General features: G+C 34.7%; 65 protein-coding genes, 5 tRNA genes and 4 other annotated features (1 of these 74 cut by a window edge). Of the genes, 57 read left to right on the top strand and 13 right to left on the bottom strand.

Annotation, left to right across the window (positions count from 1 at the left end):
- From Q3V94_RS08530 to Q3V94_RS08465, 14 genes are all read left to right on the top strand, one after another.
- Window positions 1-37, top strand: partial view of a PBSX family phage terminase large subunit gene (locus tag Q3V94_RS08530; protein WP_303526866.1) — the end only. The gene continues 1,181 nt to the left of window position 1, outside the view; only the last 37 of its 1,218 coding nucleotides appear in the window; its start codon lies beyond the left edge, outside the window; it ends in the stop codon at window positions 35-37.
- 4 nt (window positions 38-41) lie between these two features.
- Entirely contained in the window at window positions 42-1,478 is a 1,437-nt protein-coding gene (locus tag Q3V94_RS08525) for a phage portal protein (protein ID WP_303526863.1), read from the top strand.
- Window positions 1,478-2,923, top strand: coding sequence for a phage minor capsid protein (locus Q3V94_RS08520; protein ID WP_303526861.1), 1,446 nt, complete (start codon window positions 1,478-1,480; stop codon window positions 2,921-2,923). Before Q3V94_RS08525 ends, Q3V94_RS08520 begins: the two co-directional genes overlap by 1 nt.
- A 15-nt stretch (window positions 2,924-2,938) precedes the next feature.
- On the top strand, window positions 2,939-3,160 hold the full coding sequence (locus tag Q3V94_RS08515) for a hypothetical protein (RefSeq protein ID WP_303526860.1): 222 nt from the start codon (window positions 2,939-2,941) through the stop codon (window positions 3,158-3,160).
- A gap of 180 nt (window positions 3,161-3,340) precedes the next feature.
- Window positions 3,341-3,946 (top strand): phage scaffolding protein, encoded by a 606-nt coding sequence (locus Q3V94_RS08510; protein WP_303526859.1) that lies wholly within the window; start codon window positions 3,341-3,343, stop codon window positions 3,944-3,946.
- 14 nt (window positions 3,947-3,960) lie between these two features.
- Window positions 3,961-4,806 (top strand): P22 phage major capsid protein family protein, encoded by an 846-nt coding sequence (locus Q3V94_RS08505; protein ID WP_303526857.1) that lies wholly within the window; start codon window positions 3,961-3,963, stop codon window positions 4,804-4,806.
- Window positions 4,807-4,930: 124 nt separating this feature from the next.
- A complete protein-coding gene (locus tag Q3V94_RS08500) occupies window positions 4,931-5,404 on the top strand; it encodes a DnaT-like ssDNA-binding protein (RefSeq protein ID WP_303526854.1) in 474 nt (157 codons plus the stop codon).
- On the top strand, window positions 5,401-5,694 hold the full coding sequence (locus tag Q3V94_RS08495; protein WP_303526852.1) for a hypothetical protein: 294 nt from the start codon (window positions 5,401-5,403) through the stop codon (window positions 5,692-5,694). The genes Q3V94_RS08500 and Q3V94_RS08495 overlap by 4 nt, the downstream gene beginning before the upstream one ends.
- The gene (locus Q3V94_RS08490; protein WP_303526850.1) at window positions 5,694-6,068 is read left to right on the top strand and encodes an HK97 gp10 family phage protein; all 375 of its coding nucleotides are present in this window, start codon (window positions 5,694-5,696) and stop codon (window positions 6,066-6,068) included. Before Q3V94_RS08495 ends, Q3V94_RS08490 begins: the two co-directional genes overlap by 1 nt.
- 4 nt (window positions 6,069-6,072) lie before the next feature.
- Window positions 6,073-6,444, top strand: coding sequence for a minor capsid protein (locus tag Q3V94_RS08485; protein WP_303526846.1), 372 nt, complete (start codon window positions 6,073-6,075; stop codon window positions 6,442-6,444).
- 2 nt (window positions 6,445-6,446) lie between these two features.
- Complete coding sequence (locus Q3V94_RS08480) at window positions 6,447-6,833, top strand: phage tail tube protein (RefSeq protein ID WP_303526843.1); 387 nt, start codon at window positions 6,447-6,449, stop codon at window positions 6,831-6,833.
- A 12-nt stretch (window positions 6,834-6,845) separates the two neighbouring features.
- A complete protein-coding gene (locus Q3V94_RS08475; RefSeq protein WP_303526841.1) occupies window positions 6,846-7,460 on the top strand; it encodes a hypothetical protein in 615 nt (204 codons plus the stop codon).
- A gap of 14 nt (window positions 7,461-7,474) precedes the next feature.
- Window positions 7,475-7,813, top strand: coding sequence for a hypothetical protein (locus Q3V94_RS08470; RefSeq protein ID WP_303526840.1), 339 nt, complete (start codon window positions 7,475-7,477; stop codon window positions 7,811-7,813).
- Between the two features lie 2 nt (window positions 7,814-7,815).
- On the top strand, window positions 7,816-8,157 hold the full coding sequence (locus tag Q3V94_RS08465; RefSeq protein WP_303526838.1) for a hypothetical protein: 342 nt from the start codon (window positions 7,816-7,818) through the stop codon (window positions 8,155-8,157).
- Between the two features lie 5 nt (window positions 8,158-8,162).
- On the opposite strand, the gene Q3V94_RS08460 is transcribed toward Q3V94_RS08465, so the two are convergent.
- On the bottom strand, window positions 8,163-8,648 hold the full coding sequence (locus Q3V94_RS08460) for a hypothetical protein (RefSeq protein WP_303526837.1): 486 nt from the start codon (window positions 8,646-8,648) through the stop codon (window positions 8,163-8,165).
- A 97-nt stretch (window positions 8,649-8,745) separates the two neighbouring features.
- Here Q3V94_RS08460 and Q3V94_RS08455 point away from each other — a divergent pair, with 97 nt between their 5' ends.
- The 10 genes from Q3V94_RS08455 (at window position 8,746) to Q3V94_RS08410 (ending at window position 17,999) form a co-directional block, all read left to right on the top strand.
- Window positions 8,746-12,033 (top strand): tape measure protein, encoded by a 3,288-nt coding sequence (locus tag Q3V94_RS08455; RefSeq protein WP_303526835.1) that lies wholly within the window; start codon window positions 8,746-8,748, stop codon window positions 12,031-12,033.
- The gene (locus Q3V94_RS08450) at window positions 12,030-12,374 is read left to right on the top strand and encodes a DUF6711 family protein (protein WP_303526833.1); all 345 of its coding nucleotides are present in this window, start codon (window positions 12,030-12,032) and stop codon (window positions 12,372-12,374) included. Before Q3V94_RS08455 ends, Q3V94_RS08450 begins: the two co-directional genes overlap by 4 nt.
- 11 nt (window positions 12,375-12,385) lie before the next feature.
- Window positions 12,386-14,251, top strand: a complete 1,866-nt coding sequence (locus Q3V94_RS08445) for a hypothetical protein (RefSeq protein ID WP_303526832.1) — start codon at window positions 12,386-12,388, stop codon at window positions 14,249-14,251.
- Window positions 14,252-14,262: 11 nt separating this feature from the next.
- On the top strand, window positions 14,263-15,489 hold the full coding sequence (locus Q3V94_RS08440) for a hypothetical protein (protein WP_303526831.1): 1,227 nt from the start codon (window positions 14,263-14,265) through the stop codon (window positions 15,487-15,489).
- A 14-nt stretch (window positions 15,490-15,503) separates the two neighbouring features.
- The gene (locus Q3V94_RS08435; protein WP_303526829.1) at window positions 15,504-15,743 is read left to right on the top strand and encodes a hypothetical protein; all 240 of its coding nucleotides are present in this window, start codon (window positions 15,504-15,506) and stop codon (window positions 15,741-15,743) included.
- Complete coding sequence (locus Q3V94_RS08430; RefSeq protein ID WP_303526827.1) at window positions 15,743-15,880, top strand: hypothetical protein; 138 nt, start codon at window positions 15,743-15,745, stop codon at window positions 15,878-15,880. The genes Q3V94_RS08435 and Q3V94_RS08430 overlap by 1 nt, the downstream gene beginning before the upstream one ends.
- Window positions 15,881-15,965: 85 nt before the next feature.
- Window positions 15,966-16,163, top strand: coding sequence for a BhlA/UviB family holin-like peptide (locus Q3V94_RS08425; RefSeq protein ID WP_303526824.1), 198 nt, complete (start codon window positions 15,966-15,968; stop codon window positions 16,161-16,163).
- A 4-nt stretch (window positions 16,164-16,167) separates the two neighbouring features.
- On the top strand, window positions 16,168-16,953 hold the full coding sequence (locus tag Q3V94_RS08420; RefSeq protein WP_303526823.1) for an SH3 domain-containing protein: 786 nt from the start codon (window positions 16,168-16,170) through the stop codon (window positions 16,951-16,953).
- A gap of 14 nt (window positions 16,954-16,967) precedes the next feature.
- On the top strand, window positions 16,968-17,177 hold the full coding sequence (locus Q3V94_RS08415; RefSeq protein ID WP_303526821.1) for a phage holin: 210 nt from the start codon (window positions 16,968-16,970) through the stop codon (window positions 17,175-17,177).
- A gap of 81 nt (window positions 17,178-17,258) precedes the next feature.
- Window positions 17,259-17,999, top strand: coding sequence for a DUF3800 domain-containing protein (locus Q3V94_RS08410; protein ID WP_303526819.1), 741 nt, complete (start codon window positions 17,259-17,261; stop codon window positions 17,997-17,999).
- Window positions 18,000-18,189: 190 nt separating this feature from the next.
- On the opposite strand, the gene Q3V94_RS08405 is transcribed toward Q3V94_RS08410, so the two are convergent.
- The gene (locus tag Q3V94_RS08405; RefSeq protein ID WP_303526818.1) at window positions 18,190-18,432 is read right to left on the bottom strand and encodes an ABC transporter substrate-binding protein; all 243 of its coding nucleotides are present in this window, start codon (window positions 18,430-18,432) and stop codon (window positions 18,190-18,192) included.
- A gap of 102 nt (window positions 18,433-18,534) precedes the next feature.
- Window positions 18,535-19,821 (bottom strand): dicarboxylate/amino acid:cation symporter, encoded by a 1,287-nt coding sequence (locus tag Q3V94_RS08400; RefSeq protein ID WP_303526817.1) that lies wholly within the window; start codon window positions 19,819-19,821, stop codon window positions 18,535-18,537.
- 78 nt (window positions 19,822-19,899) lie between these two features.
- Window positions 19,900-20,141 (bottom strand) — a binding site (T-box leader).
- Between the two features lie 218 nt (window positions 20,142-20,359).
- Between Q3V94_RS08400 and Q3V94_RS08395 the strand changes: the two genes are divergently transcribed.
- The 5 genes from Q3V94_RS08395 (at window position 20,360) to Q3V94_RS08375 (ending at window position 27,408) form a co-directional block, all read left to right on the top strand.
- Window positions 20,360-21,532, top strand: coding sequence for an OFA family MFS transporter (locus Q3V94_RS08395; protein WP_303526815.1), 1,173 nt, complete (start codon window positions 20,360-20,362; stop codon window positions 21,530-21,532).
- A gap of 8 nt (window positions 21,533-21,540) precedes the next feature.
- On the top strand, window positions 21,541-22,692 hold the full coding sequence (locus Q3V94_RS08390; RefSeq protein ID WP_303526813.1) for a sugar MFS transporter: 1,152 nt from the start codon (window positions 21,541-21,543) through the stop codon (window positions 22,690-22,692).
- A gap of 53 nt (window positions 22,693-22,745) precedes the next feature.
- Window positions 22,746-24,296: a hypothetical protein gene (locus Q3V94_RS08385; RefSeq protein WP_303526811.1), complete on the top strand. Its 1,551-nt coding sequence runs from the start codon at window positions 22,746-22,748 to the stop codon at window positions 24,294-24,296.
- A 49-nt stretch (window positions 24,297-24,345) separates the two neighbouring features.
- Window positions 24,346-24,551 (top strand) — a binding site (T-box leader).
- Between the two features lie 30 nt (window positions 24,552-24,581).
- Window positions 24,582-24,752, top strand: a complete 171-nt coding sequence (locus Q3V94_RS08380; RefSeq protein WP_274766007.1) for a hypothetical protein — start codon at window positions 24,582-24,584, stop codon at window positions 24,750-24,752.
- A 13-nt stretch (window positions 24,753-24,765) separates the two neighbouring features.
- Window positions 24,766-27,408, top strand: coding sequence for a valine--tRNA ligase (locus Q3V94_RS08375; RefSeq protein WP_303526808.1), 2,643 nt, complete (start codon window positions 24,766-24,768; stop codon window positions 27,406-27,408).
- Between the two features lie 29 nt (window positions 27,409-27,437).
- Here the strand turns inward: Q3V94_RS08375 and Q3V94_RS08370 are convergent, their stop codons facing one another.
- A complete protein-coding gene (locus tag Q3V94_RS08370; RefSeq protein ID WP_274766006.1) occupies window positions 27,438-27,734 on the bottom strand; it encodes a hypothetical protein in 297 nt (98 codons plus the stop codon).
- A 94-nt stretch (window positions 27,735-27,828) separates the two neighbouring features.
- Between Q3V94_RS08370 and Q3V94_RS08365 the strand changes: the two genes are divergently transcribed.
- The gene (locus Q3V94_RS08365; protein WP_303526807.1) at window positions 27,829-29,118 is read left to right on the top strand and encodes a folylpolyglutamate synthase/dihydrofolate synthase family protein; all 1,290 of its coding nucleotides are present in this window, start codon (window positions 27,829-27,831) and stop codon (window positions 29,116-29,118) included.
- Between the two features lie 47 nt (window positions 29,119-29,165).
- Window positions 29,166-29,339 carry a hypothetical protein gene (locus Q3V94_RS08360; protein WP_156792021.1) on the top strand — a complete coding sequence of 58 codons (174 nt, stop codon included), beginning with the start codon at window positions 29,166-29,168 and terminating at the stop codon, window positions 29,337-29,339.
- A gap of 17 nt (window positions 29,340-29,356) precedes the next feature.
- Here Q3V94_RS08360 and Q3V94_RS08355 read toward each other — a convergent pair whose 3' ends face one another.
- The 3 genes from Q3V94_RS08355 to Q3V94_RS08345 form a co-directional block, all read right to left on the bottom strand.
- Window positions 29,357-29,878, bottom strand: a complete 522-nt coding sequence (locus tag Q3V94_RS08355; RefSeq protein ID WP_008907832.1) for a DUF4364 family protein — start codon at window positions 29,876-29,878, stop codon at window positions 29,357-29,359.
- A gap of 100 nt (window positions 29,879-29,978) precedes the next feature.
- Window positions 29,979-30,221: an alpha/beta-type small acid-soluble spore protein gene (locus Q3V94_RS08350; protein WP_008907833.1), complete on the bottom strand. Its 243-nt coding sequence runs from the start codon at window positions 30,219-30,221 to the stop codon at window positions 29,979-29,981.
- A gap of 149 nt (window positions 30,222-30,370) precedes the next feature.
- Window positions 30,371-30,559, bottom strand: coding sequence for a hypothetical protein (locus Q3V94_RS08345; RefSeq protein ID WP_303526802.1), 189 nt, complete (start codon window positions 30,557-30,559; stop codon window positions 30,371-30,373).
- 155 nt (window positions 30,560-30,714) lie between these two features.
- Between Q3V94_RS08345 and pdaB the strand changes: the two genes are divergently transcribed.
- The 3 genes from pdaB to Q3V94_RS08330 all read left to right on the top strand — a co-directional run bounded on the left by pdaB (window position 30,715) and on the right by Q3V94_RS08330 (window position 32,817).
- Window positions 30,715-31,491 (top strand): polysaccharide deacetylase family sporulation protein PdaB, encoded by a 777-nt coding sequence (gene pdaB / locus Q3V94_RS08340; RefSeq protein ID WP_303526801.1) that lies wholly within the window; start codon window positions 30,715-30,717, stop codon window positions 31,489-31,491.
- A gap of 48 nt (window positions 31,492-31,539) precedes the next feature.
- Window positions 31,540-32,127, top strand: coding sequence for a Mur ligase family protein (locus tag Q3V94_RS08335; protein ID WP_008907835.1), 588 nt, complete (start codon window positions 31,540-31,542; stop codon window positions 32,125-32,127).
- 66 nt (window positions 32,128-32,193) lie between these two features.
- Window positions 32,194-32,817 carry a single-stranded DNA-binding protein gene (locus Q3V94_RS08330; protein ID WP_303526800.1) on the top strand — a complete coding sequence of 208 codons (624 nt, stop codon included), beginning with the start codon at window positions 32,194-32,196 and terminating at the stop codon, window positions 32,815-32,817.
- 15 nt (window positions 32,818-32,832) lie between these two features.
- Here the strand turns inward: Q3V94_RS08330 and dapD are convergent, their stop codons facing one another.
- Window positions 32,833-33,552 carry a 2,3,4,5-tetrahydropyridine-2,6-dicarboxylate N-acetyltransferase gene (gene dapD, locus Q3V94_RS08325; RefSeq protein ID WP_008907837.1) on the bottom strand — a complete coding sequence of 240 codons (720 nt, stop codon included), beginning with the start codon at window positions 33,550-33,552 and terminating at the stop codon, window positions 32,833-32,835.
- Between the two features lie 148 nt (window positions 33,553-33,700).
- On the opposite strand from dapD, the gene Q3V94_RS08320 reads away from it, so the two are divergent.
- From Q3V94_RS08320 to Q3V94_RS08310, 3 genes are all read left to right on the top strand, one after another.
- Complete coding sequence (locus Q3V94_RS08320) at window positions 33,701-34,240, top strand: cob(I)yrinic acid a,c-diamide adenosyltransferase (RefSeq protein ID WP_008907838.1); 540 nt, start codon at window positions 33,701-33,703, stop codon at window positions 34,238-34,240.
- Between the two features lie 69 nt (window positions 34,241-34,309).
- Window positions 34,310-35,692 (top strand): hypothetical protein, encoded by a 1,383-nt coding sequence (locus Q3V94_RS08315; RefSeq protein WP_303526798.1) that lies wholly within the window; start codon window positions 34,310-34,312, stop codon window positions 35,690-35,692.
- A 283-nt stretch (window positions 35,693-35,975) separates the two neighbouring features.
- Complete coding sequence (locus Q3V94_RS08310; protein ID WP_303526796.1) at window positions 35,976-36,428, top strand: hypothetical protein; 453 nt, start codon at window positions 35,976-35,978, stop codon at window positions 36,426-36,428.
- A 51-nt stretch (window positions 36,429-36,479) separates the two neighbouring features.
- On the opposite strand, the gene Q3V94_RS08305 is transcribed toward Q3V94_RS08310, so the two are convergent.
- The 4 genes from Q3V94_RS08305 to Q3V94_RS08290 form a co-directional block, all read right to left on the bottom strand.
- Entirely contained in the window at window positions 36,480-37,631 is a 1,152-nt protein-coding gene (locus Q3V94_RS08305; protein ID WP_008907843.1) for an aminotransferase A, read from the bottom strand.
- Between the two features lie 48 nt (window positions 37,632-37,679).
- Window positions 37,680-38,432, bottom strand: coding sequence for a 4-hydroxy-tetrahydrodipicolinate reductase (dapB, locus tag Q3V94_RS08300; RefSeq protein ID WP_008907844.1), 753 nt, complete (start codon window positions 38,430-38,432; stop codon window positions 37,680-37,682).
- Between the two features lie 10 nt (window positions 38,433-38,442).
- Window positions 38,443-39,324, bottom strand: a complete 882-nt coding sequence (gene dapA / locus Q3V94_RS08295) for a 4-hydroxy-tetrahydrodipicolinate synthase (protein ID WP_008907845.1) — start codon at window positions 39,322-39,324, stop codon at window positions 38,443-38,445.
- 64 nt (window positions 39,325-39,388) lie between these two features.
- Window positions 39,389-40,372: an aspartate-semialdehyde dehydrogenase gene (locus tag Q3V94_RS08290; RefSeq protein WP_008907846.1), complete on the bottom strand. Its 984-nt coding sequence runs from the start codon at window positions 40,370-40,372 to the stop codon at window positions 39,389-39,391.
- 393 nt (window positions 40,373-40,765) lie between these two features.
- On the opposite strand from Q3V94_RS08290, the gene Q3V94_RS08285 reads away from it, so the two are divergent.
- The 5 genes from Q3V94_RS08285 to Q3V94_RS08265 are packed head-to-tail and all read left to right on the top strand — an operon-like array spanning window position 40,766 to window position 44,946.
- Window positions 40,766-41,713, top strand: a complete 948-nt coding sequence (locus Q3V94_RS08285; protein WP_008907847.1) for an ABC transporter permease — start codon at window positions 40,766-40,768, stop codon at window positions 41,711-41,713.
- 10 nt (window positions 41,714-41,723) lie between these two features.
- The gene (locus Q3V94_RS08280; RefSeq protein ID WP_008907848.1) at window positions 41,724-42,641 is read left to right on the top strand and encodes an ABC transporter permease; all 918 of its coding nucleotides are present in this window, start codon (window positions 41,724-41,726) and stop codon (window positions 42,639-42,641) included.
- A 13-nt stretch (window positions 42,642-42,654) separates the two neighbouring features.
- On the top strand, window positions 42,655-43,674 hold the full coding sequence (locus Q3V94_RS08275) for an ABC transporter ATP-binding protein (protein ID WP_008907849.1): 1,020 nt from the start codon (window positions 42,655-42,657) through the stop codon (window positions 43,672-43,674).
- Window positions 43,674-44,666, top strand: a complete 993-nt coding sequence (locus tag Q3V94_RS08270; RefSeq protein WP_008907850.1) for an ABC transporter ATP-binding protein — start codon at window positions 43,674-43,676, stop codon at window positions 44,664-44,666. Before Q3V94_RS08275 ends, Q3V94_RS08270 begins: the two co-directional genes overlap by 1 nt.
- Before the next feature lie 49 nt (window positions 44,667-44,715).
- Complete coding sequence (locus tag Q3V94_RS08265) at window positions 44,716-44,946, top strand: small, acid-soluble spore protein, alpha/beta type (RefSeq protein ID WP_008907851.1); 231 nt, start codon at window positions 44,716-44,718, stop codon at window positions 44,944-44,946.
- On the opposite strand, the gene Q3V94_RS08260 is transcribed toward Q3V94_RS08265, so the two are convergent.
- Entirely contained in the window at window positions 44,947-45,891 is a 945-nt protein-coding gene (locus Q3V94_RS08260; protein ID WP_040305693.1) for a type I phosphomannose isomerase catalytic subunit, read from the bottom strand.
- A gap of 105 nt (window positions 45,892-45,996) precedes the next feature.
- On the opposite strand from Q3V94_RS08260, the gene Q3V94_RS08255 reads away from it, so the two are divergent.
- The 15 genes from Q3V94_RS08255 (at window position 45,997) to rplT (ending at window position 56,563) form a co-directional block, all read left to right on the top strand.
- Window positions 45,997-46,725, top strand: coding sequence for a class I SAM-dependent methyltransferase (locus Q3V94_RS08255; protein WP_008908771.1), 729 nt, complete (start codon window positions 45,997-45,999; stop codon window positions 46,723-46,725).
- An 11-nt stretch (window positions 46,726-46,736) separates the two neighbouring features.
- The gene (gene hslO, locus Q3V94_RS08250) at window positions 46,737-47,612 is read left to right on the top strand and encodes an Hsp33 family molecular chaperone HslO (protein WP_008908770.1); all 876 of its coding nucleotides are present in this window, start codon (window positions 46,737-46,739) and stop codon (window positions 47,610-47,612) included.
- A 106-nt stretch (window positions 47,613-47,718) separates the two neighbouring features.
- A tRNA-Val gene (locus Q3V94_RS08245) sits at window positions 47,719-47,794 on the top strand.
- 3 nt (window positions 47,795-47,797) lie between these two features.
- Window positions 47,798-47,874: transfer RNA gene (locus Q3V94_RS08240), tRNA-Asp, on the top strand.
- Between the two features lies 1 nt (window position 47,875).
- Window positions 47,876-47,951: transfer RNA gene (locus Q3V94_RS08235), tRNA-Phe, on the top strand.
- Window position 47,952: 1 nt separating this feature from the next.
- Window positions 47,953-48,028: transfer RNA gene (locus tag Q3V94_RS08230), tRNA-Gly, on the top strand.
- Between the two features lie 9 nt (window positions 48,029-48,037).
- A tRNA-Cys gene (locus tag Q3V94_RS08225) sits at window positions 48,038-48,111 on the top strand.
- A gap of 164 nt (window positions 48,112-48,275) precedes the next feature.
- A complete protein-coding gene (locus Q3V94_RS08220) occupies window positions 48,276-50,060 on the top strand; it encodes a sensor histidine kinase (RefSeq protein WP_303526781.1) in 1,785 nt (594 codons plus the stop codon).
- Window positions 50,061-50,089: 29 nt separating this feature from the next.
- A complete protein-coding gene (locus Q3V94_RS08215; RefSeq protein ID WP_008908016.1) occupies window positions 50,090-51,301 on the top strand; it encodes an MFS transporter in 1,212 nt (403 codons plus the stop codon).
- A complete protein-coding gene (locus tag Q3V94_RS08210; protein WP_303526778.1) occupies window positions 51,301-52,065 on the top strand; it encodes a DUF6873 family GME fold protein in 765 nt (254 codons plus the stop codon). Before Q3V94_RS08215 ends, Q3V94_RS08210 begins: the two co-directional genes overlap by 1 nt.
- 50 nt (window positions 52,066-52,115) lie before the next feature.
- On the top strand, window positions 52,116-53,036 hold the full coding sequence (ytxC, locus tag Q3V94_RS08205; RefSeq protein ID WP_192811173.1) for a putative sporulation protein YtxC: 921 nt from the start codon (window positions 52,116-52,118) through the stop codon (window positions 53,034-53,036).
- Window positions 53,037-53,077: 41 nt separating this feature from the next.
- Window positions 53,078-53,294, top strand: a binding site (T-box leader).
- Between the two features lie 70 nt (window positions 53,295-53,364).
- Window positions 53,365-55,278 (top strand): threonine--tRNA ligase, encoded by a 1,914-nt coding sequence (gene thrS, locus Q3V94_RS08200; RefSeq protein ID WP_008908019.1) that lies wholly within the window; start codon window positions 53,365-53,367, stop codon window positions 55,276-55,278.
- A gap of 45 nt (window positions 55,279-55,323) precedes the next feature.
- Window positions 55,324-55,433: a sequence feature (ribosomal protein L20 leader region), on the top strand.
- Between the two features lie 11 nt (window positions 55,434-55,444).
- Complete coding sequence (gene infC, locus Q3V94_RS08195; RefSeq protein WP_008908020.1) at window positions 55,445-55,966, top strand: translation initiation factor IF-3; 522 nt, start codon at window positions 55,445-55,447, stop codon at window positions 55,964-55,966.
- 18 nt (window positions 55,967-55,984) lie between these two features.
- A complete protein-coding gene (gene rpmI / locus Q3V94_RS08190) occupies window positions 55,985-56,182 on the top strand; it encodes a 50S ribosomal protein L35 (RefSeq protein ID WP_008908021.1) in 198 nt (65 codons plus the stop codon).
- 21 nt (window positions 56,183-56,203) lie between these two features.
- Window positions 56,204-56,563, top strand: a complete 360-nt coding sequence (gene rplT, locus Q3V94_RS08185) for a 50S ribosomal protein L20 (protein ID WP_008908022.1) — start codon at window positions 56,204-56,206, stop codon at window positions 56,561-56,563.
- The last annotated feature ends 285 nt before the right edge of the window (window positions 56,564-56,848 follow it).

The following is a 56,848-nucleotide window of genomic DNA, read 5'->3' as shown; positions in this document are numbered from 1 at the left end:
GAGAAAAGGTGTAATAAGCAAACCACAAGGATGGTGATAATATGCTAACAAGTTTAAATCAAATAGATATAGGACAGCCTTGGCCTGTAGAAAGTGAAATTGATAGATTAAGACGATATGAAGCAAACAAAAACCTATTTGAAGGTTATCATGATTTAGTCTTTGGTGACTGGGTTAGAAGACTATATAGAGATGAGTATAATACAGCAGTGTTTATAGTAACTAACTGGGCAAAGAGATTATCAACGTTGTGGGCAGATTTACTATTAGGAGAAAGACCAAGGATAACCGCAGGAGAACAAAAATCAAAGGAGCAGCAACAATTAGAAAACATAATTAATGATAATGACTTTTTTAATGTGGCCTATGAAGTTGCACTGGATATTTCACGTTATGGCACTGGTATATTTAAAGTTAGATATGATAAAAGACCCATAATAGAAGCGGTTCCACCTTCTCTTTGGTTTCCAGTAGTTAGTCCTGACAATATTAAAGATGTTCAAGCTCACGTTATAGCATGGACATTTGAAATAACAGAAAAAACATTACTTGGTGGGCAAAGAAAAAGGATGTTTTTAAGGGCTGAAATACACGAAAAAAGCAAGATAATAAACAAGTTGTTTGAGCTTGATAATGGACTTATAAAATCACAGCTGCCACTTGAAACATTTTATCCTGATTTACCAGAAGAACAGGAAACAGGTGTAGATGATTTTTTAGTTATTCCTGTTCACAACCTAATGACAAGTGATAGAGCTTATGGGTTAGATGATTATAATGATTTAGATGGAATTATACAAGAGCTTGAAATAAGATTATCACAAATAAGTAGGATTCTTGATAAGCATGCAGACCCTAATATGTATGGTCCAGATACAGCACTTGAACAAGATGAATATGGTAATTGGTATGTAAAAGGTGGCGGAAAATATTTCCCTATAAGTCAAGGAGAAAATCCGCCTGGATATGTAACATGGGATGGACAGCTTGAAGCTGCATTTAAGCATATAGAACAGTTATTAGAGCAATTCTATGCATTAAGTGAAACAAGTGCAGCTACATTTGGACAACTTAAAAGTGGACTCGCAGAGAGTGGAACTGCACTAAGACGTTTAATGATGGCACCTTTAGCAAAGGTAAATAGAATTAGAATGAGGTTTGACCCTGCAATTAAAAAGGTATTAAGCATAGCAAGCCAGCTTGATGCTAACTTAGGCAAAGGTGTTAAACTTGAAAATATAAATATCGCTTGGAATGATGGATTACCACAGGATGAAAAAGAGCAGGCTGAGATTTACTCAACACTTATTCAAAATGGATTAATTTCAAGGGAAACAGCATTAAAGAGATTATTTGAATTTGATGCGGAAGCGTTAAGAGAAGAATTATCAAAGATAGCCGTTGAAGTAAACCAAGAAGCCCCATCACTATTTAAAGTAAATCTCCAAGATGGTGAGCAAACAGGCGGTGAAGAATAATGCCTTATGATGTTGAAAAGCACATTCAAGCTTTAGTTGAAATATACAGACAAGGTTTTTTAGAAGTTTTAAAGGTATTATTACACAAGGAATCAAAAAAACAAAATGTAGTATTTTATAAGGACCAACTAAAGCAAATAATGAAAATACTTAACCAAATAGACAAAGATGCTGCAAAATGGATACAGGAGATAATACCACAGGTTTATCAAGAGAATTACACACAGGTTCTAGCTTATATTAATAAGGTAGGTATGCAAAGGGAAATAAGACCAGAGTTTGCACAGGTGCATCAAAGAGCAATAGATGTTATTGCACAGAATATGTATGATAATTTAAGGCAAGCAACACAATTTGCAGGAAGAAGGATAAATGATTATTACAGACAAGCAGCACTTGAAGCGTCAGCTAAAAAATATGCAGCAGGGCAAACAGTAAAGGATATGTCAAAGGAGCTGCAACAAAAACTATTGTCACAAGGATTAACTGGATTTAAGGATAAACTAGGCAGAGAATGGCGACTTGATACTTATGCAGAGATGGTTGCAAGGACTACAACAGCGGAAATAGCAAGCGTTGCAACATTAAACACATGTGAGGAAGCAGGGATTGATTTAGTCAGGATAACAACACACTACCCAACATGTGAAAAATGTGCACCGCTGCAGGGGAAAGTGTTTAGTATAAGCGGCAAAGATAAACGTTATCCAAAGCTTGAAGATAGATATAGGCCACCAATCCACCCTAACTGCAGACATTCCTTACAACCTTATGTTAGAGAGTTTGACGATAATGCAGAAGAAACGGAAAGGTTTAGCAATACTTCTCTTACAAAGGATCCGAGAAGTGAGAAAGAGAAGCAGGCTTATGATGAAGTAAGGAACTTGAAAACTCTACAAACTACGAGGATGAGATTAAGAGAATTGCTTTTGAGCAATAATATAAATTCCATTGAAAAAGCCAAGTTAGCGATGAAGTTAAAAAAGACATATGAAAGTCAAGGTAAAAAGCCAACTGGTTTAGACGCAAACTTAATAAAAACATGGACTAATTATTTATTTGGTGGATTAAAAGAAGAACCAATAAAAATTGCTGAACTGATAAGAGAAGAAATAAAATCAGGCAAGTATAAATTAACTATTAACAAATCAAAACAAAATAGACATATTAAAGGAACTAAAGAATTTGAAGAATACGAGAAAAAATTACAAAGGACAGGGCAAAAACAAAGTATACTTTTTATAGATGCACAAGAATTTGTTAACAAATATCATGGAACTGGTCGAATTATCATCCAATCTTTGAGTCAACCACCAAAAGAAGTTGTTGCAGTGGATTTTGTTGTTGGAATGTATTATAATAAAGATAAAGGTGAATATATAGAAACTAAGAAAGCAATGATTGTTTATTCAAAAACAGGAACACATGTTTATCCAGTAGAATAGGAGAAGGTGAATTTTATGATTAGCGAAATTTTTAATAAGTATTACCACAAGAACGTAAAAATAGAGGTTATTGGAGGTATTTATATTGAAGGAAGAATTATTGACTATTATTTAGAGCCTGATGAAGACGAAGAGGAAGAAGGAATCTTAGTTGAAGTGGAAAAGTCCAATAAAATACCTAAAGGCGAGTATGTTTTGCTACATGAAGAAGAGATAATTTCGGTTACAACGCTATAAACAACCACCCAACCAAACAAAGTTGAGGTGGTATTTTTATACCTTAAGGTAATAAGCACTTGCATAAGCAGGTGCTTTTTATATTGCCCTTTTTGGTATTGTAGGGCCTAAAAAACAAGACCGCAGCTGGAGCCGACCAGCATAAAAAGGCAAGTGGGAATAAAAAAGGAGGTTTATGTTATGGACTTAAAAGAACTTTTAGGTGAAGAGCTTTACAAACAAGTAAAAGAAAAAATAGGGGATAAGGAGCTAATACTAAACGATGGCTCATACATCCCAAAAGCAAAGTTTGATGAAATTAACGAACAAAAAAAGCTTTACAAGCAACAAGCTGAAGATTTGAATAAACAGCTTGAAGAGATGAAAAAACAAGCGAAAGGCAATGAAGAGCTACAAAAACAAATTCAGGAGCTCCAAATTAAATTACAAGAGTCAGAAAATAAAATTAAAGATGTTAGCTTAACAGCAGCAATTAAAATGGCTGCAATTAAAGCAAATGCAAAAGACCCAGATATTGTTTCAATGCTTATTGATAAGTCAAAACTCAATATTAAAGAAGATGGATCCATCGAAGGCCTTGATGAGCAATTGAAATCAATTGCTGAATCAAAGGCTTTTTTATTTGGTGATGTGCAGACCAAAATAGGTAGTAGTTCAAATCCTGCAGGCGGGAATATGGGTGGGAAAATTTTTTCAAAAGATGAATTAGCAAGAATGAGCCCAGAGGAAATAAACCAAAACTGGTCAACAATTAGTGAAGCATTATCAAAAGGATTAATAAAGTAAGGAGGTAGGTTTTTATGTCATTAAACAACTTTATACCACAAATTTGGAGTGCAAGACTTTTAGAAAACTTAAGAAAAAACCTTGTATTTGGGCAAGCAGGAGTTGTAAACAGAGACTATGAGGGAGAAATTAGGGCTTATGGTGACACTGTTAAGATTAACAGCATAGGACCAGTAACTGTAGCTGACTATACAAAAAATACAGATATTAATCCACCTGAAACACTTTCAGATGCACAGAGAACATTAGTAATTGACCAAGCTAAATATTTCAACTTCCTAATTGATGACATTGATGCAGCACAACAAAATCCAAAAGTTATGGATGCTGCAATGGCAGAAGCAGCTTATGCATTAGCGGATAAGGCTGACCAATACTTAGCAAGTATGTATGTCTATGCAGGTTCAACAATTGGAAATGATACAACTCCAATTATCCCAACAGCAAGCACTGCTTATGAGTATCTTGTAGATGCAGCAATTAAATTAGATGAAAACAATATTCCAAGATCTAATAGATGGGTTATAATTCCACCTTGGTTTTATGGATTATTACTCAAAGATGATAGGTTTGTTAAAGCAGGGACAGCGACATCAGATCAAGTTTTAAGAAATGGAGAAGTAGGACAAGCAGCAGGATTTACTGTTTATCTCAGCAATAACGTAGCAAACACGAGCGGAACAAAATATAAGATAATGGCTGGGCATCCGATGGCAATAACATTTGCTGAACAAATAAACAAAGTTGAAGCATACAGACCAGAAAAGAGATTTGCTGATGCAGTAAAAGGGTTACATCTTTATGGTGCAAAAGTAATCAGACCAGAAGCACTTGTAGTTATTACAGCTAACAAATCCTGATGACATGCTAAAGGGGTAATGCTATAATGTGGTTAAAGAACAAAAACACCGGTTTAATATGGGAGGTCGAGGGAGAGCTCGCCGAAAGGCTCTCCCGCTCTTCCGATTTTGAGGTGATAGATAAATGGCACTCACAGAAGGAATTGATAGCTTCTGCACACTCGAATGGGCAGAAGAATACTTTGGAGGAAAACTCTACTGCGATGAATGGGCAGGAGCAAGCACAACAACAAAAGAAAAGGCTCTCAAAGAAGCAACAAGGAGAATAAATAGACTTAACTTTAAAGGTATAAAAGCAGATCCAGGACAAATTTTGCAGTTTCCAAGAATTTTAGTTAATGTAGGACCAAGGATAGGCTTCTTTGGAGTGGTAGAACAGCCAACAATTCCAGATGAGGTTAAAGCTGCAACATGTGAAGAAGCACTCGCACTATTGAGATTTGGAAATAGTGCAAGGACTAAAGCACAAGAGCAAAATGTAGTTAGAGTAGCATTTGGAGATGTAACAGAGGAATATAAGGGATATGGGAAATTACTTAGCAAAGAAGCATTAGAGTTACTTAAGCCTTATATTGCTGGAGCGGTGGTGATTAGATGAAGGAATATTTTAATCAAAAGGTTAAATGGTATAGGAAAACGGGTAATAATGCCTATGGCCAGCCTGTATATGCTCCAGCAGTTGAATTAATGTGTAGATTTCAAGGTGGAATGAAACTTATAAAGGATAAACAAGGTAAAGAAGCAGTAGCACAAGGAGTATTTTATTTATCGGAAAAGGTAGGGCTTGATGATAAACTTGAATATGAAGGGAAACAATATAATGTTTTAAATTATTCAGACACTGTCAATTTAGACGGTGTTTTTCTTTTTAGGAAGGTGTGGGTATAGTGGGTAAAGTAAAATCAATTGCGAAGTTTAAATGGTATGGCAAAGAAGCAAAGGATATTGCAAAAAATGCTGCAGCAAAAGCTTTGATATTTTGTGGGGCACACCTTCAAGGAGAGAGTGCAAATCAAGCTCCTATAGATACAGGGGATTTGCGGCGTAACTGTAATGTAAGCCCACTAAAAATTCAAAGAAAAAATATTCAAGTAACAGTGGGTTATAATTTGCCTTATGCACGAAGGCAACATGAGGAATTACATTTTAGGCACCCGAAAGGTGGTAAAGCTAAATTTTTAGAAGATCCCTTTAATGAGAATCTTGATAAATATGATGCATACATTCAAAAAACAATTAAAGATGCCCTTGAAAAGGGGTGATTAAATGCTACTTGATGATATAGGGCAGTTTTTACAAGAACAAACTATCGGTTTATTAGGAGCCGATATTTTTTTATCACAATTGCCTGATTTAGATAATTGCATAGCATTGTTTGAATATGGCGGTGAAGCACCAGAACTGCATAGTAATATTGAAAAGCCAAGGCTACAGGTAATGGTAAGGAATATTGATTATCAAGTTGGAAGGATGAAAATTGAACAGATAAAAAATACGTTGCATGGCTTATCAGAACAAATTTTTAATGGTAAAAGATATCTTTTAATCAAGGCTTTGCAAAGCCCTGAGTTTTTAGGGTATGACGAAAATAACAGAGCTGAATTTGTTTGTAATTTTGAAATTATAAAGGAGGTATAGTTATGGCAATTAGCGGAAAAGGTGGAAGTGTATATATTGGTTCAAACAAGGTTTCAGAGATTTCACAATGGTCAATTGACTGTGAAGCAGACAACATTGAAACAACAAATTTTGATTCAAACGGTTGGAAAGAATTTATTGCAGGATTAAAAGAGTGGAAAGGAAGCTTTGAAGGTAATTTTAATCCCTCTGATACAAACGGGCAAAGAGCACTTATTACGGCATGGCAAAATGGACAAACAGTGTCACTTGAACTTAGAATTGATGCTACAAAGAAACTTGCAGGGACAGCTTATGTTAATTTTTCAATCGAAATGCCTGTTGATGATAAGGGAACATTTAAATGTGATTTCCAAGGAACAGGTGCATTAACTGTAACCTTAACATAATGAGGTGATAACATGGCTATAACTGGTATGATAGGAGCGGTATATGTGAGCGATATAAATGCCGCTCCTGTTTCTTTTACAGATCAAGCTACAACTAAAGATGCAACGTTGACAAGATATCAAGTAACAAATACAGCATATAGATATTGGCCGTTGGATGCAACGATTACAGTAAAAAAGAATGGCACTGTTGTATCAAGTGGTTATAAACTTGAAAGAGCAGGTGGATATGTTGTATTTGATTCACCGCTACAAGGGACAGATGTTGTTACAGTCTCAGGACAGGCTTTAACACTTGTTCAGTGCGGTGGATTTTTCAATTGGAGTATTGATTTTGAACAAGAGACAACAGAATCCACTACATTTGCAAGTGGAGGCTGGAAAGAATATACTGCAACAATAAAAGGATGGAAAGGTTCAGCAGAAGCATTTTGGGGAGATGACAGATTCTTTAAGTCACTTGGAAATATTATTGTCGTAAAGCTGTTTGTTGATTCAGGTGCAAGTCAAAAATGCTTTGAAGGATTTGCTATTATAACAAGCGAGGGTATAGAATCAGCTGTTGACGAGCTTGTTAAGGATAAAATTGATTTCGAAGGTGTAGGAGAATTGTTTATAAGATTATAGGGAGGCTGAAACATATGAGAGATAGAATCGTAACTGTGGCAGGTAAAAATATAAGTGTTACTGAAAAGAAAATTGGTGAGCTTGAGAAGCTTACAGCAGAGCTTTTCCCTGCTTCAAAGGGAAAGATAAAGGATATCCAGAAAGCATTAAATAACTTAGAGATAGATTGGGATTTACTTTATGACAAATTACCTATAATATTCCCTGAATTGACTAAGGATGACATTAAAAATGCATATATGAGCGAAATTGAAGCATTGCTTCAGGCGTTTGTAGATGTAAATTTTTTCGGGATAAAGAAGATAGCAAATCAGATGATCCGTTTTGCTCAGACTTCGTTACAACAGAAATAGTAGTGTTACTTGCAAGGGAATTTGGGTGGAATATTGAAGATATTAAACAATTAAGGCCAAGCGAGCTAGAAGTGATAATAAAAGAGTTGCAAAAGCAGAAGGAAATTCAAGAATATGCAGAGTTTAAAGGGAAATGGGCATTTTTAGCGGCAATAATAACAAATGGATTTGCAGCAATAGCAAGTATGTTTAGCAAAAGAAGGCCCAAAGAAGTTAAACCAGATGATTTTATAGACAAAAAATATGCAGCAAAAATAGAAAGATATTTTAAAGAGGCCCAGCCAGATGAGTGGGCCTCTTATATTGCCGAAGCAAAAGCAAAGGGATTAAAAGGGCCATGGTGATTATTTTATTTCAAAATTTCTTGTAACTTGTCTGCATATTCTTTTGCTTCTTCGGGAGTGAGGTTTTTAGATAATCTTAATAAAACTTTATCAATAAGATAGTCATACTCATTAAACATTGGAGAAGATTGGGCAATAGAGGAAACATATTCGTATCTCTTTTGAGCATCGTTTTTATTAGCAAATACTTCTATTGAGCCACCATTTATAACTTCGATATTATTAGAAACGGGTTCATCTATTCTTGAATCTAGAAAATTTGCTTTAGAAATGTATTGACCGGGTCTACCAAGTAATTTGTTTGGATCATTTTTTTCAGTATAAACCTCAATTTTAGTTATTGGCATATTAGAATTTTGCAAAGATTTTACTATTCCTTCAGCGGTTGTCGGCTTAGGTTTAGAATTAGAAGAACTTGAAGATGTTTGACAACCACTTAAAGTAGCTATCAAGAGAATAATAGCAATTGTTACAGACAAAAATTTTTTCATTTACAATTCCTCCTTAAACGTATTTTTGTAAGTTACAATTATATTTTCTACAAAATTATCAAAATTCCTTCTTTTTCTTTTAAAAGGTGGTGAAAAGATGAAAGTTGGAGAACTATTAGTAGCAATGGGTGTAGACTTTTCGCAGTATGAAAAAGATTTGGACAGAGCAGAAAAAAGGGCTCAAAAAACAGGATTAAATATAGGAGATATATTTAAAAATGCTATGTCGTTTACACTTGGAATGGGTATTTTTGAAGCAGTTAAATCAGGCTTTAAAGCTATTGCAGGTAGTGCTTTAGATTTTAACAGTATGATGGAAAGGGCTGCAATAGGTTTTACAACAATGCTCGGTAGTGCACAAAAAGCACAAGATTTTTTAGATAAAATGGGTAAATTTGCGTCATCAACACCATTTGAATATCCTGACCTTTTAGATGCATCTCAAAGACTAATGGCAATGGGATTTTCAGCTGATGAAGTGTTACCAACCTTAAAAGCTGTTGGAGATGCTATGGCAGGGATGGGAAAAGGTGCAAATGAAATAAACGGGGTTATATATGCATTAGGCCAAATGCGTATGGCAGGAAGAGTTAATGCTCAGGACATGATGCAGCTTGTTAATCAAGGTATTCCAGCATGGCAGATTCTAGCTGAAGCAATGGGCAAAACTACAGCTGAAGTAAGAAAAATGTCTGAACAAGGGCTAATTCCTGCTGATTATGCAGTAAATGTTCTTATCAATGGAATGGAAAAGCGTTTCCCTAACATGATGAAAAATATGGAGAACACATGGCAGGGGGTTACGTCGACTATAAAAGATGTATGGAGAATGACAATAGGAGCTATGACACAAGGATTATTTAAAGGGATAACTGGATGGCTGCAAAAAGTAAGAGACTTTGCACAGGAGTTTTATAGTGCTTTTCAGCAGGGTGGTATAGAAAATGCTATAAGAAAAATGTTTGGTCCTAATGTTTTATCTGATTTTCAAATGGTCAGTTCAGCACTAAGAAGTATTTGGCAAATAATTGTCGGGGTATTTAATACAATAAAAAATAATTGGAACATATTCGGACAAATAATTAAAGGAGTGTTGTTGTATTTTGCATCTTTTAAACTCGCAACTATTGCTGTAAACGCTGCCACTAAAGCAGTAGCATTGTTCAGAGCTATTAATCTTGCCTTAGTAGGAGAGTCAACAATTACATCTGGAATAATAGCATTACTAAGTAGAGCGGTAGGAATTTATAAAGTTCAATTAAAATTAGCAGCAATGGAAGGTGTAACTTTAACAGGAGTATTAGCAAAATTAAGAGTTGCAATTTTTTCAGTATGGACAGCTCTTGGTCCAGTGGGCTGGGCAGTTCTAGCAATATCAGCCTTAATTGTTGCAGGAATAGCTCTATATAAAAACTGGGATAAAGTAAGATATTATGGTTTACAAGCATGGGGAGCCTTGAAAATTGGCATATTATACGCTGCATATGGCATTGTGTCAGCATTTAAGTTTATCTTAGGTTGGATACCAGCGCTGGGTAACGCATTTAGTAGTATGCAGCAGGCATTAGCAGGTTACATTGCAAGAGAAAAGTCAATTTTAGCACAAAGGGCGAGTGCATTTAGCAAAGATGACAGTGACGTAAAAGCAGCACAAAAACTTGTAGACAATCAAAAGAATATTGCAGATGCAAGCAAAAACGCTGCAAGTGGTTTGAGCGAACAAGCAGACGCAACAAAGAAGGCAGGGAAAGCTACACAGGACAACTTGCAAAGCTTTGATGAGGTTCACCAAATCATGCAAGAAACAGCGGATGCAAGTGAGAATTTGCCAGAGGTAGCTTTACCAAACGTTGAAATGCCAGAAACAGGGAATTTAGTAACAGCATTAAGTGCTGGCATAGGAGATTTGACAAGCGGCATAGCAGATAAGCTAAGCTCTGTATGGGATACAATCAAAAGCAAAGCTGAGACAGTTTGGAATAGTCTCTCAACATTTTTCAGCAACACATGGAACGGTATTAAGAATACAGCAGAAACGATTTGGAACAGCATAGCAAACTTTTTCACGAATGTGTGGCAAAGAATCTACGCAGCGGCACCGCAGTTCTGGGATGCGCTTGGTAACTACTTAAGAACGCTTTGGCAAGGTTGGGTTAGCATTGCACGAAGCATCTGGAATGCGATATTTACAATCTTTCAAAGCACATGGCAGACAATATATACAGTTGCGGTGAATATTTGGAATATGATTAGCGCATTTTTGCGTGGCGACTGGGAGGGAATAAGACAGGCTGCGGTTAATATTTGGAATGCGATATCAAATCACATAGCGACTGTATGGAATGCAATTCGCAATGTAATAACAACAGTATGGCAAGCAATAGCTAACAATCTTACAGCTGGGTGGCAACTGTTCTTGGTAACAACGCAAACAATATGGAATGGTATAAAGCTCGTGTTTGACACAGTTTGGAATGGTATAAAAACGACAATAACAACTGTTTGGACAGGAATTCAGACATTTTTAATAACTGCATGGACGACGTTCACAACGGTTGTGCAAACAACATGGAATGCTATAAAGAACGTCTTTCTAACTGTTTGGAACTTGATAAAATCAATATTCACAACAACTTGGAATGCAATTGAATCATTTTTGACCACAGCATGGAGTACTCTGGAAAATACAGCGAATACAGTTTGGAATGCGATTAAGAATTTCATAGTGAATCCGATACAAAGTGCAAAGAACACTCTTACAACGCTCTGGAACGATATAAGCAAATTCATATCAAACGCATGGAATAATATTAAACAGGGATTTATTAGCACATACAACGCTATGAAACAAGCAATAATTAGACCTTTTGAAGATGCTTGGAATTACATTAGTTCAATTTTCTCAAGAGCTTACGAATGGGGTAGAAATCTTGTGCAAAATATTACAAATGGTATTCAAAGTGCGATTAGCAGCATTGGCAACGCAGCAAAAAACGCAGCAAATAAAATAGCCGACTTCCTTGGTTTTCACTCACCAGCAAAAGAAGGCCCAGGTGCAGATGCAGATAAGTGGATGCCAAACATGATGGATATGCTTGCACAAGGTATTTATGGGAATATAAGCAAGGTGAGAAACGCAGTAGCAGAAGCTGCAGGAGTGCTAAGCGGTATTACAGCGCAACCTGAGATAGCGTTTGGCATTAGTGGTAGTGTTACAGGCTACAAAGCAGCAACACAAGTTTATACAGCACCAGTTACACAGCCTCAAATACACCTGCACATTGGAACATTAATAGCTGATGATTATGGGCTAAAGAAGCTTGAACAAAAATTGAGGGAAATTCGAATTTATGAAGACCAAAGACTGGGAAGTGATAAAAGATGATGATTGACGGTATTACAATAGCAACCCCTACCGAACTTAAGGTAGGGGTTTTCCGTTTAACTAAATCAGAAAGAACAGCGTCGGGCAAAATGATGATGGAGATTATTGCAGTAAAAAGAAGACTCGACTTGAAGTGGAACATCATAAAAGACACTGATTTGAAGCAGATAATGGACTTGCTTGACGCTAAAGTCTTTCATACAGTAACCTACCCAGACCCGCAAACGGGAGAAACAGCAACGATAACCGCTTACGTGGGTGATATAAACATGAACGCATTTAGGCGAATAGGAAATAGTCGTTATTATGCCGATGTAAGCTTAGCTTTGATTGAGCAGTAGGTGGTGGTTGTATGTATCCAGTAACACAGGATTTCCTTGATAAAGTAAGAGCAACAGAAAGGCGAGTATGGGCGAAATGCCAGATAGATTACACGGACCCTTTTCTCGACCAATCAATCCAAGTCCAAGCTTCCGAGCAGGCCAACGTATCTTTTCCTGCTCAAACCGCCGACGCAGTAGCCGAGCCTTTTGCTAAAATCGCCAGCTTGGACGGCAGTTGGGTTTTGGACGGCACTTATGCCCTTGCACCTGCTACAGAAGAAACAAAAATATACCAGATGGGCTGGTGGGGCAGTCAACTTGCGGACGCAAATGGCTATTTTACAACACCATATCCTACTTTAACGTTAACCTTTTATAGCAGACCAGTTACAAAATTACAGGTTGTCGGTGATAACAAAAGAGGTGAATATCCAGTAGATTTTACAATTAGGCTTTATGACAGTGCGGGAATACTCTTATATACCGAAAATGTCATAGGGAATACACAAGTATGGTGGCAAAAATCCTTATCTACTCCAGTAACACAGGTTGCCAAAATTACGTTTGAATTTAAGCGTTGGAGCCACCCGGGACGACAAGTAAAAATAATGGAAGTATTTACAAATATCCAGGAAATATATGAAGGGGAAGATATAATACTTTTACATCTTCTTGAAGAAAGGGAAGTTAGTCAAGGTAGTTTACCTATTGGGAACATTTCAGCAAATGAAATTGATGTAAGAATTTTAAATAGGGACAGAAAATTTGATGTTGGTAATATCCAAAGTCCTCTGTATGGACTTTTAAAAGCAAACAGAAGAATAAAAGCTTGGTTAGGTGTTGAAACAACAAACGGAATTGAATATGTACCTCTTGGTACTTTTTACACTGGCGATTGGAGTGTACCTGAGAATAGTATTTATGCACAAACCACAGGCAGAGACAAATTAGAACTATTAAGAAAAAATACTTACACTTCCAATGTTGTAGAGATAAACAAAACATTATACGATTTAGCAATATCAGTATTGCAAAATGCGGGATTAAAGCCAGATGATTATTGGATTGATACCGAATTACAACAATACACAATACCATACGCATACTTTGAGCCTCAATCGCATAGAGAGGCACTCAGAAAAATTGCAGAGGCTTGCCTTGGGCAAGTCTATTGTGACAGAAACGGCATAATAAGAGTAGAAGGGCCAAGCTACCTTGCAAGCAAGACGACAGCAGACCTAACTATTACGCAGGATGACTATTTTAGGAAAGATAATCCTGTTAAATGGGGGCAGATTGCAAACTACATTGAGGTTGAAACACAGCCTTTGAGACCTGACACAATGCAGGAAGTCTATCGTAGCAACGACCCTATAAGCATAGCAGCAGGGCAGACGCTGAAGTTGACCGTGTACTACAACCAGACACCATGCATAAACGCCTCAGCAAGCCTTGTTGGGGCAACAAACACAGTCATAACCGCTGCAACATATTACGCTTGGGGTGCAGATATAACGCTTGTGAATAATGGCACTGCAACAGAAAGCATAACAATTGTAGTGAACGCACAACCACTCAAAGTGATGAACAAGGAAAAGGCTATAGCCAAGGACGATGCAAGCATAACCGACAATGGTTTAATACGATATACATTCCCTACGAATCCACTTGTCCAAACGCTAAGCATGGCACAAACAATAGCGAATAAGCTTTTACAATCGTTCAAAGACCCGAGAAGAGACGTCGAGGTTGAGTGGCGTGGAAACCCTGCACTGCTTTTGGGCGATAGGGTAAGCGTTGTGGACAATATCGAAACAAACGACTACTATGTGATAAGACAAGAGTTGGAATATGACGGAGCTTTACGAGCCAAATTATCTGGACGTAAAGCATAGGAGGTGAAATAATGGGAACAGCACCAAACGGTTATCAAACGCCAAAAACAAACTGGGCTGGCGGCAATATTCCGTCAGCTTCTGATTTCAATAGAATAGAAGGCAACATATATGCAGTAGAAGAAGGGAGTAGAACAATAGACCCTGCACAAACACCTAATAGCAATGTTGGTAACTTGCGACAATTTTTAGACTGGTTCGCAAACAGAATCAAAGCAATTACAGGCAAAACAAACTGGTATGATGCACCAAGTAAAACTTTAGAGGATTTAAATACCCACATAAATGCAGCGGCACCGCACAGCGGACATGCACCACTTAACCATACCCATTCAATAAATGAAATTACGAATTTATTTAACGCTTTTTATGCAGGAACAACGACTAATTCTGGTAATAATTATTCTGTTACTGCAAATGGAATAACATCTTACACAGACGGGCTTTGTGTGGTAGTAAAAATTAACACAGATAGCACAGGTGCAGCAACATTAAATATTAATGGGTTGGGTGCTAAACCAATTAAAAAATCAAATGGCTCTGATGTTACAAATTTAAAAGCAAATGGAATATACACGTTGAGGTATAATGCAACAAATGGAAATTTTATATTACAGGGTGAAGGAGGTGAGGGAACAGCCCAGCCCGCTGATGTATTAAGTGGGAAAACATTTACTAATGATAGTGGAACTTTTACTGGAACAATGCCTAATAAAGTAGGTTCAGGAACAGTTATTACTCCAGGAACATCAGATATAGCAATCCCACAAGGTTATTATGGCGGAGCTTTAACAGATGGTAAGGTAAAAGGGGATGCTAATTTAGTATCAAGTAATATTAGAAGTGGAGTTAGTATATTTGGAGTAACAGGAAATTATTTTTTTGAACTTAAACCTGGGGAAAACGTTGCTTATCGCTATCCTGATCGAATTCCATTTACTTATGGAACACCGACCAGAGTAATAGAAAAAATTGTGTATGGAACAGGTATTATAAGAATAAAGTTTGACTTATCGTTATATAATAGTGGAGCTACCGTATATGGGCAAATCTACAAAAATAATTCGCCTTATGGCACTTTACGTTCTACAAATAGCACATCGGATGTAACTTTTGTAGAAGATATTAGTGTTACAGCTAATGATCGGATTCAACTTTACGTTTGGGTTTCTAACACACTTTATACTGGAAGTTGTTATAATTTCAAAATATGTGTTGAAGCTTATCCAATATTGTAGCGAGGTGATAATAATTGATTAAGAAATTTCAATATACAACGAAAGAAGAAAGAGAAAGAATAATACAAGAAAATCAAAATTTAGTTTTGATTGAAGAGCAAAACATAATAGATGGCAATTTTTTGTTATTTTCCGATAATCCACAAGAAGACAGACCAAAAGCGCAGATAGTTTATACTAATGTATCGAAGGAAGAATTAGACGCTATTAAACAAGCTCTTGATGATATAATACTCAAAGGTGGTGCTTTATAATGGCAAAATATCTTGCTATGAGAATAATCGAAGGTGTTTATACTTATAATTATGTGATAAATAAAAGACCAGATTTAAAAGAAGCGATTGATAATGTTTTAAGGGAGTTTGGGAGAGAGGACTTAATAACTCAATAAAACATAAATTTTATTCAGGGGCTATTTTACAGATAATAGCCCTTTTCTATTTGCTGAAATTGGGTGAGTATATCGGAGGTGTGCCATGGAAAATGAAGTAATAAAACTTGCTATGTCACAAGGTTTATGGGCAGTGTTATTTGTAACACTGCTTTTCTATGTGCTAAAAGAGAATTCTAAAAGAGAAAGTGAATTGAGAGCTATAATTGATAAGCTTAGTGATAAGTTTGACGACTTAAAAAAAGAAATAGAAGAAATTAAATTTAAAATAACAAGAAGGTGATACAATGCAACAGCAGGGGAAATTTATTCTTATGAATAGAGAAGAGTTTAAAAGCTATACTTTAAAACTTAAGGTTAGCAGAAAAATCACCCTAATTCAAAATCACCACACCTATATACCAAGTTATAAAGATTTTAAAAACAATCACTTTAGACTTTTAGAGGGTATGGAAAGAAGTCATCTTTCAAGGGGATTTAATGAGATAGGACAAAACATTACTATATTCCCAGATGGGTTGATTGCTGTTTGTAGACCTTTAGATACTCCTCCAGCTTGTATAAAGGGTGCCAATGAAAATGGTATTTGCATAGAAAACGTTGGGAATTTTGACATCGGCGGGGATAAGATGACAGAAGAACAAAAGAAGAGCATTATCTTTGTTAATGCTATTTTGTGCAAAAAGTTTAAATTAACTCCCAGCACCGATACGATTGTATATCATCATTGGTTTGACTTAGAATCTGGAAAAAGATTGAATGGAAAAGGAATAACGAAATCCTGCCCAGGAACAAACTTTTTCGGTGGGAATAAAGTCGAGACTGCGAATAAGTATTTTATACCACTTATTATGAAAGAGCTAGAGGCAATGAATGAAACAAAGGAAGATAAGCAAACGAAAAAAGGACAAGTATTGGCTAATTTGCTTAATATTAGAGAACAGCCTTCAACTCAAGCAAAAATATTAGGACAGTATAAGAAAGGTGAAATAATTGACATTTTTGAAGTTAGGGACAATTGGGCAAAGACAAGCAAAGGTTGGGTATGTAGCGATTTTATAAAAATTATATGAGAGGAGAGATTAGTATGAATTGGAAGGCAAGATTACGCAACAAAGCTTTTTGGCTTAGCTTTTCAGCTTTAGTTGTATTGATAGCAAAAACGTTTAAATTGTTTGAAGTTCCTGCTGATTGGGAAAAAACCATTAATACTGCCTTAAGTTTGCTTGTTGCAATGGGTGTGCTTATGGATCCAACCACACCAGGTGTATTAGATGAAAGAAACCCCGGTGAATAGCCGGGGGATTTTTTCTTTTTGTATTAATTACTTTATTATATGTTATAATTATTTTTAGTAGTTTTTGTAAGGGGTGAGATAATGTATTTTGTGTATATAGACGAAGCTGGGCAGCCGGGAGGATATGATAATTCAACTCAGAGAGTGAAGTCTGGAGCATCAAAGTATTTTACTTTAGCAGGAATATTAATACCTGCTGATGATACTATTAAATTGCAAAGAAAACTTAAGTTATTAAAATTACAACATAACCTTCCAACCGATAAAGAATTTAAGTGGAATGCTAAATATTCGCAGTTTGGCATTGACAAAGAAACTTATATTTCATATAGAGAAGGTATGGTGCAATTAATAAATGAATATAAAAATTCTGTGATAGTGGCAGTAATTGATAAGGATGAAGCATACAAAAAGAATTATATAAATAATCATCATGATGTATATGTTCAAGCATTACACTTAATAATGGAAAGAGTTCAGAAAGAGATAAATGACAGGAATTTGTTAAAGGAGCCTGTAATGTTTATGTTTGATAGTAGAAAAAATGATAAAAATTCAAAATTAGATGAGGAACTTCAGTTGTCATATATAAGAGCAACTGGATTAGGGACATATTATATGAGTTTTCCATATTTTTCTGAAACTCCTATATTTGTTGACTCAGATTATTCGGCTGGAGTTCAATTAGCTGATTATTGTGCAGGGATAACACATAGAGCATATGAAGCTGGGAAGAGTGATTGGTTTGAAAAAATAAAACCAGCTTTACGTAAAAGTAAAACTGGTAACATAACGGGTTATGGTTTAAAAGTTTTCCCATAAATAAAATCGGAGCTGAGGGGGATTTCCCAACACACTCAATAGGGAGTGCTACCTCAGCCTGTAAATGTATCTGTGTAACTATTATAACGCCAAAACAACCTTATGTCAAGGAGAGCTCTCTTAATATATATTATGAATAATAATAGCAAAAGTATACATTTTTGCAGGGAATTCCACCTCATTTGTTTTATTATATTATTTGTGATTTTGTAGTAGTTGTATCTGCACCTTGACCGGTTGAAAGTTCAATCTCCAAGCCTTCCTCTTCAAAAAATCCTTTGTTTATAGCAACATACATTGGTGCATAGAAGATGGATCTTACAACCTCGTTTAACCTAACCTTTGTAAGTTCCTGCGGCTTTTTTTGCCCACAGGAGGCAAAGATGAGAGTAAAACTTAATAAAATTGAAAGAAGGCTGAAAAGCTTTTTCATATAAACCTCCGTAATTTATTTTTGATATTTTATAATATGAATAGAGTAGTTACTTTGACACAATAAAAAACCACCAAGGAAAAGTCTTGGTGGTTTTAAAACTTAACTATTTAATATATTTAAATCGATTTCCTTTTCGCTTGAAGCTACAACTAAGGCAGAAACCGATGCACCCGTAACGTTTGTCATAGTTCTTGCCATATCTACTATGACGTCAACTCCAAGGAGCATTGCAAGGCCTTCAATAGGTAAACCTAATGAGGCTAATACTACTGTTGCTGCTAAAGATGCCGTCCCAGGAACGCCCGCAATTCCTATCGATGATAATGTTGTAGTTGCAATTAAGATTAAATAATGATTGATAGATAAGTCTTTATTAAACATATTCGCAACGAATATCGCAACTAAAGCAGGATAAATTCCTCCACAAGCGTTCATCCCCGCAGTAGCTCCTATTGGCGCTACAAAATTAGCGATCTTTTCGGAGATTCCTACACCTTCTGTTAAAGACTTTATTGTTACTGGTAAAGTTCCAAAGCTGCTTTGTGTTGAGAAGGCAACAACTTGGGCAGGATATATCTTTTTAAAGAACTTTAATGGATTTACTTTAGCAACAAAGGCTACAATTCCTGTATGGACAATTGCTATTTGCAGTAGGCAGGCTACATATACTGCTATAATAAATCTTATCAGAGGAAGAAGAGTAGCAATGCCGTATTGGGTAGAAATAGAAGCAATTAATCCATAAACTCCATAAGGTGTTAGTGAGATAACTATTTTAGTTAATCTTGAAATCACACGATTAAGTTGTATAAAGAATTCACGGACAATTTTTATTGAATCCATATTTTTTTCGCCTTCAATTGCTAGAGAAATTGCAATTAAAATTGAAAAAATTATTACAGGAATAATCTTTCCATTTGCCATCTCATTTACTGGATTTTTAGGAATCATATCTAGGAAAACTTGCGTAAATTTAGGTATTTCCCTTGCCTTAAATTCTGGAACATTGATAAAATTATACCCTGCTCCAACATTTAGGATATTTCCAACTAAAAGGCCTATGAAGGTTGCAATTGCTGTGGTTAACATTAAAATTGAGATAGCTTTAATAGCTATTCTTTTTAAATCATCTGTATTTGAAAATTTATTAATGCTTGTAATAATTGATGTAATGATAAGTGGTAAAACCAGCATTTTAATTAAGCTTATATATGTTTGTCCTATTAAACTAAATACGTTTTCTTCATTTTTTAGAACTATTCCCGAAATTAATCCTAATGTCAATGCTATTAATGATATAAGAGAAAAGGATACTTTTTTGTTTTTTATAAATTTGATTATGCTAAAGGAAATTGTTGTTAATATCAAAGCAAATACAGTTGACATATTTATTAATACCTCCTTAAAGTTTTTTATTTTTAACTGCGCGCAGTTTTTAACAATAAAAAAACCTTCTGCCTCTTAATCAGAGGCAGAAGGTTATCTTCCGCGGTTCCACTCTGCTTAGGGACAAAAAGCCCCTATCTCGTTTTCAGGTGCTAACACACCATATCTCTATAACGGGAGAACCCGTCACGGCCTACTATAAACTTCGACCTAACACTCATAGGGGCACTTCAGTTATACTACATCATAGGATTCTCTCAGCCAAGGAATCCCTCTCTGTATGACTTGTATAACCTACTTTCCCTAATCATCGTGTTTAAATCATACTATTTTACTCGATTTTGTTTTAATTATAAATGGTAAACATCCATAAATCAATGAATATTGATGTTTTGAATAAATAGACCAACATCTATAGAAATAATAAATATGTTTGTCTAGTTAGATATTTAACAAAAAAGGTCTTTATTTTCCTATCTTGTTTATTATGGTAAAATAATAAAAGCAAAATATAATGGTTAAAAATAGGAGGGTTGATATGAAGGTATTCAGATGGGTGTATGTAATTTTAGGTATATTAATTTTTTTATGTCTAGGGACTGTATATTCATGGAGTATATTTAGAAAACCCTTAGAGGAGGCTTTAAAACTATCATCAACACAAAGCGGATTACCTTTCATGGTGTTTCTTGCCTTTTATGCTCTTTTAATGCCCTTTGGTGGCAAATTAATCGATAGATATCATCCTAGGAATGTTCTTATTTTCGGAGGAGTTTTAGTTGGCTTAGGTTGGATACTTTCCTCGTGGGCAAAGAATATTTGGTTTTTGGTTTTTACTTATGGTATTATTGCAGGAAGTGGTGTCGGAATAGCTTATGGTGTCCCAATTAGTGTTGTTTCGCGATGGTTTTATGACAAAAAGGGGCTTGCATTAGGAGTGTTGCTTTCAGGTTTTGGGCTTTCACCATTTATAACTGCTCCCATCGCTAAAAGACTTATAGACATGAATGGAGTATTTACAACGTTTAAAATATTAGGTGTTGCCTTTTTAATTATTGTTATATTATTGGCATTGCCCTTTAAATTTCCAGATGAATTAAAAGTTGAAAAAACTGAAGACGGTATATCAATAACTCCAATGGAGATGTTAAAAACTTCAAAATTTTATGCGCTGTGGTTTTGTTTTATGGTGGCAACACTAGTAGGTCTTATGATTATTGGAATAACAGGGCCGGTTGGAGAAGACATTATAAAAATTGATAGTAAAAAAATCGCCATCTTTATTTCAGTTTTTTCTGCATTTAATGGGATTGGAAGGCCCTCCTTTGGATGGCTAACTGATTTGTTAAGTCCCATTAGGGTTATTTCATTATCTTATGTTTTGATAATTTTGTCGGCTATTTTATTTATAACATTTAAAGAAGGTTCTGTTGTGCTATTTATTGTATCATTTGCTTTGTTTTGGATGAACTTTGGAGGATGGCTTGCTATAGCACCAGCATTAACATCAAAATTTTTTGGAAGCAGGTTCTATAGCCAAAATTATGGTATTGTTTTTACGGCTTATGGTTTTGGTGCTATAATAGGAAACTTATTGTCAGGAATGCTGAAGGATTTTTTAGGAAGTTACAAATATGTAGCTTATCCTATAATTGGATTTGTAATCATCGCTTTAATAGTTGCTAATGTTTATTTAAAAAGGGAGGACTAAGTGGATAAATGAAAAAATATATCGTTACAACTATTTATATATTTATATTCATGACTTTTATTGGTTTTTCTGAAAATATGAGGGGGCTTTTTATTCCGATATTTAAGGAAGAATTTAGGATAAACAATAGCATGATTGGAGTAATGCTAACGGTTTCATCATTAGCATATATAATTTATCAATACATAGGAGGAATATTAATACAAAGGCACGGTCATAAAAGGATTTATTTATCGAGTTTGATTCTAATAATACTTTCATTTTTGATGATATGGAAATCGGGGAGTTTTTATATATTACTTTTGGCCATGTTTATATTTAATGTTGGGGTATCCCTATTTTCTATATCTACCAATTCACTTATACCGGTTTTGTTTATAGGCTATCAGGCAATTCTAATGAATCTAACTCACTTTTGCTATGGGCTTGGAACTTCAGCAGGGCAAAGAACTGTTGGAATACTACTAAAAAGAGGGCTAAATTGGAGGGAAGCTTATCTTGGTAGTGCGCTAGTGTTTTTTATTCTTTTACTTATTTTCTTTTTTATTAAATTTCCACAGGTTGATGTTGATAAAGCAGATAAAGGGGTTAAATTTTTAGATGCAATAAAGGACAAAAGGATTCTTTTATTTGTTGCAGCATTAGGCCTTTATGTTTTTTCTGAGCTTTCGGTTGCCAATTGGTTCGCTAATTTTATGATAACCGGATATTCCCTTGATGGTTTAACTGCCTCCTACTATCTTTCTTTATTCTTCTTTATATTTACGATTGGAAGATTTTTAGGGGGATTTGTAGTAGAAAAGATAGGCCATTTTAATGCATTATTTTTATATTTTTCAATAGCTATCCTTTTATTTACCGTGGGACTTGTTTTAGGGGAAAAATATTTAATTTTGATTTCAGCTTCCGGCTTCTTTTTTTCAATAGGTTTTCCAACCATAGTTCTCCTTGTTAGCAATACCTTTCAAAAAAATAGAACATATATATTAGGATTGGTTATTGCCCTTACATCGACGGTAAATATGATATTAAATTTTCTTGTGGGTTTTTTGAATGACACCATTGGAGTTTATTATACATTCTTTTTGATTCCTATTGCTCTTTTAGTTTCTTTGACGATACTGATTTATATAAAATTAAAAGTTTGGGAAAATAGTTGAATATATAGATAAATGTGGTAATATTGAATTAGAGATGTTTTGGGGTGATGGGGATGAAGAAAAAATTATTACTGGGGTATTTAATTATTGCTGTTTTAGCTATTTTTATGCATTATAAAACTATTTATGACGAGATTATAAAACCGCCTTCTGATAAATGGTCTAAGGAAGTAGAAATTTCTAAGGCAAAGTCAAAGAGCTATCCTAAAGTTTTAAAAATGGGAGAAAATTATTTAATTGCCTTTGATGATGGGCAAAATATAAATCTTGTTACTATAGATAAATTAGGTAATAAGATCAAAGAAAAAAGCATAGATGCAATGGATGAAATGGTAAGAAGTTTAAGCCTTATTACCGATGGAAAAAATATTTACTTAAGCTGGATAATTTCTAACTCAGGAGTTAAAAGTTTAATTCAGGCTAAGCTCGATGGCAATCTTAATGTTTTAAATACCAATCAATATTTTAATGTTTACGATAGTGCTCAAATTGGCGATAATGCTATTGCTATATCAACTATTGATAGAATTGAAATTTTAGATGTAAAAAATAATAAAAAATATACTATCAATGAAAACAGAGCAACTCATCTTGCTGGAGCGGAAGCAAACGGAAAAATTATGATTTCATATCTTATAGGTGAAAATGAATTCAAATATGCAACGATTGATGATGGAGAAGTAAAAGCCGAGTATATAGGAACTGTTGGTAAGGGCGTTTTTGATAGTTTTGGAGATGTAGCTTTATCCTTTGACAAAAATTATGGATATTTGCTTGTTGAGAACAAGGTTAAAGGACAATTTGGCAATATAATTGCTATAGTATTTAATTTAGATGGAAGCAATTATAATATATCAAAATTGAAAGTAGGATATATAAGATATCTTTATAACCCACAAACTGTATCGGCAGGTGAAGGGGCTGTTTTTGTAGCAGGGTCTGAAAGAAAGGTTGGGAAAAAGGATGAGCAGTATGACATAGTTGAATTTTTAATGGATGGAGAGGAGATTAAGGAATATAATTATATTTCAAAGACGTCAAAACCATCCATGATGCCCTATTATTATGATAATTATGTAGCCTTTGCAGATTATTTAGGTGATGGAGTATATAAGATAAATTTAACATCTAGCACAGATGAATTTAAAGGGATACACAACAGAGTAAGGCCAATAGAAAGGTTAGAAGCTTTTTATAAAACCGTTATAACAATTATAAATAGCCTTCTTTATATCTTTATATACGGAATTTCGTGGATATTTGTTGGTTTATTGTTGGTTTCCATTTTTATGTTTTTCCAATATTCTTTAAAGGATTCAAAAAAACTTTTAACCTTTATCCTTATTTATTTAATAACTTTCATTGCTAAAATATATACCGTATATAGGATATCCTATATAACATTTGGAAATTTATTACCATCATATATGGCAAATATTCTAATAGGCATTTTGATTAATATAATAATAAGCCTACTTACATTGAAACATGGTTACGATGATTATAAAAACAATATTTTTGAATCTCCATTTATGCCATTTTCAAAGGCATTAGTTATCGATACATTCTTAACGCAACTTATTTTTGTTCCATTTATAATTTAGATTGACAAAAAGAGAATATTAAATATAAAATAAAATAAAAAATAAAAATTTAAAGGCTGTGAAAAAGAGGAGTAGGCAGTCAAAACTTACAGAGAGGAAGGTCCAAAGGTTGAGAGGCCTTCTAAGTCCCTTGCTGCTGAAGGTAGCTTTGGAGCCTTCCACCTGAAATAAAGTAGGGTGGAACGGGAGACCGTTATCTAAATGAGTGCCAGGTTTTCTGGAATAAAGGTGGTACCGCGGTCCCTCGCCCTTTTTTGGGTGAGGGATTTTTTATTGGGGGTGTCTATGAAAATGGCAATTTTTTTAATGATCATTGGGGCAATTTTAGTTTATGGGGCAAACTTTATAGTTAGCATTTTCAGAGTCAGAAATGATTATAAAAATATTTTGCTTATTAAAACAGTAGGTTTAACCATCGCTGTTATAGGCATTTTAAAAATATTCGAGATAATATAGGAGGGATATTATTATGGAGGATAGGAATTTAGCAAAAACCTATAACCCTAAGGATTTTGAAGAAAGATTATATAACGAATGGCTTCATAAGGGATATTTTACCCCAAAGATTGACAAGTCAAAGGAGCCCTTTACAATAATGATTCCGCCACCAAACATAACAGGACAGCTTCACATGGGCCATGCCCTTGACAACACTTTGCAGGATGTCCTAATTAGATGGAAGAGAATGCAAGGGTATACAACCCTTTGGCTTCCTGGTGAAGATCATGCAAGCATTGCAACAGAAGTTAAGGTTGAAGCAGAACTTGAAAAGCAGGGACTTTATAAAAAGCAAATTGGAAGGGAAAAATTCCTTGAAAAGGTTTGGGAGTGGACACATAAATATAGGGCAAGAATTAGAGAACAGCTTATGAAAATGGGCGCCTCCTGCGACTGGACTAGAGAAAGATTTACGATGGATGAAGGATTAAATAGAGCTGTAAGGGAAGTTTTCGTAAGACTTTATGAAAAGGGACTTATTTATCAAGGAAATAGAATAATAAACTGGTGTCCTAAATGTATGACTGCCCTTTCAGATGCTGAAATTGAATACGAAGAAAAGGAAGGAAGGCTTTATCATATAAAATATCCTGTTAAGGATTCTGATGAGTATGTTATTGTTGCAACAACAAGGCCGGAAACGATGCTTGGCGACGTTGCGGTTGCAGTTAATCCAAATGATGAAAGATACAAACATCTTATAGGAAAAAATTTGATACTGCCTTTAGTTAATAGGGAAATTCCTGTAATTGCAGATGAATATGTTGACATGGAATTTGGAACAGGATGCGTAAAGATAACTCCTGCCCATGATCCAAACGACTTTGAGGTAGGGCAAAGACATAACCTTCCTCAAATAGTTGTTATGAATGAAGATGGAAGGATGAATAGCCTTGCAGGAAAATATGAAGGGCTTGAAAGATATGAGGCTAGAAAACAAGTTCTTAAGGATCTGGAGGAAAAGGGATTACTTCTTAAAGTAGAAGAACATAACCACAACGTTGGAACCCATGATAGATGTAAAACTGTTGTTGAGCCACTTTTATCGAAGCAATGGTTTGTAAAAATGAAGCCTTTAGCAGAACCTGCAATAAAGGCTGTTAAAGAAGGAAAGGTTCAATTTATTCCAGAAAGATTTGCAAAGGTTTATTTTAATTGGATGGAAAATATTCAAGATTGGTGTATATCAAGACAGCTCTGGTGGGGACATAGAATTCCTGTATGGTATTGTGATGATTGTGGAAGGCTTACTGTTCAGGTTGAGGATGCAACAAAGTGTGCCCACTGCGGTTCAACTAACATCCATCAGGATGAGGATGTATTAGATACATGGTTTAGTTCAGCCCTTTGGCCCTTCTCAACTTTAGGATGGCCGGAAAAAACAGAAGATCTTGAATATTTCTATCCAACCAGCGTTTTAGTGACTGGATATGACATAATATTCTTCTGGGTTGCAAGGATGATATTCTCAGGAATAGAACATATGGGGGAAGTTCCGTTTAAATATGTTTTAATTCATGGAATAGTTAGGGATTCACAAGGAAGAAAGATGTCAAAGTCCTTAGGAAACGGAATTGATCCTCTTGAAATAATAGATCAATACGGTGCAGATGCCTTAAGGTTTACTTTAGTTACAGGAAATTCACCTGGAAATGATATGAGATTTTACATGGAAAGGGTAGAGGCTGCAAGAAACTTCGCAAATAAAATCTGGAATGCAGCAAGATTTGCCCTTATGAACTTGGATGATGAAGTATTAAAGTCATTTGATGAAACTTACTTAAATACAGCAGACAAATGGATACTTAGCAGATTAAATAAGGTTGTAGGAGAGGTTACAGAAAATCTTAATAAATTTGAACTTGGAATTGCCCTTCAAAAGATATATGATTTTATATGGTCTGAGGTTTGTGACTGGTATATTGAGCTTATAAAACCAAGGCTCTATGGTGAAGATGTTAAAGATAAGGCCTCAGCCCAAAGGGTATTAAAGGAAGTGTTAGTAGACAGCTTAAAACTTTTACATCCCTTCATGCCGTTTATAACTGAGGAAATATATAAACATCTTACAGATGAGATGCCTTCCATAACTATTGCAAGATGGCCTGAATATAGAGAAGATAGAGTATTCGAAAAAGAAGAAGTAAATATGAACCATGTTATAGATGCAATAAGGGCAGTGAGAAACATAAGAACTGAAATGAATGTTCCAAATTCAAGAAGGGCAAAGGTTATGATTTTACCTGCAAGTATAGATATAAAAGGTGCCTTTGAGGAAGGAAGAATATATTTTGAAAAGCTAGCCTATGCTTCAGAAGTAATTTTCCCTGATAAGGAAGAAATTCCAAAGGATGCTGTTTCAAAGGTTATTCCAGGGGGAGAAATATTCTTACCTCTTGAAGACCTTATAGACAGGGAAAAGGAAATTGAAAGGCTTTCAAAGGAAAAGGAAAAATTAGAAAAGGAAGTAGAAAGGGTAAACAATAAGCTTTCAAATCCAGGATTTATTAACAAGGCGCCACAAAAGGTTGTTGATGAGGAAAAGGCAAAGAAGGAAATGTATGAGGATATGTTAAGAAAAGTTATAGAAAGATTAGAGGCTTTAAAAAATTAAAATAAGGCACCTTAACGGTGCCTTATGCTTCAGCAATCCTTATGATGATGATCTTCTTTATCATCTAAGAAGTTTTTAACAACCTTTTGACAATCTGTAATTACCTCACAAATACAATCGATGTCGATAAATTTAATTGGGCAGTAGCACTTTTTGTCTGGGAATTCAGCTATTAAAACGTTATCACATACAGCAAGAACTTTTACCCATTCTTCGCAGCAGCCCTTTAAAACAATTAGAACCTTTTCACCCTTAAGGGCTTCAAGAATAGATTTGATTGAACACCATGGATGTGGATGTTGTGGATAGAATGGTCCTCCTGACATTATTTTCCCTCCTTCTTAAAATTTATCCTAATATAAATTATGACAGTTAACGACAATGTGTGACAAAATATGCAAATTTTTGGGGGAGATAAACATGAACTACAAAGAGGCTTTAAACTACATTGAAGGCATAGGAAAATTCGGGATGAACTTAGGCCTTGATAGGATTAAAAGGATATGCAGTCTCATGGATAATCCAGAGGATAAATTAAAGGTTATTCATATTGCAGGAACTAATGGAAAGGGATCGACGACCACATTTATATCCTCTATTTTAAAGGAACAAGGTTATAGGGTAGGGATATACACATCACCTTATATAGAAAGGTTTACCGAAAGGATAAAGATAAACGATGAGGAAATAAAGGAGGAGGAAGTGGCTGAATATTTAGATTACTTGATCCCTTTAATTGAAATGGTAGAAAAGGAAGGCTTTGGAAAGCCTACTGAGTTTGAAATAATTACGGCAATGGCCTTTAAATATTTTTATGATAAAAATGTCGATTATGTTGTTTTAGAGGTTGGACTTGGAGGAAGGTTTGATGCAACTAATGTTGTTAATCCTATTCTTACAGTTATAACAACAATAAGCTACGATCACATGAATGTTCTTGGAAATACATTGTCACAAATTGCATTCGAGAAGGCAGGAATAATAAAAGAAGGGGTGCCCTTAGTTCTTTATCCTCAAGAAAAGGAAGCCTATGAGGTTATAAAGCAGGTTGCAAAGGAAAAGGGCGCAAAAATATATCATGTTGAGGATTTGAAATATAATCTTAAAGAGAACACTGTAGATGGAATAATATTTGATGTTGAAGGTTACAAAAATTATAGGGATATAAAAATAAATCTTTTAGGACTACATCAAATAAACAACGCCTTAACAAGCATTATGGCTGTTGAGGTTTTAAGGGAGCTTGGGGTTGAAGTTAGTAATGATGCTCTATATAAAGGCCTAAAGGAAGCAAAATGGCCGGGAAGATTTGAAATTTTAAAGAAAAATCCATATATGGTTTTAGATGGTGGACATAATATTCAGGGTATTAATGCACTAGTGGATTCTATGAAACATTATTTTAATAACAAAAAAACATTAATAGTAACAGGAATGCTAAGGGATAAGGATTATGAAAATATGCTTGAGAAGCTCTTTGAGATAAGCAGTGATTTTGTAACGGTTACGCCGAATAGTCCAAGGGCTCTATCAGAGGAAGAATTAAAAAATATAATTATTGCTAAAGGGAAAAGGGCTGAGGCTAAAAAAAATATAGCTGATGCGGTAAATTTGGCTATAGAACGTTCTAGAGAATTCGATGTAATTTTATTTTGCGGATCCCTTTATATGATTGGCGAAGCAAGAACCATACTAAAATCATTATTATAGGTTTAACATCATATATTTATATATAGCGATTTTTTGAGGTTAACGTTTTGAGTGAACTGGAGAAAATTGAAATGGCGTATAAATTATATTATCTTGCTAATAAGCTTCAGGATAAAGTTCCCAAACCCATCCTCGAGTTTTCAAAGAAGATTTGCAATGAATATGTCAAGATGGCTAAGGAAAATGGGATTAAAAGTGATTTAAGGAATATATTAAAATAAATCCGGGTTTCCCCGGATTATTCTTTTAAAAGATCTATTATTTTTTCATATAAAGTAACATAATTTCTTTCCCAATTTTCGCATATGGATGTTGCCTTTTCTAATGAGGATGTCCTTAGCCTAAGGTCAAATATTATTTTCTCATTTTCAAGAAGTTTGATATCCACAAAGTATTCATTCCCAATAGCTTCATATCTTGAAATGGTAGTGTATTTGTTTTCAGGTTCTATATTTTGATCCTTTAAATAATCATCTATTACCTTCAGCTTTTTTTCAGGGATTCTGTCTATAAAAAATTCTAAAGTTCTTTTTCCCTTTAATGAAATTCTTAATAATTGCTTGTTTATTTCTTTATTTATTTCTATAAATCCGCTTTCAATAAGTTCTGATATGTATTGCTGCAATGAAAAATAGTTTATTAAATTGTTTTCAAGAACTATTTGTGTAAGGGAAGAGTTTGTGATTGGGGTATCGATTTTATTTAGGATATATAATATAAGCAATTTATTTTCAGCAAGTTCAGTCGTATCTCTATACATTATATCCCTCCAAAAAAATAATTAGGGCATTACATTTTATATTATAACAGCATTTAATATAAATTTTCAATAAAAATGCTCCCTTTCGGGAGCTTTAAGATCATATTTTATCCGGCATTTTTCCGTTTAATATTTCCTTTTCAGCCATTGCAATTAATCTTTTAACTATGGTTCCTCCGACTCTACCACAATCTCTAGATGAAATGTTGCCCCAATAATCTTCAGAACCTTGATATACAGGTATTCCAAGTTCTGATGCGATTTCATACTTCATATTATCAAGAGCCTTGTGAACCTCAGGAACCAGTTGGCTTCTTCCATGATATTCTTGTCCTGCTGCCATTTTATAACCTCCTTTTTAGAATATGTAATATTGTTTCCTTATGGGGGTGATGAATAAGAATGTATCTTATTAATAATTTGTGTAATTTTGGGTCGAATATACAAGAAATTTCTGGTTATTAGTTAAAAAAGTGCGGCCTTTGCCGCACTTTAGGTCAATTTATCCTTTATAGGGATTTTGTAGTTTTTTCTAGTCCCATGCTTGTGAGCACTTTTTAATTGAGCTTTTTGGGATTTGGCTTCTCTATGATAGTGCCTATCCTGACCTAGGAGGTTTTCAGATGCAAATTCAGTTTGGTGACCAAACAGATTTGTAAATCTAGCTCTTCGCATGGTCATACAAAACCCCTCCTTTTAATTGACCTATAATTAGTTTTTACAAAAAAAAGATAATTATTATATTTCTGGTGCAGGCATATTTTTATGCCTGCATATAATATTTTTTGTGTAAAAATAATAAATATTTATTGTAATAAAATTTTGGAGGGAATCGGGTGAAGGTTGTAGTTATTTCAAAAAAATCATTAGCAAAATCAATGATAGTTATGTTTATTTTTTTATTTTCCATTCTTTATGCTGCAACAGGGAGGTATGAACTTTTAAATGTGTTTTTGAATACTCAAAGGGAACTCCCAATTTACTGTGTGGAAACTGATGAAAAAAAGATTGCAATAACCTTTGATGCAGCTTGGGGAAATGAATATACAGATGAAATATTAGATATATTAGAAAAAAATGGAGTAAGGGCTACCTTTTTCTTAGTAGGAAGTTGGGTGGATAAATATCCTGAGACGGTTAAAAAGATTTTTGAAAAGGGACATGAAATAGGGAATCATTCAACTACTCATCCTCATTTTTCTCAGATAACCCCGGATAAAATGAAGGAGGAGATATTTAAAACCAGCGACAAAATAAAGAGGATTACAGGGAAAGGGACTAATCTTTTTAGACCTCCCTTTGGAGATTATAATAGCCTGGTGGTAAAAACGGTAAAGGAAACAGGCCATTTCTGCATACAATGGGATGTGGATTCAATCGACTGGAAGGATCCAGGTGAAGATGTTATATATAGTAGGGTTGTTAGTAGGGTTACAAATGGCTCTATAATACTTTTCCATAATTACGCCAAGCAAACTCCTAAGGTTTTAGACGGAATTTTAAAGGAGCTAAAAAGAAAAGGATATGAATTTGTAACTGTATCGGAGCTTATTTATAAGGAAAATTATTATATTGATCATACAGGGAGGCAGAAACCCATTAAGAATAACTAACGAAGAATTAGACAAAATAAATAACAGAAGATAAAACGGGGTGATGCAATGCTAGTTATTGGAATATTAGGAAGCAGAGGCAAGTCTAAAGTTTTAGAAATTATTTATGAGGAACTTAAAGAACATGGCAAAGAAGTTGTATGCATAGGAACCCACGACAATTCTAATGAGGCTTTTGAAAAAATATTATTTAAAGAAGTTGAATATGTTCTTATTGCCATATCAAGGGAGGATTTAATAGAAGATAGGATATCCAAAATAAAATTTGATGTGATTATTAATCTTGGCTTTGATGCAATGGAAGATTTAAATGATAAGATAGCAGAGGTTGTGGAAAATATAAAGGAAGAAGGTTATTATATATTCAATTCAGATTTTAATTTTCCTATAAATCTTAATCATTCAAATATCTATGTCATATCCTATGGTCTTAACGATAAATCAACAGTTACAGCAACAAGTATAGATGATCTAACTTGCCTTTGCTTTAGCTTTTGCCTGCAAAGGGCTATTGTAAATATCAATGGAGACCTTATTCAACCCTTTGAAAAGCCTTATGAAGTTATAGGCAAATACCATGATGTTTATTATTATCTTGCTGCTTTAACTTGTTTGATGATTTTTGGAATTATTTAGTAATAATGTTTTTGGAATTTGAATATTTATATTTTAGATATAAAACACGAAGGGAGAGGGATGGGGATGCAAAATTTATTTTTGACAAACAAAGCCTATGTTGAGGGGAAAATAGTTTCACCTCTAACCTTTAGCCATGAAATGTATGGTGAGGGCTTTTACAACTTTTTCATTGAAGTTCCAAGATTAAGCCAAACTGTTGACGTTTTGCCGGTTACTGTATCGGAGAGGCTTATAGCCAACCTTGATATGTCCCAGGGAAATTTAATTTCTATAGAGGGTCAGATAAGATCCTATAATAGAGTGGTTGACGGGGCAAGTAGACTCCTTCTTACCATTTTTGCAAGGGATATAAAAAGGATTGATACAATTTCAGACAAGCCTAATGAAATAAGCCTCGATGGTTACATATGCAAGCAGCCTGTTTATAGAACAACTCCCCTTGGGAGGGAAATTACCGACATATTGATAGCTGTAAATAGGGCATACAACAAATCCGATTATGTTCCAGCTATTGCATGGGGTAGGAATGCCAGATTTTCTAGCAAGTTCGAAGTAGGGACCCATGTGAAGATTTGGGGCAGAATGCAGAGCAGGGAATATGAAAAGAAACTATCAGATGACAACATAGTAAAAAGGATTGCCTATGAAGTTTCAATTTCAAAACTTGAAAAGGTAGAGGATGAATAAAGGAAGTAGCATTGACTACTTCCTTAAATCGTCTAATAGCTTTGTTTTTTCCTTTGTTTTGTCGTCAACCCTTTTTATAACCTTCGCAGGAACTCCAGCTACAACAACTCCGCTTTCAACATCGTGGGTTACAACTGAGCCTGCAGCAACAACTGAACCTTTTCCAACTTTAACTCCTTCTAAGATTACAGCGTTTGCCCCTATTAGAACATCATCCTCAATTATAACAGGATCTTTGCTTGGAGGTTCTAATACACCTGCTATTACTGCACCTGCACCAACATGAACATTTTTACCAATTTTACCCCTTGCACCTATTACAGCATTCATGTCGATCATTGAATTTTCCCCGATTTCAGCACCTATATTTATAACAGCTCCCATCATTATAACAGCATGATCTCCGATTGTAACTCCTTCTCTTATTATTGCTCCAGGTTCAATCCTTGCATTAACATGTCTTATGTCCATCATCGGGATTGCTGAATTTCTTCTATCCCATTCAATTCTATATTTTTTAATTTTATCTTTATTCTCTTCTAAAAATTTTTCCACAACATCGTTTTCACCAAATAATATATAAAAATTATCTTTACCGTAAATATCGATATTTTCAGGGCATAATCCTTCAAGGTTTCCATCTACATAAACCTTAACAGGAGTTGTCTTTTTAGCTTCCTTTATGTATCTTGCTATTTCATATGGATCAGTTAAATCATATTGCCTTTGTTCCAACTTTATCACCTCTACCTTTAATTTAAAGTTTACTATGACTTTGCTTAATAATATATCATTTAATAATTATTTTTGTCAATTAATAGAAGGAGATTATTACAATTTATGTTATAATTATAATTGAATTATTATTGAAAGGGGTAGTAATATGGGTAAGCTTACTAAGGGATGTATTCAGGTTTATACAGGCGATGGAAAAGGTAAAACTACTGCAGCAATTGGGCAGGGAGTTAGGGCAGCAGGAAATGAACTTAGGGTTTACATGGTGCAGTTTTTAAAGGGATCGGAAACAGGTGAATTAAAAAGTATAGAAAAATTAGATCCATATTTTAAAATATTTAGATTTGAAAAGAAAAGGGGCTTTTTTTGGACGCTAAGCGATGAAGAAAAGGCAGAATTAAAAAAGGAAATAGAAGAAGCCTTTGAGTTTTGTAAAAAGGTATTGAAAAATAAAGAATGCGACGTTTTAATATTGGATGAGATTATGGGGGTATTACATAACAAGCTTTTATCAGTTGAAGAAGTTGTAGAATTTTTAAAATCTAAGCCTGAAGATATGGAAATTATTTTAACTGGCAGAAATGTTCCAAAGGAAATCATGGAAATTGCTGATTTGGTTACTGAAATGAAAGAAATAAAACATTATTTTGAGAAGGGAGTTCCCGCAAGAAAAGGAATTGAATTTTAATATTATTGTAACCTAAATTGAAAAAGTGAATATTGTAATATTAACAAGCAATTTTTTGAAGGGAACTTTATGCTACAAATCACAGCCCTACATTATATTTACCTTATCTTTATTTTACTTGTAATTACCTTTATGGTTTATAAGAAGGATACGAGTTTAATATGCATCATTGGAATTTTTGTTTTAGGGTTAGTTGCTACGGGTTCAGTTTATCAATCGATTATGGCTGTATTTAATGGATTAGCCTATGCAATCAAGGAACTTTTAGGAACTATTTTGATTATTTCCATAATCGTTGGCATGGGAAGTGTTCTAGAAAAAACGGGTATAAATCAAGAGATGGTTAGGCCATTTTTAAAATTAATTAAAACACCAAGCTTAGCCTACTGGATAATAGGTCTTGTAATGATGATTATTTCCTGGTTTTTCTGGCCATCACCAGCAGTTGCTTTAATTGGAGCTATATTTGCACCGGTTGCAATTAAAGCTGGGCTTCCGGCCCTTGCTGTAGCAATGGCTATGAACCTATTCGGACATGGAATTGCCCTTTCAAGCGACCTTGTAATTCAAGGTGCACCGAAACTTACTGCAGGTGGTGCTGGAATTGAAGTGGCTGAGGTTATAAGGGCAAGCATTCCCCTCACAATTGTAATGGGACTTGTTACCACTGTTACAGCCTTCATTTTAATTAAAAAAGACATGAAAAGAGAAATATTAAAGGTTGAAGAACAAATTGAAGAGGATAATATAAAAAAGGAGTCCCCGCTTTCACTATATTATAGAAAACTATTTGCAGTTTTAATTCCTATAGTTTTTGCATTAGATATAGTTATAATGCAAGCCTACAAACTTCAAGGTGGGGACGCAACGGCTTTAATTGGAGGAACGGCTCTGTTTATCCTTATATTAATACTTCTTTTTTCATCAAAAACAAAGGCGATTGATGAGGTTATAAATTACTTGATCGAAGGGTTACAATTTGGATTTAAAGTATTTGGTCCTGTAATTCCGATTGCAGCATTTTTCTACTTAGGAGATGAAGGATTTTTAAAGATTATTGGGGAATTTCTTCCTAAAAATTCAACTGGGCTTGTAAATGATTTAGGACTTGCTCTATCTCAGATAGTTCCAGTAAACAGGGTTCTTAGCGCTGCATCCCTAACAACCGTTGGTGCTATAACCGGGCTTGATGGTTCAGGATTTTCGGGAATAAGCCTTGCCGGAACTGTTGCCAAAATATTTGGAACAGCATTAGGAAGAGGCACCGCCACATTAACTGCCCTTGGTCAACAGGCAGCTATTTGGGTAGGTGGAGGAACGTTAATTCCTTGGGCTGTTATCCCAGTTGCAGCAATTTGTAAGGTTAGCCCCTTTGATCTTGCAAGAAAGAATTTGATCCCTGTTGTTATAGGGCTTGTTGTTACAACTATATTTGCAATGTTTATTATATAAAAGGGACTGCTAACGCAGTCCCTTTTTGTGACAATATTAGACATTATTGCATAACATATATTAGAAAATAAAAGAGGTGGAGATCATGAAAAAATATGTTGAAGTAAAATATGATTCCTTTGAACAAATAAAGGAAGTTGATATAGATTTACATTTAAATAAAAAATTTTTTCGATGGGGTAAAGGGTAGAAGAGTAATTATTTTCTGTATTTTATCTCTTTTTTTAAGAAGTATAATGAATTAGTTTGCTAAAGACTACATAAATGTTTAGGGGGTGAGTTGATGAACAATCAAAAGGAAAGATTGCTAAATGAGGAAGTAAATTGTGAAGTTTGCAGCCAATCCTCAACTGGAGTAGGATGTGAATGCTGCTGCAATGGAAGTCAAAACATTACCTTTAAGCCATGTGAAGATGTAATAGATTATACTGTAGGTCCTTATGATTTAAAGTGTGAAGGAAGATTTTTGAAGGTAAGGGTAAGGCTTAAAAATGTATGTTGTAATAGAAAAATAAACGTTGGTGTATTGGTTTGTGAACCAGTTGATGGAACCTTCTATACAAGGGGATTCAAAGCTTGCCAAATTGTTGTTCCAGGAACAGGATGTAAAGATGTAACAATAGATGAATTCTGCTTTGTATTCCCTGATGAAGATCTTTGTAGAAGCAAAACCTATGTTGTTAAGGTTGTTGCACATTATGCAGAATTCCCAAGCTTCTCATTCTGCCCATGCTAGTTAAAAGCGGCCATCTGAAAAGATGGCCATACTTTTTACCAATTAAAGATATTATAACCTATTTATAAAATCTTCAATCCTGTTTAACCCTTCCCTTAAAGTTTCCATAGAACTTGCAAAGGAGATCCTTATAAATCCTTCACCTAATGGTGAAAAGGCATCACCTGGAACTACTGCAACCCTTTTATCCTCCAGAAGTTTTGTTGCAAATTCTAAAGATGATAAACCAAATTTTTTAATCGATGGGAAAAAGTAAAAGGCACCGTTTGGTTTTACAACATCAAATCCTATATCTAAAAGCCTTTCATAAACAAAATCCCGCCTTTTTTTATATTCCTCCCTCATAGAAATTGGATCCAAAGGGCCATTGGTAAGGGCCTCTAATGCCGCATATTGGCTAATGGATGAGGCACAGGAGTTTATGTATTGATGAAGCTTGATCATTTCCTGTGATATATATTTAGGAGCAAGGGTGTAGCCTATTCTAAAACCTGTCATGGAATGGGACTTTGAAAGGCCGTTAACCACAATAGTCTTATCAAAGACCTCCCTAAAGCTTGCAATGGATACATGTTCAAAATCATATGTAAGCTCACTATATATTTCGTCAGATAGGATAAATATATCTTTATCCTTTATTAATTTTATGATTTCATAAAGTTCAGCTTTATTTAACATAATCCCCGTAGGATTTGAGGGAGAAGGAATGATTATGCATCTTGTTCTTTCGGTTAAATGCTTTTTAATAAGTTTTGCTTTTAACTTAAAATCATGATTGGTAGTATCAATAAAAACAGGCTTTGCACCGCAAAGTTTTATAACTGGCTCATAACCTGGATAAATCGGTCCTGGGAGGATTACTTCAGAATTTTCATCAAGGATGGTGTTTAGGGCAATGTAAATTGCTTCGCTACCGCCGCTTGTTATAATAATTTCATCGTCAGGATTGTATTCTATACCATACTTTTTGTAATAATTTGAAACTGCTCTTCTAAGTTCTAAAATTCCAGCATTATGGGTATAAACCGTTTTATTATTATCTAAGGCAATCTTTGCAGCATCCTTTACATGGGTTGGAGTTTCAAAATCCGGTTGACCTATAGTTAGATTTATAGCATCCTTATATTGTGATACGAGATTATAAAATCTTCTTATACCTGAAATCTGGATATTTTTTATCCTTCTATTTAAAAGCTCTTCCATTGTATCTTCCTCCTATTTAAAAAGCCCACCTTAAGGTGAGCTTTTCATTTATTTTAATACATCATTCATTGTATAAAAATTAGGCTTTTTTCCTACTAAGAATTTTGCAGCCCTTATAGCACCATAGGCAAACACATCCCTTGATAGTGCAGAGTGGTTTATTTCAATAACCTCTCCTGCGCCTGCAAAAATAACAGAATGTTCGCCAACTATAGCACCGCCCCTTATTGCATGGATTCCAAGTTCCTCCTTTTTTCTTTTATCAGTTTTAGAATGCCTGCCGTAAACATATTCTAAGCTATTTTGAAGGGATGAATTTATAGCATCTGCAAGCATAAGAGCAGTTCCGCTTGGTGAATCAAGCTTTTGATTGTGATGCTTTTCGATGATTTCAATGTCAAAATCTCCATAAAGTATTGGAGCGATGTTTTTCAAAAGATTAGTTATAAGGTTAATTCCAATAGACATATTTGCTGAGTTTAATATTGGAATTTTTTCAGAAGCCTTCTTCATCTTTTCTTTTTCTTCAGGAGAAAACCCTGTTGTGCATATTACAAGGGGAACATTTTTACTAAGTCCAAACTCTAAAATAGAATCTAAGGCCGAGTGGTTTGAAAAATCTATTAAAACATCAACATCCTCCTGAACCTTTGATAAGCAGTCATAAACAGGATAAGGGTTTTTTATTTTATTAGGTTCCCTATCAACACCACAAATGATCTTCATATCCTCCATTTGAGATATTATTCTTGTCAATACCTGACCCATCTTACCATTACAACCATGTAATAAAACCTTCATATCTTCACCTCTATAACTTGATTCCGTATTTGATCATTTCCTGCTTGAGTATTTCAAGGTTCTTTGGAGAGATTTCAACAAGTGGAAGCCTTAATGTTCCAACATTCATTCCCATAAGGTTCATTGCGGCCTTAACAGGAATTGGATTTGTTTCTATAAAGAGGGCTTTAATAAGTGGTAGCATCTTTAATTGAAGTTGTTTTGAACCTTCTATATCCCCATTAAACCACTTTTCGCACATATCGTGGGTATCCCTTGGAAGGATATTGGCAACAACAGAAATAACTCCCTTTGCACCAAGGGCCATCATTGGAACAACTTGATCATCGTTGCCTGAATATATGTCTAAATTATCGCCACAGAGCTGAGCAATTTCTGCAACTTGAGTTATATTGCCGCTTGCTTCCTTTACAGCTACTATATTTTCTATTTTTGATAGTTCATAGAGAGTTTCAGGCAAAATATTAAACCCAGTTCTTGATGGAACATTGTAGATAATTATCGGCTTTTTAACTTGAGATGCTATTGCCTTGAAGTGTTCAATAGCTCCCCTTTGGGTTGTCTTGTTATAATATGGTGTGATAACTAAAAGGCCATCAACGCCGATAGAATCAGCCCATTTTGACATTTCAACAGCAGCCTTAGTATTGTTAGAACCTGTTCCTGCAATAACAGGGATTCTTCCCTTAACAACATCTACTGTAAACTTTATAGTTTCCTTTCTTTCTTGTTCGCTCATTGTTGACGCTTCGCCGGTAGTTCCGCATACTATTATTGCGTCTGTTTTTTCTTCAATATGCCATTCAATAAGCTCCTCAAGCTTTTTAAAGTCAACGCCATCCTCCTTAAATGGAGTTACTATAGCAACCCCTGAACCCTTGAAAAGAGTCATATAAACCATCCTCTCTAAAAATATACTTAATATTATTATATGCACAAAATGTTCTAGGTTACAATTAGTTATTTACAATAAGTTCAGCAATCTGAACAGCATTAGTTGCAGCACCTTTTCTTATGTTATCTGCAACAACCCACATATTAAGACCATGTTCTACGCTAAAGTCCCTTCTTAATCTTCCAACAAATACTTCGTTCTTCCCCTCTGCTAAAATCGGCATTGGATAAATATTGTTTGAAGGATCATCCATTAATATAACGCCTTTACTGTTTTTAAGTATTTCTTTAATTTCTTCTAAATTAAAATCTTTTTCAAACTCGACATTTATAGACTCACTGTGGCCGTGGTAAACAGGCACCCTAACTGTAGTTGCAGTAATTTTAAGATCAGGTCTGTGCATTATCTTTTTTGTTTCTTCAATCATTTTCATTTCTTCCTTTGTGTAACCGTTATCCATAAAAACATCTATGTGGGGGATAACGTTGAATGCGATTGGGTGAATAAATTTTTTAGGTGCAATCCCTTTTATACCATTTTGAAGATCCTCATATCCTCCCTGACCTGCACCTGAAACTGCTTGATATGTTGAATAAACTATTCTTTTAATTTTGTATTTTAAATCTAGGGGCTTTAATGCAACAACCGCTTGGATCGTGGAGCAGTTAGGGTTTGCTATTATTCCTTTATGCCAATTTATATCTTCTGGGTTTACTTCAGGAACAACAAGCGGAACGTCATCGTGCATCCTCCATGCTGAGCTATTATCTATTACAACACATCCCTTTGATGCAGCAATTTTTGCAAATTTTAAACTTGTTGAGGCACCAGCTGAAAAAAGAGCAATATCTATTCCTCTATCAAAGGAATCCTCCTTTAATTCCTCAACTATATATTTTTTTCCTTTGAATTCTATTTCACTTCCTGCTGATTTTGCCGAAGCAAAAAGATAAAGTTCATCGATGGGGAAATTTCTCTCCTCTAAAACCCTTAACATCATTCTACCAACCATTCCGGTGGCACCAACTACTGCAACCTTTGGCATGGTAATCCCTCCTTAAATATATTCAATAATAATCTATGAAAAAAATATTTATTAGATGTATTATACCATATAATTAATAAAAATTAAGATATCTTTAAAATTTATCCATAGGAAAAATTGACAATGAGTTTAAATGATGTTATTATACATTTGCAAGATTTAGATATAATTAAATTCAAAAAACGAAGAAAAATGGCAAGGAAAATGTCGAAATGTGAAATATTAATTTTTTTTAATATTAATTGTCGAAAAAGAAATTAAATTATAAATTTTTAAAAAACGTAGTTTTAAACGTCAAAAATATTTTTTTAAATATATTTATTCAAATTAGAAGGGGGGATTTTAAAGTTTTTATTTAATAATAACTAAAAAAATATTAAAGGGGGATGAAAAATGACAAGGTATCTTTTAAGAAGAATTGGATACATGGTGTTAACCATGTGGGTAATCATTACAGCTACCTTTTTTCTTATGAATACTTTGCCTGGTGACCCAATAAGGAATAAGGCAAAGCAGCTTCCACCTCAAATTCAACAAAATTTAAGAAAAAGATATGGACTTGATAAACCCGTTCACATTAGGTATCTAATTTACTTAAAGAATCTATTACATGGAGATCTTGGGGAATCTATAGAATTCCCGGGTGAAACAGCTAATAACATAATAAAAGAAAAATTCCCTGCATCAGCAAGACTTGGACTTCAGGCTGTATTTTTTGGATTAATTATAGGTCTTATTTTGGGTATTTTAGCTGCCTTTTACAAAAATACATGGATAGATTATCTTGTAATCTTTATAGCCTTAGTAGGTGTTTCTGTCCCGAGCTTCGTCGTTGCAGCCCTTATTCAGAAGTATTTAGCAGGGGGATTCTTCCCAATAGTTGGATGGCCTTCTGAAAATGTTTGGTTCTCGGGATGGCGATATACGGTATTACCTACATTTGCATTGTCATTGGGTAGTATTGCAATATATTCAAGATATATGAAATCATCCGTATTAGATGTTATTAACCAGGACTATATAATGACAGCAAGAGCAAAGGGTGTTCCTAACGTTCAGATAGTTTGGAAACATATCTTAAGAAATGCTATATTACCAATTATAACGATATTAGGACCTCAGATTGCAGGTATCATCACAGGAACCTTTGTTATAGAAAGAATATTTGCTATACCTGGACTTGGTGAATACTATGTTGCAAGTATAAACGCAAGAGATTACACAATGATTATGGCAACTACAGTATTCTTTGCATTCCTATTTATTCTATCCCTACTTATAGTAGATATTCTTTATGGTGTAATTGACCCAAGAATTAGAGTAACTGGTGAAAAGAGATAGGGGGGATAATATGCTTGAACTCAACAAGGAAAAGTTTCAAATATTAGGATGTGAAGGCCAAAATGCCGATGCGATAATGAGGCCTAATATAACCTATTGGCAGGATGCATGGAGAAGACTAAAGATGAATAAGGTTGCAATGTTTTCCATGTATCTTTTGCTAGTGATAATATTGATGTGTATAGTAGGTCCTTATTTAAGACCTTATGGATTTGAAGAGCAATTTATTGAGCTTGCAAATACTCCACCTACTAAAGAACACTGGTTTGGGCTTGATCAGCTTGGAAGAGATATTTTTGTTAGATTATGGAAGGGTGGACGTGTATCTATAGCTATAGGTTTAATTGCAACTTTCATCTGCACAGTTGTAGGTGCACTATATGGTGGAATTTCTGGATACCTTGGCGGATTAGTTGATGATGTTATGATGAGAATTGTTGAAGTTATTGTAGGAATTCCATACCTTATAGTTGTTATATTGATATCAATAGTATTTGAAAAGGGATTATTCTCCCTAATACTTGCCCTAGTTTTAACAGGTTGGACAGGTATTGCAAGAATCGTAAGAGGACAGATATTGCAGCTTAAGGAATCTGAATACGTTCTTGCAGCTCAAGCCCTTGGTGCTGATCCTGCAAGAATAATCATAAAACACCTTATTCCAAATACTATAGGTATAATAATTGTTTATATGTCCCTTAATATACCTTCATACATTTTTGCAGAAGCTTTCTTGAGCTTTATAGGTCTTGGAGTGCAACCTCCAAACACAAGCTGGGGTGCAATGGCTGCATTTGGACAGCAAAACATGGATTTTTATCCATATCAGTTAATATTCCCAGCAGCAGCGATAAGCTTAACAATGCTTGCATTTAACTTACTTGGTGATGGTCTAAGAGATGCTCTAGACCCAAGACTACGTCAATAAAGGAGGTTGTGCCATGGAAAGATTGCTTGAAGTAAGAAATTTAAGAGTTTCATATCATACATACGCAGGGGAAGTTCAATCAGTAAGAGGAGTATCCTTTACCCTTGATAAGGGTGAATCCTTAGCAATAGTAGGTGAATCAGGTTGTGGAAAGACAGTTACTTCAAAGGCTATAATGGGGCTCATTCAGACGCCTCCGGGGGAGATCAAAAAGGGAAGCGAAATATTATTCCAGGGGAAAAATATTTTAGAGTTTTCAAAAAAGGAATGGCAACAATATAGAGGTGCTGAAGTTAGTATGATCTTCCAGGACCCAATGACATCTTTAAATCCTACTATGAAGGTAGGTTTGCAGATTGCAGAAAGCCTTATGATCCATAGGGGTATGTCAAAGAAGGAAGCTTTTAAAGAAGCAGTAAAGATGCTGGAAATGGTTAATATACCAAACGCAGAAAGCAGAGCAAACCAATATCCACACCAATTTTCAGGTGGTATGAGACAAAGAGCAATGATAGCCATAGCTCTTGCATGCAATCCTAAAATACTTATTGCTGATGAGCCAACAACAGCCCTTGATGTTACTATCCAGGCGCAAATAATCGACCTTATGAAGGAGCTTCAAAAGAAGCTTGGAACATCAATAATTCTTATTACTCATGATCTTGGCGTTGTTGCAGATATAGCACAAAAATTGATAGTTATGTATGCAGGACAAATAGTTGAAAGAGGAAACGCAGAGGAATTATTCTATAATCCACAGCATCCATATACATGGGCTCTTTTAAGGGCAGTTCCAAGACTTGACTCAGAAAAGAAGGAGGACTTAATATCAATACAAGGAACTCCACCAGACCTTATAGCACCGCCTAAGGGATGTCCATTTGCATCAAGATGTCAATACAGAATGCAAATTTGTGATGAAGTTCCACCACCAGTTACAAAGATTAGCGAAACTCATGAAGCAGCTTGCTGGTTACATCATGAGTATGCTCCAAAAGTGGACATTCCTGTTGGTAGAGGAGGTGTATTATAATGTCAGAAGTAAGAATAACTGAACAAAAAGGTCAAGTTTCAGATGAGGTATTAGTTGAAGTTAAAAATTTGAAAAAATATTTTAGAGTAGGGAAAAATGCCATCTTAAAGGCAGTTGACGATTTGAATTTATATATTAGAAAAGGTGAAACATTAGGTATGGTTGGAGAATCCGGTTGTGGTAAAACCACAGCGGGAAGAACTATACTTGGAATATATAGTCCAACTGATGGTGAAGTTTTATTTGAAGGAAAAAATGTGCATAAGCTTTCAGGAAGAGAGAAAAAGGAATATACTAAAGAGGCACAAATTATTTTCCAGGACCCATATGCCTCATTAAATCCAAGAATGACTGTTGGGGATATTATAGCAGAAGGAATAGATATTCATGGAATATACACTGGAAAAGAAAGATTAGAAAGGGTTTATGAACTTTTAAGAATGGTTGGACTTAACAAGGAACATGCTAACCGTTTCCCACACGAGTTTTCGGGTGGGCAAAGACAAAGAATAGGTATCGCAAGAGCCCTTGCGGTAGAACCTAAATTTATAGTTTGTGACGAGCCTATATCAGCTCTTGATGTTTCAATCCAAGCTCAGATTGTAAATATGCTTATAAAATTTCAAAGGGAACTTGGCTTGACTTACCTTTTCATTGCCCACGACCTTGCGATGGTTAAGCATATTTCAGATAGGGTTGCGGTTATGTATCTTGGTGTAAATGTTGAGCTGGCAGAAAGCTTTGAACTTTACAAGAATCCTTTGCATCCATATACTCAGGCGCTTTTATCAGCAATACCGATACCAGACCCAGAAGTTGAAAAAAAGCGTCAAAGAATTATGCTTGAAGGAGAAGTTCCAAGCCCAATAAATCCGCCTGTTGGATGTAGATTCAAAGCAAGATGCAAACATGCAAAGCCAATCTGCGGAGAACTAAATCCACAGCTTAAAGAGGTTAGCCCAGGACATTATGTAGCTTGTCATTTATATTAATGAATAAAAAAACACCTCCCTGTAATAATAAAACTAGGGAGGTGTTTTTATGGCTACACCTTTTAAGAAGGTAGTAAAGGCAAAGCTAAAATCCAAAAAGGAACTTACTCCAAAGGAAAAGGAAAGAGAAAAATTAAAATATGAAATTGCTGAGGAATTAGGACTTTTAGATAAAGTAAAAAAATACGGTTGGAGCGGTTTAACCGCAGAAGAAACAGGAAGAATAGGTGGAATTATGACAAAGCTTAACAAGGATGCAGGACGAAAATGGAACGAATAGCTATGCTGTTGTCTTAAGTAATGTTAAATTACCCTTTATTTTAAATTCACCTAGGGAGGCAGGAATTAGAAAACTATCCCCCATTTTTATTTCATAATCTCTATCATATATTAATTTTCCTTCACCTTCGATTGTAGTAAAGATTATAAAGGAGTTATTTGGTTTGTCTTTGAATTCTTCCTTTACATTAATTATATCTACATTAAAGTATTTGCAGCTTACTGCCTTTGCTATGTTGTAACCATCAAGTTCTATGAAAATTGGTTTTAATACTTTTCCTTCAAAATCATAATCTATAACATCTAAGGCTTTATCTATATGCAATTCTCTTTTTTTTCCGTCCTTATCAACTCTATTCCAATCGTAAAGTCTATAGGTTATGTCGCTGTTTTGCTGGATTTCTGCCAGTAAAAGTCCATCTAAAATTGCATGAACTGTTCCTGAAGGTATAAAAATTATGTCGCCCTTTTCCACAGGAACAAAGTTTAAAATCTCTTCAACAGTATTTTCTTCTAATGCTTTTTTTAAACTTTCTTTAGTTGTCCCCTTCTTAAGCCCGTAAACAAGTTTTGCATCTTCTTTAGCGTCTATAACATACCACATTTCTGTTTTTCCAAGCTGATTTTCAACTCTTTTAGAGTAATCATCATCCGGATGAACTTGTATGGATAATTTATCGTTGGCATCGATAAGCTTTATAAGAAGAGGAAAACTATCGTATTTTTTACCAAGAATTTCCTTACCATAGAGCTTAATTACTTCATCTAATGCTTTTCCCTTTAAAGGACCATTTTTTATTATGCTCATTCCATTTTTATGACAGCAAATCTCCCAGCTCTCGGCAACATTACCCTTTGGAATATTTCTTTTAAAATAAGTTTCAAACTTTCTTCCACCCCAAATAATACTTTTATAAACCGGCTCAAAAAACAATGGATAAAGCATTTTGATCCCCCTTTAAATTAAAATGGACAATTAATATTTTATAATATAAAATTATTATATCATAAAATAAACTAAAAGGATTCCAGATTTAAAGGTGGGAAGAGGATGCAATATAAAGATCTTGCCTTTTATTATGATAAAATGATGGATGTAGATTATGACAATTGGATTGAGTTTTTAGAATCGCTATTTAAAAGATATGATATTGATTTTATCGATAAAACTGCTCTAGAACTTGGATGTGGAACGGGCAACATGACTTTGAGACTTTCAAACTTAGGAATGAAAGTGGTTGCCGTTGATATATCTGAGGAAATGCTCAACATTGCAAGAAACAAGGTGAAAAGTAAAGGAGTAATTTTTATTAATGAGGATATGACGGAATTAGACATAGACAAAAAATTTGATTTTGTATTTTCCTTTTGTGATGGATTTAATTATTTAATTGAGGATGAGGAACTTTTCAATGTTTTAAAAAAGGTCTATAATCTTTTAAAGGATGATGGATTATTTATATTTGATATAAGTTCCGAATATAAACTAAAAAACTTGATAGGTAACAATACATTTACGTATAATGAAGAGGATTATTCATATATTTGGGACAATTATGTTGATGAAAATATAATAGATATGTATATAACAATGTTTGTTAAAGAAGGAAAACTCTACAGAAGGATAGATGAACATCATGTCCAAAGGGCCTATTCGAAGGATGAAATGATTAATTTACTAAAGGGTGTTGGATTTAAGGATGTTGAAACCTATGAAAATTATTCCTTTAACAAAGATAAGGAAACGTCTGAACGAATTACGTTTGTAGTAAGAAAATAGGAGGGAATTTTATGGCATATATATTAAGAGCAACAGCAGCAAATGGAGATGTAAGACTTTTTGCAGCTATAACAACAGATATGGTGGAAGAAGCAAGAAAAATACATAATCTTTCGCCTACAGCATCAGCAGCACTTGGAAGATTTATTACAGCAGCTTCTATGATGGGGGTTATGTTAAAGGGAGAGAAGGATACTCTTACCCTTACTATGAATGGGGGAGGCCCCTTGGGAAATTTAGTTGCCGTGTCTAATTCTAAGGGAAATGTTAAGGCCTATGTTTCTCACCCAGAGGTTGATCTTCCTCTTAATGAAAAGGGAAAGCTTGATGTTGGAGGAGCTGTTGGTAGGAACGGGTTTTTAAATGTAGTTAAAGATCTAGGACTTAGAGAACCCTATGTTGGGCAGGTTCCGATAAGAACTGGTGAAATAGGGGATGATATTGCCTACTATTTTACTGTGTCAGAACAGGTTCCATCAGCAGTAGCCCTTGGGGTTTTGGTAGATACTGATATTTCTATAAAAGCAGCAGGTGGGCTTATAGTTCAAATGATGCCTGGAGCAAATGAGTTTTTAGCTGACATAATAACCTTTAGGTTACAGGAAATACCTCCTTTATCACAGCTTATTGCAGAGGGGAAAAGCGGTGAAGATATTTTAAACATGCTTTTTGATGATATGGACCTTAAGATTTATGAAAAGATAGAGTGTAAGTATGAATGCGATTGTTCAAGGGAGAGGGTAGAAAGGGCCCTTATAGCCCTTGGCAGAGAAGAATTAAATAGACTATATGAAGAGGAAGACAGGATAGAGCTTCAGTGCCATTTCTGCAATACTAAATATGTATTTGAAAAGGAAGAAATAAAAAATATGATAGAAAACTTATAAAAAGGTGTTGACAAGGGTGAAAAAATAATATATTATATAACATGTCAGCGCCGCTGATGAGGTGTTGACAAGGTAAATCAAAGATGCTATAATGAATATGCGATGTGGGCGCCTAGCTCAGCTGGGAGAGCATCTGCCTTACAAGCAGAGGGTCACAGGTTCGAGCCCTGTGGTGCCCACCACGCGGCCCAGTAGCTCAGTTGGTTAGAGTGCCGGCCTGTCACGCCGGAGGTCGAGGGTTCGAGCCCCTTCTGGGTCGCCATGGCCAGATAGCTCAGTAGGTAGAGCAGGGGACTGAAAATCCCCGTGTCGCTGGTTCGATTCCGGCTCTGGCCACCATGCGGGAATAGCTCAGTTGGTAGAGCGTCACCTTGCCAAGGTGAAAGTCGCGGGTTCGAGTCCCGTTTCCCGCTCCAACTTAATATGGCGGCATAGCCAAGTGGTAAGGCAGAGGTCTGCAAAACCTTCATCCCCGGTTCAAATCCGGGTGCCGCCTCCATAAACAGCCTGCAAATTGCAGGCTGTTTTATTATGTTGGTATTTGTAGAAAAATTTTGAAAAATGATTAAATTTATGTTATTATATATTTTAGACAGTGCTGTATTATAAGGGGCTTAATTTTTCACTGTTGAGAAATTTAATAAAAAATAGATGGTGGGGCATATGGAGAGAATTTGGCAAATTAGAAGGAATTATTTGAACTTGATTATTTCTGTAGTTATATCGTTAACTACTATTTTGATTTTTCTTTTAATGGTTGTTAATATTACTAAGCTTATCCTTAATGATACTATTAAGGATTTTACTTTAAATAATATCAGGGTTTATGCACGACTTATAAACAATTGGCAGAATAAAAATTTTGCTATTATGAAAATGTATGCTGATAATTATGATTTGGATTTTGAAAGAGCAAAGGATTTAACTTTACTAAATAAAATAGAAAATTCCATGGGAGACAGTGTAGAAAGTCTTGATTATATATTTGTTTCAGATGAAAATGGACATGCAATATCATCAAGAGTAAAGTTGAATGTTTTAAGTAAATTCAATTTTTTTAATAAAATAATCAAAAGGGAAAATGTTATAACGGCAGAAAAATTAGATGGCAACACTTTTTCAATTATAATGGCAATTCCAATTTACGATGATAAAGGGATATTTAAAGGTGTATTTGGTGTGGTTTTAAAAAAGGACGTGTTTCAAAATTTAATTTCAGGCTTGAAGATTAACGATGCAAACTCATATTCCTATTTGATTGACGAAAACGGCCTTGCATTGAGCCATCCTAATAAGGATTTTATTTTAAGGGAAAATATTTTAAACAAAAACCATCCTATAAATTTAGAGAATCCTAATAATGGATATAAGGTTTTAAGTGAAGATAGTGGATTTATTGAATACGAATATATGGGAATAGATACATATGCTTATTTTTCAAAGATAGACAATAAAAACAACTGGAGATTGGTTACTAGGGTGCCTAAGGAATACATATTAAAGCAAATTTTAAATAGAACTCATTACATATTTTTCATAGCACTTATATTAATTATATTTATATCAACAGTATCCTATTATGTTGGATTTAATATATCCCAAAAAATTATAACACTAAATTTTGAGATTAAAGAAAAACAAGAAAAACTAAAACAGACCTTAGAGTTAGAAAAACATAAGTCGGAATTTTTAGCAAATGTATCCCATGAGTTTAAAACGCCAGTTAATATAATCTTCTCATCGTGTCAGCTTATGGAAAATACTATAAAAAATGATGAGATCGACAAAGAAAAGATGATGAGATATTTAAAGATGATAAAGCAAAATTCCTATAGGCTTATGAGGTTAATAAATAATCTTTTGGATATAACTAAGTTAGATTTAGGCTTTTATGAACTAAATCTTGTAAATGTTAATGCTGTCGAACTTATTGAGGATATAGTAATGTCAGTAGCCGATTATGCAAGTTCAAAAAATAGAGAGGTAATTTTTGATACTAATGTTGAGGAGAAATTCATGGCCCTTGATCCGGATAAGGTTGAAAGGATCATTTTAAACCTTATGTCAAATTCTATAAAATTTACGGATGAAGGCGATAAGATTTATGTTAATTTTGAGGATAAGGAAGATTATATTGAAGTTAAGGTAAAGGATACTGGTATTGGGATTCCTGAGGACAAATTAAATGTCATATTCGATAAATTTAGGCAGGCTCAGACTTTGTTTAGAAGGGAACATGAAGGTAGCGGTATAGGTTTATATCTAGTAAAGCAGCTTGTTGAACTTCATGGAGGAGAGATAAGTGTAAGCAGCACCTTAGGCGAAGGGACAGAGTTTGTTGTAAAATTTCCGGTAAGAATTATTGAATCAAATAATGAAAATTTTTCTTATAGCATAAGTAATAAAATAGAAAAAATAAATATCGAGTTCTCTGACATATATGATTAGATTAAATAAATTTTAAGGGGATGAGTGGGTTGGCAAATTTACTAAGGGAATATTTTCCTGCATTTACTCATAGGAATTACAGGCTGTTTTGGACAGGTCAGGCGATTTCCCTTATCGGAACCTGGATGCAAAATGCAGCACTAAATTGGCTTGTTTACTCCATGACAAGGGATGGATTTTTATCGGGGCTTATGACGGCGGTTCAGTTTACGCCTTTATTTGCCTTTTCTTTATTTGCGGGGCTTGTTATAGAGAGATTCCCAAAAAGAAAAATATTAATATTCACCCAAAGCATGCTTTTACTATTTGCATTTATATTATATATTCTTTTATTTTACAATAAACTAAGTTATCCTATAATACTTTTAATAATGTTTTTTATAGGTTCTGTTCAGGCCCTTGACAATCCAACAAGACAATCCTTTGTCGTTGAGCTTGTTGAGGGTAAAGAACACCTTTTAAACGCAATTGGACTTAATTCTGCCGCATTTAACGCTGCAAGGCTTGTAGGTCCTGCCGTTGCAGGAAAGGTTATGGCGGACTTTGGTGCAAAATGGTGCTTTTTATTTAATGCCCTGAGCTTTCTTGCTGTTTTAATTGGGCTTTTGATGATGAGGATGAAGGATGTTTCAGCAAGAAAAGAAATAAAGGATCCATTAAAGGATATAAAGGAAGGATTAAGATTTATAAGGAGTAATCCTAAGCTTTTATATACAATAATTTCCCTTGTAATAATCCCAACATTTTGTATGAACTTTAATGTATTAGTTCCAATATATACAAGGGATTATTTAATGATGAAGGAAAAGGCCTATGGAATACTTTTATCATCGTTAGGACTTGGAGCTCTTGTTGGTGCTGTGTTTGTTGCAGTTAAAGGTAAAAAGGAAAGGACCCTTTATTATCAGCTTATAGGTTCCTTTGGATTATCTATATTTTTAATTCTTTTAGGAATAGTAAAAAGCTATAATTTAGCCATAATAGTTCTTGTATTTTTAGGATTTTTTATGATATCCTTTAATACAACCTCTAATAGCATACTTCAGTATAATGCTCCTGATGAGATGAGGGGAAGAATAATGAGCGTTTATTCTTTGGTTTTTGGGGGCTTAACGCCAATAGGAAGTTTATACTCTGGAACCCTTGCAAAATATATAGGACCTCACAATGCCTTTATAGTAAGCGGAATAATCGGCCTTTTAGGTTTTTCAATTCTCTTTAGAAGAAGGGAGATTTTGTAGTGGAAAGCTTTTTAAAGGATCCCAATCTTCCAAAGGGTAAAGTTTCCCTTGTAGTAGTAGATGGGAGAGTTCCTAAGGAAATTGAAAGAGCCTTTTTTGAATTGAATATTAAAATTATAAAAACTGAAAGGATTTCAACCTATGATGCCATATCCTATCACCCTGATATAATGATACATCATTTAGGAGAAGAAAAAATAATCGTTGCACCTAATATTTCCGAAAAGGTTGTTTATAGTCTTGAAAATGAAGGTTTTAAAATAATACCCGGCAAAAAGGAAGTTAAAGAAAAATATCCTGAGGATGTTTATTATAACGTTGCAAGAGTTGGTAAATTTGCTATATGTAATATAAAATATACCGATGATATTTTACTTGAGGAGTTTTATAAACAGGGGGTTAAAATAATAGATGTAAAGCAAGGGTATTCAAAGTGTTCAATCAGCATAGTAAATGAAAATACCATAATTACATCGGATAAAGGAATATACAAAAAAGTTACAAAGGAAGGAATAAACTGCCTACTTATAAAATCCGGACATATAGTATTGGAAGGATTAAACTTTGGATTTATAGGAGGAGCAACTGGACTTATTGCAAAGGATAATTTAGCCTTTTATGGGAGCCTTGATTATCATCCAGAGGGCGATAGTATAAAAAATTTTTTGTCAAAATACAACATTAAATGGCAATACTTGTATAAAGGTCCCCTTCTAGACTTTGGCACAATAGTTCCTTTAAAGGAATATTGTATAATGGGATAAAAATTCCCTGTATATGTTGCTATAAGGCACATATACTAAACTAGAAGGGAGTGATAAAGTTGCTTCTCCTATCGGTTGGTTTTAATAAGGAAGGTAATGAGCTTTACGATAGATTTAATGAACTTTGCATGTATTTAAAGGGTAATGATGTAAATATAGCCCTTGTTGAAAGCGATGTTGGAGAATACCATTATATAAAATTTATACTTAAGGATAGCGAGAAGGACATAAGAAATTTTGAAAATTATAGGGATTTGTTTATAAGCTATGCAGCGGATATAATTTATGATTATATAATTAAAAATTATGAGTTTGAGATTTTAAATAAGCTAATTAGAGAAAATTGCACCTATTTTACTGAGGACGATATAAATAAAATAAAAAATAAATGTATGGCCTTTATTTCAGGAACAGGAATTCTTTCCGTTGACGATGTTATAAACAGCATGAGGCATAGAAACACGATATACAGAAAGGTGGAGGAGTTTTTACAGGAGAGCGATGAAATAATAATTGACGGCTTTGTAAAGTTTAGATTAAGGTTTATAAAGGAAGAAGTTAACGAGATTCTTGAAAGGATGATTGATGAATATATCATCGAAAAGGAATACGATGAATTTATCAAGCTTTTAAGATATTTCGTTGACATCCAGGAGAGCAAATATGAAGTTTTAAATATATTTGTAGATTTAAATGGAGAATATATACTAAAGGATGACAGCCTTAACAACATAACAAAGGACCTATTTTCAGACTTTGAAACCTTTAATTCAAATGGAGATACAACGATAGACGACATACTTTTAAGCGTTATCGTAACATGTGCACCTAAAAGAATAGTTATTCACTCGGTGGAAAACTGCAAAAATAAAGAGATAATTGAAACCATTAAAAATATATTCATAGACAGGACCTATTTTTGCGACAGCTGTGAGGAGTGCAATATAATTAAAAGTGGAAAAATAATTTAGGATTGACAAGTTTATATTTAGGATGTAGAATATTTAAAAAGATAAAGGCTATGATGGGGACGAGTAAATCTTGATATGTTACCAGAGAGGGAAATCCGTCGGCTGGAAGGTTTCCTTAACATTAGAGATTGAAAACCACCCCGAAGCTCCTTCCTGAAATCTATGAGAGTAGGGAAAGGCGTTGGCTGCGTTAAAGCCTTGAGAGGGTTTTTACCAATTTGGGTGGAACCGCGGAAGTACAGGCCTTTCGTCCCATGGGGATGGAAGGCCTTTTTTGGTATAAAAACTTAAATCTTAAGTGCCAGGCACTTAAAAAGGAGGTTAGTTTATGATAAAGGTAACTTTAAAGGATGGAAAGGTGTTAGAATTGGATGCACCTATATCAGCAGAGGAAGTGGCAAAAAAAATTAGCATGGGACTTTATAAAAACGCCCTTGCAGCAAAGATAAACGGCGAGGTTAAGGATCTTTTTACAATCATCGATAAGGATTGCACTTTAGAAATATTAACTTTTGAGGATGAAGGAGGAAGGGAAGCACTAAGACATACTGCAGCCCATATTATGGCTCAGGCAGTAAAAAGGCTATATCCTGACGTTAAGCTTGCAATAGGACCTTCTATTGAAAATGGATTTTACTACGACTTTGATGCGGATTTTCCAATCACTCCTGAAATGCTTGAAAGCATAGAAAAGGAAATGGAAAAGATAGTAAAGGAAGATTATAAGCTTGAAAGATTCGAACTTTCAAGGGATGAGGCTATAAAATACATGCAGGATAGAAACGAAACTTATAAGGTAGAGCTCATCGGCGACATCCCAGAGGGAGAGACTATATCCTTCTATAAACAGGGAGAATTTGTTGACCTTTGTGCTGGACCTCATGTTCCCTCAACAGGAAAGGTGAAGGCCTTTAAGCTGTTAAACGTTGCAGGGGCATACTGGAGAGGGAACGAAAAGAATAAGATGCTTCAAAGAATTTACGGAACTGCCTTTCCTAAAAAGAGCGAACTTGAAGAATATTTGAACCTTCTAGAAGAAGCTAAAAAGAGGGACCACAGAAAGCTAGGAAAAGAGCTTGAAATATTTGCAATAATGGAGGAAGGCCCAGGCTTCCCATTCTTCCTTCCAAAGGGAATGGTTATAAGAAACGAGCTTGAAAACTTCTGGAGGCAGGAACATCAAAAGAGGGGATATAAGGAAATAAAAACTCCAATAATACTTAACGAATCTCTATGGCATAGATCAGGACACTGGGATCACTACAAGGAAAACATGTATTTTACAAAGATAGATGAGCAGGATTTTGCAGTAAAGCCAATGAACTGCCCAGGAGGAATATTAGTTTATAAAAGTCAAATGCACAGCTATAGAGAGCTTCCTCTAAGGCTTGGTGAACTTGGACTTGTTCACAGACACGAAATTTCAGGTGCTCTACACGGCCTTATGAGGGTTAGATGCTTTACTCAGGACGATGCCCACATTTTCATGCTTCCATCCCAAATAAAGGATGAGGTTTTAGGGGTTATAAACTTTATTGACTATGTATATAAACTATTTGGATTTGAATATCACGTTGAGCTTTCAACAAGACCTGAAAATTCAATGGGAAGCGATGAGGATTGGGAACATGCAACAAATTCATTAATCGAAGCACTTAATGCAGCAGGACTTGAATACAAGGTAAACGAAGGTGATGGTGCCTTCTATGGTCCAAAGATCGACTTCCATTTAAAGGATTGTCTTGGAAGAACATGGCAGTGCGGAACTATTCAGCTTGACTTCCAAATGCCAGAAAGGTTTGACCTATACTATATAGGTGAAGACGGAGAAAAACATAGACCTGTTATGATTCACAGGGTTATCTTCGGTAGTATAGAAAGATTCATAGGAATACTTATTGAGCATTATGCAGGAGCCTTCCCAACATGGCTTGCTCCGGTTCAGGTTAAGATACTTCCTGTAACAGACAGGGCAAACGAATATGCAAAGGAAATAGAAGAAAAGCTCAAGGAAATGAACGTAAGGGCAGAGAGCGACCTAAGAAATGAAAAGATAGGCTACAAGATAAGAGAAGCTCAGCTTCAAAAGGTTCCATACATGATAATTTTAGGCGACAAGGAAGTTGAAAACAGAAATATATCATTAAGGTCAAGAAAAGAAGGAGATCTTGGTGCAATGAAATTTGAAGCCTTTGCAGCAAGGATAAGGGAAGAAATAGATAAAAAGATAAGCAACATATAACTTAAAACATATTGACAAATCCTATATTTAGTGTTATCCTAATAAAGGTATAAGTAGAAGCCATCCGCTTCTCACCTTACGCCAAAGGTAGTAAGGTTTCTTCAGGTTATAGTGGACTTATGCGGATGGACTACCATCCGCTTTTTGTTTTGTAAAAAATTAGGAGGTGAACGTTATTAACAAACAACATTTAGTTAACGAAGAAATTCGTGAAAAGGAAATTAGACTTATCGATTCCGACGGAACTCAGCTTGGAATCATGCCAACAAAAAAGGCACTTGAAATCGCTGAATCTAAGCAGCTTGACCTAGTTTTGATTGCACCACAGGCTAAACCACCTGTTTGCAAAATAATGGACTACGGCAAGTTCATCTATGAACAGCAGAAAAAGGAAAAGGAAGCAAAGAAAAAGCAAAAGGTTATCAATGTTAAGGAGATTAGAATTACTCCTAACATCGACGAGCATGATTTAAACGTTAAAGCAAAGAATGCTGAAAAGTTCCTAAAGGATGGAGACAAGGTAAAAGTTACAGTAAAATTTAGAGGTAGAGAAGCAGAACATTCCCATCTAGGAGAGGAAGTTTTAAAAAGATTTGCAGATAAGCTCTCTGAAGTGGGTGTTATAGAAAAACAGCCAAAGCTTGAGGGAAAGAACATGTTTATGGTACTTACCCCAAAGAAACAGTAAGCGAGAGGAGGAAGTTCTATGCCAAAAATGAAGACACATAAGGGTGCAGCAAAGAGATTTAAAAAGACTGCATCAGGAAAATTTAAGAGATCCCATGCATATCATCGTCATATATTAACTAAGAAGGATGCAAAGAGAAAGAGAAGACTTAGAAAGGCAACTTTAGTTCATGTTGCAGAAGTAAAGAAGCTAAAGAAATTATTGCCTTACGCATAAGGCTAGAAGGAGGTAGGGAATATGGCTAGAGTTAAAAGAGCAGTGCATTCACATAAAAAACGTAGAAAGATAATGAAGCTTGCAAAGGGTTACTATGGTGCAAAGAGCAAGCTCTACAGAATTGCAAAGCAAGCTGTAATGAAGAGCTTACAATATGCATACGTTGGTAGAAAGCTAAAGAAGAGAGACTTTAGAAAGCTTTGGATTGCAAGAATAAACGCTGCAGCAAGAGCAAATGGTCTTTCATACTCAAAGTTCATCAACGGCTTGAAGCTTGCTGGAGTTGAAATAAACAGAAAGATGCTTGCTGATCTTGCAGTAAACGATGCAGCGGCATTTGCTGAGTTAGTAAACTTAGCTAAAGAAAAACTAAATGCATAATTTAAGCAAAATTGACAAAAAGAGGCCTTAAATCGGCCTCGATAGTGTCAAGATATTGTAGGTTAATTTTTATAGACAACCCCTTAAATTAGCTAGTTTCAAGGCGTTTGTTAAATTTAAAAAACTTAAATTATATTTTCATATTTTATTGATTTTAATATCCTGTAAATTGGCGTTACTTTCCCTATGTTCAATATCGTTATATTATTCATAACTTCACGTGAAGATTTATTTATCTTTCTTATCGCTTCTTTTATTTTCTTCTTACTTACCTTGAAGGCTTTT

Origin of the sequence: Caloramator sp. CAR-1 (assembly GCF_030546345.1) — a bacterium.
Lineage (GTDB): Bacteria > Bacillota > Clostridia > Clostridiales > Caloramatoraceae > Caloramator > Caloramator australicus.
Note: the sequence above shows the minus strand (reverse complement) of the source record. Positions and strands in the feature narration are given on the sequence as shown.

Coding starts and splice junctions, on each gene's coding strand:
- Q3V94_RS08525 (WP_303526863.1), top strand. CDS start 42: ATGCTAACAAGTTTAAATCAAATAGATATAGGACAGCCTTGGCCTGTA.
- Q3V94_RS08520 (WP_303526861.1), top strand. CDS start 1,478: ATGCCTTATGATGTTGAAAAGCACATTCAAGCTTTAGTTGAAATATAC.
- Q3V94_RS08515 (WP_303526860.1), top strand. CDS start 2,939: ATGATTAGCGAAATTTTTAATAAGTATTACCACAAGAACGTAAAAATA.
- Q3V94_RS08510 (WP_303526859.1), top strand. CDS start 3,341: ATGGACTTAAAAGAACTTTTAGGTGAAGAGCTTTACAAACAAGTAAAA.
- Q3V94_RS08505 (WP_303526857.1), top strand. CDS start 3,961: ATGTCATTAAACAACTTTATACCACAAATTTGGAGTGCAAGACTTTTA.
- Q3V94_RS08500 (WP_303526854.1), top strand. CDS start 4,931: ATGGCACTCACAGAAGGAATTGATAGCTTCTGCACACTCGAATGGGCA.
- Q3V94_RS08495 (WP_303526852.1), top strand. CDS start 5,401: ATGAAGGAATATTTTAATCAAAAGGTTAAATGGTATAGGAAAACGGGT.
- Q3V94_RS08485 (WP_303526846.1), top strand. CDS start 6,073: ATGCTACTTGATGATATAGGGCAGTTTTTACAAGAACAAACTATCGGT.
- Q3V94_RS08480 (WP_303526843.1), top strand. CDS start 6,447: ATGGCAATTAGCGGAAAAGGTGGAAGTGTATATATTGGTTCAAACAAG.
- Q3V94_RS08475 (WP_303526841.1), top strand. CDS start 6,846: ATGGCTATAACTGGTATGATAGGAGCGGTATATGTGAGCGATATAAAT.
- Q3V94_RS08470 (WP_303526840.1), top strand. CDS start 7,475: ATGAGAGATAGAATCGTAACTGTGGCAGGTAAAAATATAAGTGTTACT.
- Q3V94_RS08460 (WP_303526837.1), bottom strand. CDS start 8,648: ATGAAAAAATTTTTGTCTGTAACAATTGCTATTATTCTCTTGATAGCT.
- Q3V94_RS08455 (WP_303526835.1), top strand. CDS start 8,746: ATGAAAGTTGGAGAACTATTAGTAGCAATGGGTGTAGACTTTTCGCAG.
- Q3V94_RS08450 (WP_303526833.1), top strand. CDS start 12,030: ATGATGATTGACGGTATTACAATAGCAACCCCTACCGAACTTAAGGTA.
- Q3V94_RS08445 (WP_303526832.1), top strand. CDS start 12,386: ATGTATCCAGTAACACAGGATTTCCTTGATAAAGTAAGAGCAACAGAA.
- Q3V94_RS08440 (WP_303526831.1), top strand. CDS start 14,263: ATGGGAACAGCACCAAACGGTTATCAAACGCCAAAAACAAACTGGGCT.
- Q3V94_RS08430 (WP_303526827.1), top strand. CDS start 15,743: ATGGCAAAATATCTTGCTATGAGAATAATCGAAGGTGTTTATACTTAT.
- Q3V94_RS08425 (WP_303526824.1), top strand. CDS start 15,966: ATGGAAAATGAAGTAATAAAACTTGCTATGTCACAAGGTTTATGGGCA.
- Q3V94_RS08420 (WP_303526823.1), top strand. CDS start 16,168: ATGCAACAGCAGGGGAAATTTATTCTTATGAATAGAGAAGAGTTTAAA.
- Q3V94_RS08415 (WP_303526821.1), top strand. CDS start 16,968: ATGAATTGGAAGGCAAGATTACGCAACAAAGCTTTTTGGCTTAGCTTT.
- Q3V94_RS08410 (WP_303526819.1), top strand. CDS start 17,259: ATGTATTTTGTGTATATAGACGAAGCTGGGCAGCCGGGAGGATATGAT.
- Q3V94_RS08405 (WP_303526818.1), bottom strand. CDS start 18,432: ATGAAAAAGCTTTTCAGCCTTCTTTCAATTTTATTAAGTTTTACTCTC.
- Q3V94_RS08400 (WP_303526817.1), bottom strand. CDS start 19,821: ATGTCAACTGTATTTGCTTTGATATTAACAACAATTTCCTTTAGCATA.
- Q3V94_RS08395 (WP_303526815.1), top strand. CDS start 20,360: ATGAAGGTATTCAGATGGGTGTATGTAATTTTAGGTATATTAATTTTT.
- Q3V94_RS08390 (WP_303526813.1), top strand. CDS start 21,541: ATGAAAAAATATATCGTTACAACTATTTATATATTTATATTCATGACT.
- Q3V94_RS08385 (WP_303526811.1), top strand. CDS start 22,746: ATGAAGAAAAAATTATTACTGGGGTATTTAATTATTGCTGTTTTAGCT.
- Q3V94_RS08380 (WP_274766007.1), top strand. CDS start 24,582: ATGAAAATGGCAATTTTTTTAATGATCATTGGGGCAATTTTAGTTTAT.
- Q3V94_RS08375 (WP_303526808.1), top strand. CDS start 24,766: ATGGAGGATAGGAATTTAGCAAAAACCTATAACCCTAAGGATTTTGAA.
- Q3V94_RS08370 (WP_274766006.1), bottom strand. CDS start 27,734: ATGTCAGGAGGACCATTCTATCCACAACATCCACATCCATGGTGTTCA.
- Q3V94_RS08365 (WP_303526807.1), top strand. CDS start 27,829: ATGAACTACAAAGAGGCTTTAAACTACATTGAAGGCATAGGAAAATTC.
- Q3V94_RS08355 (WP_008907832.1), bottom strand. CDS start 29,878: ATGTATAGAGATACGACTGAACTTGCTGAAAATAAATTGCTTATATTA.
- Q3V94_RS08350 (WP_008907833.1), bottom strand. CDS start 30,221: ATGGCAGCAGGACAAGAATATCATGGAAGAAGCCAACTGGTTCCTGAG.
- Q3V94_RS08345 (WP_303526802.1), bottom strand. CDS start 30,559: ATGACCATGCGAAGAGCTAGATTTACAAATCTGTTTGGTCACCAAACT.
- Q3V94_RS08335 (WP_008907835.1), top strand. CDS start 31,540: ATGCTAGTTATTGGAATATTAGGAAGCAGAGGCAAGTCTAAAGTTTTA.
- Q3V94_RS08330 (WP_303526800.1), top strand. CDS start 32,194: ATGCAAAATTTATTTTTGACAAACAAAGCCTATGTTGAGGGGAAAATA.
- Q3V94_RS08320 (WP_008907838.1), top strand. CDS start 33,701: ATGGGTAAGCTTACTAAGGGATGTATTCAGGTTTATACAGGCGATGGA.
- Q3V94_RS08315 (WP_303526798.1), top strand. CDS start 34,310: ATGCTACAAATCACAGCCCTACATTATATTTACCTTATCTTTATTTTA.
- Q3V94_RS08310 (WP_303526796.1), top strand. CDS start 35,976: ATGAACAATCAAAAGGAAAGATTGCTAAATGAGGAAGTAAATTGTGAA.
- Q3V94_RS08305 (WP_008907843.1), bottom strand. CDS start 37,631: ATGGAAGAGCTTTTAAATAGAAGGATAAAAAATATCCAGATTTCAGGT.
- dapB (WP_008907844.1), bottom strand. CDS start 38,432: ATGAAGGTTTTATTACATGGTTGTAATGGTAAGATGGGTCAGGTATTG.
- dapA (WP_008907845.1), bottom strand. CDS start 39,324: ATGACTCTTTTCAAGGGTTCAGGGGTTGCTATAGTAACTCCATTTAAG.
- Q3V94_RS08290 (WP_008907846.1), bottom strand. CDS start 40,372: ATGCCAAAGGTTGCAGTAGTTGGTGCCACCGGAATGGTTGGTAGAATG.
- Q3V94_RS08285 (WP_008907847.1), top strand. CDS start 40,766: ATGACAAGGTATCTTTTAAGAAGAATTGGATACATGGTGTTAACCATG.
- Q3V94_RS08280 (WP_008907848.1), top strand. CDS start 41,724: ATGCTTGAACTCAACAAGGAAAAGTTTCAAATATTAGGATGTGAAGGC.
- Q3V94_RS08275 (WP_008907849.1), top strand. CDS start 42,655: ATGGAAAGATTGCTTGAAGTAAGAAATTTAAGAGTTTCATATCATACA.
- Q3V94_RS08270 (WP_008907850.1), top strand. CDS start 43,674: ATGTCAGAAGTAAGAATAACTGAACAAAAAGGTCAAGTTTCAGATGAG.
- Q3V94_RS08265 (WP_008907851.1), top strand. CDS start 44,716: ATGGCTACACCTTTTAAGAAGGTAGTAAAGGCAAAGCTAAAATCCAAA.
- Q3V94_RS08260 (WP_040305693.1), bottom strand. CDS start 45,891: ATGCTTTATCCATTGTTTTTTGAGCCGGTTTATAAAAGTATTATTTGG.
- Q3V94_RS08255 (WP_008908771.1), top strand. CDS start 45,997: ATGCAATATAAAGATCTTGCCTTTTATTATGATAAAATGATGGATGTA.
- hslO (WP_008908770.1), top strand. CDS start 46,737: ATGGCATATATATTAAGAGCAACAGCAGCAAATGGAGATGTAAGACTT.
- Q3V94_RS08220 (WP_303526781.1), top strand. CDS start 48,276: ATGGAGAGAATTTGGCAAATTAGAAGGAATTATTTGAACTTGATTATT.
- thrS (WP_008908019.1), top strand. CDS start 53,365: ATGATAAAGGTAACTTTAAAGGATGGAAAGGTGTTAGAATTGGATGCA.
- rpmI (WP_008908021.1), top strand. CDS start 55,985: ATGCCAAAAATGAAGACACATAAGGGTGCAGCAAAGAGATTTAAAAAG.
- rplT (WP_008908022.1), top strand. CDS start 56,204: ATGGCTAGAGTTAAAAGAGCAGTGCATTCACATAAAAAACGTAGAAAG.